This window comes from Kitasatospora sp. NPDC004745 (assembly GCF_042873275.1).
GTDB lineage: Bacteria > Actinomycetota > Actinomycetes > Streptomycetales > Streptomycetaceae > Kitasatospora.
Window position 1 is genome coordinate 520,297 of the sequence record NZ_JBIALK010000001.1, and the last position, 55,639, is coordinate 575,935.

Consider the following 55,639-nt stretch of genomic DNA (forward strand, 5'->3'; position numbering starts at 1 on the left):
CCTGGCCGCCGTCCACGCCAAGGTCGCCTGGACCGGCAGCGCCGGCCCGTTCGCCCCCGCCGCGCAGGCGCTGTCCGCCGACCAGCTAGACGTGGCCCAGGGCTCGATCACCTCGGCCGTCGCCGCACTGGCCCAGAAGCCCGGCTTCAAGCTGTTCGCCCGCACCGACCCCGACGGCGTCGGCGAGGGCATCCTGGTGAAGAACGACTCGCCCATCAGGACCGTGCAGGACCTGGTCGGCCGCAAGGTCGCGGTCTCCCAGGGCGGCACCAGCGAGTACCTGCTGCTCAAGGCGCTGGAGAAGAGCGGAGTCCCGGCCGACAAGGTCGAACGGGTCTACCTGCGCGCCGACCAGACGGCAGGCGTCTTCAACTCCGGCCAGGTGGACGCCTGGGCGACCTGGAACACCTTCTCCACCCCCGCCATCGCCAACTCCGCGGCGCACTTCCTGGTCGACGGGAAGGAGGTCGGATCCGACAACTACGCGGTCTGGGCCGTGCGCACCGGTTTCGCCGACAAGCACCCGGACGTGGTCAGGACCTTCTACGACTACCTCCGGGAGAACGGTCTCAAGGAGAAGGCTGACCCGGCGGCCTACCTCAACGTCTTCACCGACTCCGGCCCCACCGCCGTCACCCCCGCCGAGAAGGACGTCGCGGTGAAGGTCAGCGCCCAGAGCGCCCCGGCCGGCGCCATCACCGAGGCCGACACCGCGCGCTTCGCCACCGTCGCCCGCTTCTTCGCCGACCAGAAGGTCACCAAGCAACTCGTGGACGTCAAGCCGTACCTGATCGACATCGACAAGCTCGGCGGGGGTGCCAAGTGACCACCGCCGCACCCGGCCGCACACCCGGCGCACCACTCCCGCCCGGCGGAGCCGCCGACCCCGCCGGAGCCGCCGACCCCGCCGGAGCCGCCGACCCGGCCGGCCCCGCTCAGCCCGTCGACCCCGCCCAGCCCGTCGGACTGGTCACCCCGCGGGCCGTCCGGCAGCGGCCCCGCCCGCGAGCCCTCGCCGTGACTCTACGCACCCTGGGGCCGCTCGCCCTGCTCGGCGGCTGGGCCGTCGCCTCCGCCACCGGTGCGCTCACTCCGGACGTCCTCGCGTCGCCGGCCCAGGTGGCCGAGGCCGTCGGCGAGTTGTGGGGCAACGGCCAGCTCGTCGACGCCCTCACGGTCTCCCTCACCCGGGCCGGCCTCGGCCTGCTGCTCGGCGCCGGTGCGGGGCTGGTGCTCGGCGTGCTCACCGGGTTCACCCGCCTCGGTGAGGAGCTGCTCGACTCCGCGATCCAGGTCCTGCGAACCGTCCCCTTCCTGGCGCTGGTGCCGTTGTTCATGGTGTGGTTCGGCATCACCGAGACGGCGAAGGTCGCCCTGATCGGGGTGGCCACCAGCTTCCCGATGTACGTCTCCGCCTCCGGGGGTGTGCGCACCACGGATCGCAAGCTGGTCGAGGCGATGCGCAGCTTCGGACTCGGCCGCTGGGCGATCGTGCGCACCGTCGTCCTGCCCGGAGCGCTGCCCGCACTGCTCTCCGGGCTGCGGTTGTCCATGACGCTCAGCGTGATCGCGCTGATCGCCGCCGAGGAGATCAACTCCACTGAAGGAATCGGCTACTTGATGGCCCAGGCACAGAACTACTCGAGGACCGACGTCCTCGCGGTCTGCATCCTGATCTACGGACTGCTCGGACTCACCGCCGACGGTGTCGTGCGCATCCTGGAGCGGGTGCTGATGCCCTGGCGCCAGGCCGTCCAGGGAGCCGCCCGATGAGCACGACCCAGGCCCTTCCCCCGGCCGCTGCCGCTTCTGCCCGTCCTGCCGCCCCCGCCGTTCATCTGCGCGGCCTGCGCCGGGTGTTCGGCACCAGGGCCGTCCTCGACGGCGTCGACCTCTCGATCGCCCGCGGCGAGTTCGTCGCCCTGCTGGGCGCCAGCGGCACGGGCAAGACCACCCTGCTGCGCATCCTCGGGGCACTGGACCAGGCCGACGAGGGCACGGTGCTCGTCCCGCCGGTCCGTACGGTGGTCTTCCAGGAGCCCCGACTCATCCCCTCCAGGCGGGTGCTGGCCAACGTCACGATCGGCCTGCCGGGTGGCGCCACGACGCGCGGGACAGGCTTGAAGGCGCTCGCCGAGGTCGGCCTGGACAAGCACGCCGAGGCCTGGCCGGCCACCCTGTCCGGTGGGGAGGCGCAACGCGTCGCCCTGGCCAGGGCGCTCGTACGCGAACCCCAACTGCTGCTCCTGGACGAGCCGTTCGCCGCTCTGGACGCGCTGACCCGGCTGCGCATGCAGGACCTGGTCGGTGACCTGGTCCGGCGCCACCGCCCGGCGGTGCTGCTGGTCACCCATGACGTCGACGAGGCCGTCCGGCTCGCCGACCGGGTGGCCGTCCTGCGCGAGGGCCGACTCGTCCGGGACGAGCAGGTCGCCGTCGAGCACCCGCGGGACCCGGCCGACCCGGCCTTCGCCGACCTGCGCCGTCGACTGCTCGCCGACCTCGGGGTCCACTGACCCGCCCCGCCCACCGGTCCGCCGCCACCTCCGCGGTCGACCGCCACCAGGATCGAACAACACCACACCGCATCAACGGAGTTGACCAGATGACCGTCACCCTCGGTGTCCACGCCAGCAACCCCTCGCTCTACTACCTCGCCCGACTTCCCTACCTGGACGAGGAACTGGCCCCGCTCGGGGAGGCCGGCGCCTTCCACCGCTACACCGACGGCACCCGAACCGGCGCCCTGCTCGCCGAGGGCACCATCGACTTCGGCGGAACCGGCTCCACGCCGCCGGTCACGGCCCAGGCGGCCGGCCACGACATCGCCTACGCTGCGGTGTCCGCTCCCCGCCCCGACCACGGGCCCCTGCTGGTGCTGGACGCCGGCCCGGTCCGGACGGTGGCGGACCTCGCGGGCGGCACTGTCGTGCTCGGCGTCGGCTCCTGGCAGACCCACCTGCTCGCCAAGGCCCTGCGCGCCCACGGTCTCTCGTACGGTCAGGACGTCACCCCGGTGCGTCCGGCGCCCGGCGAGGACCAGGCCGCGCGGCTGCGCGCCGGCGAGATCGCCGGCTGGATCGCCCAGGGCGCGGAACTCGCCGCGGCCCGCCGCAGCGGGGACTTCCGCGAGCTGGTGCGCACCGGCGACGTCATCACCGACCGCTCCGTCTTCTTCACCCGCCGCGAGTTCGCGGCCGACCGCCCCGAGGTGGTCGCGGCGATCGCCGCCGCGCTGGCCCGTGCGGACGCCTGGGTGGCCGCCCACCCGGCCGAGGCGGCCCGGATCGCCGCGGAGGACCTGGGCGGTTCGCCGGCCGACTGGGAGGTGGCCCTGTCCTCGCTGCCCTGGCGGCTGGAGCCCGCCTCCGCCGCGTTCGTCGCGGAGCAGCAGGAGGCCGCGGACATCTTCCACGCGGTGGGCTTCGTCGACCGCGAGCTGACCGTCGCCGACGCCCATCTGCCCGCACTGGAGGCACCGGTGGCCGCCGCGCTCGCCAAGGCGGTCTGAACCGTGGCCTCCGAAGTCCTCTGGTACGTCATCCCGCGCGAGGGGCACTACCCCTGGGAGCCGGCCGGCCGTCGCCCCGTCGACCTGCGCTACCTCCAGCAACTGGCCGGCAGCGTCGAGCGCTTGGGCTACACGGGAGCCCTGTTCGCGACCGATCTCCATGACGTGTGGACGCTCGGCAGTGCGGTCGCGGCGGCGACCACCCCGGCCTTCAAGCCCCTGCTGGCCGTCCACCCGGGGCTGGTCTCGCCGACCCTGCTGGCGAAGATGGCGCTCAGCTTCGACCACCTGCACGGCGGCCGGCTGAGGTTCAACGTGGTCAACGGGTCGACGGCGCAGCTGCGCGAGTACGGGCTGGACGTCGAGCACGACGACCGCTACCGGCTGAGCGGCGAGTACTGGTCGATCGTCAAGCGCTTGACCGCGGGCGAAGTGTTCGACCACAAGGGGGAGTTCTACGACCTGAAGAACGCGGGTGCGAGCCTGCGGGAGCTCACGCCCGTCCAGCCGGGCGGCATCCCGCTGTGGTTCGGCGGCAGTTCGGCGGCCGGCATCGAGATGGCGGCCGAGCACGTGGACGTCTACCTGACCTGGGGCGAACCGCCGCACCTGCTGAAGGAGAAGCTGGACCTCGTCCGCGAGCGGGCCGCGGCACACGGCCGGACGCTGCGGATCGGACTGCGGCTGCACCTGATCGTCCGCGACACCGAGGACGAGGCCTGGGCGGCGGCCGACCGGTTGCTCGACGTCACCAGCGAGGCGACCTACGCCCGCCAGCTGGGCGGCGCCAAGGGGGAGGACGGCGTGGGCTGGCAGCGGCAGTTCCGCCAGCACGGCGGCAGGGTTCCCGCGCGGGCCCGGGAGCTGGAGACCCATCCGAACCTGTGGCCGGGAATGAGCCTGTTCCGCCCGGGCCCCGGCACCGCGGTGGTCGGCTCGACGGCCCAGGTGGTCGAGCGGCTGCAGGAGTTCGAGTCGCTGGGCGTCGACACCTTCATCCTCTCCGGCAACCCGTTGCTGGAGGAGGCCCACCGAGTTGCAGAAACGGTTCTGCCTGCCCTGGGGATCCGCCGCTGAGTGCTGACGGACGGCCGCTTGACGCCTGGAAGTCGACAGCCGACAGGTGGCAGGTGGCAGCGAACAGATGACGGCGAACAGATGACAACTGACAGCTGACAGATGATGAAATCTGTCAGCTGTCAGTTGTCAGTCGTTCCCGCACTCAGAGACTCAGCCGGTCGATCTCCGCCAGCTCCTCCGTCGTCAGCGGACCGCCGGCCAGCGCGTCGATGTTCTGGTCCAGTTGGGCCACGCTGCTCGCGCCGATGATGACCGAGGCCACCCGCGGATCGCGCAGCACCCAGGACAGGGCCAGCTGGGCCAGCGTCTGCCCGCGCCGCTCGGCGACCTTGGCGAGCGCCCGCAGCCGCTCCAGCTTCGGCCCGCTGAGCGCCTCTTCGGTCAGGAACTTCCCGACCGACATCCGCGATCCCGTCGGCACCTCTCCCGACAGGTAGCGGTCGGTCAGCAGCCCCTGGGCCAGCGGCGAGTAGGCGATCAGGCTGGTCTGGGTGTCGCCCACCGCGTCCAGCACGCCCTCCTCCACGGAGCGGTTGAGGATCGAGTAGGCCGACTGGTTCAGCAGGGCCGGCGTGCCCAGCTCGCGCAGGATCGCCACGGCCTCCCGGTGCTTCTCGGCCGGGTAGTTGGAGATCGCGGCGTACAGCGCCTTGCCCGAGCGCACCGCGCTGTCGAGCGCGCCCATCGTCTCCTCGAGCGGGGTGTCCGGGTCGTAGCGGTGCGAGTAGAAGACGTCGACGTAGTCGAGCCCCATCCGGTCCAGCGACTGGTCCAGGCTGGCCAGCAGGTACTTGCGGCTGCCGCCGTCGCCGTACGGGCCGGGCCACATGTCCCAGCCGGCCTTGCTCGCGATGAAGAGCTCGTCCCGGTACGGGCGGAAGTCCTGGGCGAACAGGTAGCCGAAGTTGCGCTCCGCGCTGCCGTACGGCGGGCCGTAGTTGTTCGCGAGGTCGAAGTGGGTGACGCCCCGGTCGAAGGCCCGGCGCAGCACCGCCCGCTGGACCTCCAGCGGCTGGGCGTCGCCGAAGTTGTGCCAGAGGCCGAGCGAGACGGCCGGCAGCCGGACCCCGCTGCGGCCGGCCTTGCGGTACGTCATCGAGGCATAGCGGTCATCCGCCGCGAGGTAGCTCATGCCGGACATCCTGCCAGTCGCCCGCGGTGGATCAAGCCCCTTGCCTCGTGTTCGGCCGGCGCCCGTGCTCGCGGCGGCCCGGGCGAGCGGCCCTGGCGGGGCGTCAGGGTCGCCTCGGGGGAGGTGGCGTGACGCGCGCCACCGGTCGCGACGGAATGCCGCTCGGAGGGGAGGGGGAGACGGACCGTCGAGGGGCCGTGGCCGCCGGGGGGCGGCGCACGGTCCTCGGGCGCTTCCCGGGCGCTCCCCGGCTCGGTCCGGCTCGGTCCGGGCGGTCCGGGTGGCCCGGCCGTGAGGCTCGTCCCCGGCGCGGTCGACGGTGGAGATCGGGCAAACCCTGGATTCTGTACCTACTGGTATGTACAGTGATCCGCATGAGCACCCAGGACCGTCTCATCGAGAGCACCCAGTCGCTCCTCTGGGAGCGCGGCTACGTCGGCACCAGCCCCAAGGCGATCCAGCAGCGCGCCGGCGTCGGCCAGGGCAGCATGTACCACCACTTCACCGGCAAACCCGACCTCGCCGCCGCCGCCCTGCGCCGCAGTGCCGAGCAGATGCGCGGCGTCGCCGAGGCGGACCTCGCCTCGCCGGGCAGCGCGTACGACCGCATCGCCGCCTACCTGCGGCGCGACCGCGACGTGCTGCGCGGCTGCCGGATCGGTCGGATGGCCCAGGACCCGGACGTCATCGCGGATCCCGAGCTGCGCGGACCCGTCGAGGAGACCTTCGACTGGCTGCGCGGGCGGATCGCCGGCCTGGTCGCCGAGGGGCAGGCCGCCGGCGAGCTCACACCCGGCCTCGACCCGGCCGACACCGCCGCCGCCGTGGTCGCCGTCGTCCAGGGCGGCTACGTGCTGGCGCGCGCGGCCGGCAGTGCCGAGCCCTTCGAGCAGGCCGTCCGCGGGGCGCTCGGCCTGCTCGCCGCACGGCGCACGGCCTGATCCGCGGGCGTCCGGACGGACCCTGTGGGCGGGCCGGTGGCACCGCCCGTCCGGCCCCTCCAGCACGCCCCTCCCGCGCGTCCGTCCGCCGCGTCGTCCCGCCACCTTCGTACGGCGCGGAGACCCGGCGTGCGGACCCGGCCCGGAGACCCGGTCGCCGCCAGCCCACCGACCCGAGGAGCTCGCCGTGCACGCCATGCAGTACGAGATCACCCTCCCCGCCGACTACGACATGGGGATCATCCACAAGCGCGTCGCCGACAAGGGCCACCTGCTCGACGACCACCCCGGCCTCGGCCTCAAGGCGTACCTGGTCCGCGAGCGCGGACAGGACGGTTCGCCGGTCAACGCCTACGCGCCGTTCTACCTCTGGCGCACCGCCGAGGGGATGAACGGCTTCCTCTGGGGCCCGGGCTTCCGCGGTCTGAGCGCGGACTTCGGCCGCCCCGTCGTGCGGCACTGGCTCGGCGCCGGTCTGGTGCACGGCCCGGCGGCCACCACCGGCGCGGCCCCGACGCCGGGCGGCGCGACCGTGCCGGTCACGAACGCCACGCCTCCGACCAGCGCGACCCTCCACACCGTCCGGCTGCCGGAGTCCGCCGACCCGGCCGAGGCGGTCCGGCAGGCCCTGGCCGACGTCGCGGACCCCGCCCGATACGGCGGTTCCGCCGGCTGGTCGGCCCTGCACACCGCCGCCGTCGCCGTGGACCCGAGCCGCTGGGAGCTGGTGCGGTTCACCCTCCGGCACGGCCCGGCCCCGGACGACGCCCCCGGCATCCGCTACCGGGTGCTGCACCTGTCCCGCCCCGAACTCGACCGGCTGCCCAGCGGCCGCCACTGGTGAAAGGTTTCCTCAACCCGTGACCACCTCCCCTAGCACCGCCCCGACCGGTCCCGCCGCCACGCCCCCGACCACACCCCCGACCACCCCCGGGACCGGTCCCACGGCCGGCCCCCCGACCACCCCCGCGACGATGACGCCCGCCGACCTCACCCCGGCCCCGTTGGACCGCGAGGCCGGTTACGCCCTCCTCGCCGAACTCGCGGGCCCGGTCGCCGCAGCCACCCTGGGCGGTCTGGACGGCCTCGCCCCCGGCTTCCCCGACTGGATCGTCACCAGCCTGTTCGGTGGCACCTACCAGCGCCCCGGCCTCGCCCTGCGCGACCGCCAGGTGGCCAACCTCGCCGCCCTCACCGCCCTCGGCGGCGTGGAGCCCCAGCTCGCCGACCACGTCCGCAACAGCCTGCGGATCGGCATGACCAGGGAGGAGGTCGTCGAGGTCATCGTCCACCTGGCCCCGTACGTCGGCGTCCCCAAGGCCCTGGCCGGACTGCGCGTCGCCACCGCGACCTTCGCCGAGGCCGCGACGCCGGAAGGGGCGCCCGCATGAGCCCGTCCGTCGGTACCGACCGGACGGCCCGCACCGCCCGAACCGTCCGCACCGTTCTCGGCGACCTCGACCCCGCCGAACTCGGCGTCACCGACTCCCACGACCACCTCTTCCTGCGCAGTCCGCTGCTGCCCGGGCAGGAACTGGACGACCCGGCAGCCGCCGAGGAGGTCCTGCGAGCCTTCGCCGCGGCCGGCGGCCGCTCCCTCGTCCAGTGGACCCCGCACGGCATGGGCCGCGGGGCGGACTCCCTCGCCGGGCTCTCCCGGACGACCGGCGTCCACGTGGTCGCCGCCACCGGCATGCACCAGGCGGCCCACTACGACCTGGACACCCTGGGCGCCCGCTACGACGGGCTCGCCGAGCGCTTCACCAGAGAGCTCACCACCGGCTTGCCGGGAGCACCCGTGGGGGTCCGGGCGGGGCTGATCAAGGTTGCGGGCGAGTACCACGGCCTGGCCGAACACACCCGGCGGGTCCTGGCGGCGGCGGCGCAGGCCCACCACGCGACCGGCGCGCCGATCGCCGTCCACCACGAACTGGGCACCGCCGCACCGGACGTGGTGGACCTGCTCTGCGACCGGCACGGCGTGGCGCCGCGACACGTCCTGCTCGGCCACCTCAACCGCTTCCCCGACCTGCGGCTGCACCGCGAACTCGCCGCCACCGGCGCCTACATCGCGCTGGACGGCCCCTCACGGGCCAACCACGCGACCGACCACCACCTCTTCGACACCATCGCCGCCCTCGCCGAGGCGGGCTACGCCGGACAGCTCCTGCTCGGCGGGGACACCACCACCAGGTCCGCCCGGCACGCTCCCGGTCCCACCCACCTGCTGACCGCCCTCGCACCGAGGCTGGCCCGGGAGTTCGGCCCCGAGCTGCCCGAGCTCCTCCTCGTCACCAACCCGGCCGCAGCCTTCGCCGCCGACTGGCGCACGCCCTGACCGCACGCCCTGACCGCATGCCTGACCACGCGCCCCGGCGCGGACGGGCACCAAGCGGTGCGGCCGTCCACCCGTCGCCCGGCGAACTACCGTGACCGCCATGGTGACCTTGCGGATCCTCACGACCGACGACTGGCCGCTGTGGCGGGACCTCCGCCTCGCCTCCCTCACCGACGCGCCGCACGCCTTCCGGCCCCGCCTGGCGGACTGGCGGCACGGCGGCGAGGAGCGGTGGCGGGCCCGACTGCACCTGCCGGGAGCGCACCACGTGGCGGCCCTGCTGACCGGTGGTGGCGCTGACGGTCCGGAGCGCCCGGGCGGCCCGAACGGCACCCCGATCGGCCTGGCGGACGGTGTCCCGGGGCCGGACGGCGTGCGGGAGCTGCGCTCGGTGTGGGTCGGGCCGCAGGCGCGCGGACGGGGCGTCGCAGACCTGCTCATCGCGGAGGTCGAGCGCTGGGCCCGGGCGTCCGGGGGCACCGTGCTGCGTCTCGCCGTGCTGGCCGGGAACGAGCCCGCGCTCGCCCTGTACCGCCGGCACGGCTTCACCGTGTGCCCCGGTACGGACGCTGCCGCGGACGCCGGCACGGCCCCGGCCGCGGGCACCGACGCCCACACGGCCCCGGACACCGGTGCCGACGCGGTCACGGGCGTGCGCGAGATCGTCATGGCCAAGCCCCTGACCTGACCGCCGAGCCACCCCGGCGACCTCACGCGCCCCCTGCCAGCCACCCTCGCCAGCCACCCCCGCCAGCACGCGCCGCCGGGCCCGCGCCGCCCCCTCGGGGGAGCGACGCGGGCCTGGCGCGTCCGTTCCGCGCGGCGGGGAACCGGCGGCCCGGCGTGTCACATGTGCGTGCCGCCGTCGATGCGGAGCTCGGTGCCGGTGACGAAGGCGCCGTCCTCGGAGGCCAGCATCGCGATCACCCCGGCCACCGTCTCCGGGCCGGCGAAGCCCTGACCGAGGGCGGGGGAGAGCTTGGCCAGCAGGCTGAAGTCGGCGTCGGAGGGCAGGCCGGGGTCGTTGGTCATGCCGCTGTCGATGCTGCCCGGAGCGACGCAGACCGCCCGCAGCCCCTGCTTGGCGTACTCGGCGGCGATGGCGTGCGTGAAGGACTGGATGCCGCCCTTGGTGGCGGCGTACGCGGCCATGTAGGGGTGGGCGAAGCTCGCCGAGGTGGAGCTGAAGTTGACCACCACGCCCTTGCCGCCCGCGAGCAGGGCGGGGAGCGCCTCGCGGGTCATCAGGAAGGTGCCGGTGAGGTTGACCGCGAGGAGCCGGTTCCAGAAGTCCAGGGTGGTCTCGTGGGTGTGCGAGGAGCGGAGGATGCCCGCCGCGTTCACCAGGACGTCCAGCCCGCCGAGGCCGGCGACCGCCGCGGCCACGCCGGTGACGACGGCCGGCTCGTCCGAGATGTCCAGGACCTGGATGGTCAGCCGGTCCGCGACCCCGTCGGTGGTGGCGCGGTCCAGGGTCCTCTTCAGGCCGTCCTCGTCGACGTCGACGGCGACGACCCGTCCGCCCTCGGCGAGGATCCGGTGCACGGTCGCCTGGCCGATGCCTGAGCCGCCGCCGGTGATCAGGACGTTCCGTCCGCTGAAGCGCTCCATGGTGGTACTCCGTTCGTTCGTGGTCTCTCGACCTCAAGGGACACGGTACGCCTAGGTGGCATAACGTGCCAATAAGGCTTGTCGAGCCATGTGGCCAGGGCGTGCCGACCTGGCGCAGTCCCGCGTAGGCTGACCCTCGTGACCGGACGCCCGACCCTCACCCAGCGCCGCCGTGACGCCACCCGGCTCGACATCGCCCGCACCGCCGCCGCGCTCTTCGCCGACAAGGGGGCGGAGGCCACCACCGCCGAGGAGATCGCCCTCGCCGCGGGGATCTCGCTGCGCACCTTCTACCGGTACTTCTCGGTCAAGGAGGACGCCGTGGCCCCGCTGCTCGCGGCGGGCGGACGGCAGTGGGTCGACCGGCTCGCCGAGAGCCCGGCCGGACTGCCGCTGCGCGAGGCGCTGGAGAGTGCGGCGGCGGTGTCGCTGACGCCGGTCGACGAGGCGGGCGCCGAGATGATGCGGTGGACCCGCAGCCTGCTGCGCGACCCGCGGCTGGACGGCACCTGGCAGCGCGTCCACGCCGACTCCGAGGCGCGGCTGCGCGCCGTCCTCGCCGAGCGCTGCCCGGCGGGCACCGATCCGCTGGAGATCCGGCTGGCCGCCGCCGCCGCGACCGCGGCGATCCGGGTGGCCCTGGAGCAGTGGGCCTCCTCCGACGCGCCCGCCACCGGCCCGGACTCCCCGCAGCACCTCGGCGCGCGCTGCATGCGGGAGCTCACGGCCGGTTTGCGGCTCTGGGAACGGGTGTCCTGAAGCCCCCGGGGGCGTGGCTCCGCCCCGGCGCCGCTACACCCCCGAACCCCCCGCCGGCCCGCTCCGGCGTGTCAGTCGCTCCGGCGGGCGGCGGCCGGCAGTGGTTCGACCCCCACGACCCGGCGGATCCGGGTGGGCTCGACGAACACGGTGACGCGCCGTTCGCCCGGCACGCCCCACTCGTAGCGCTCCGAGCCGAGGTACTTCCGGGCCAGGCGGTCCAGCTGGCGGTCCGCCGCCTCGCCGGTCACGAACTCCACGGCCCGGCCGTGGATCTGGACGCGGTCGTACGGGTCGTCCGGATCGGCGTGGGAGAGGCAGAGCCGGGGGTCGTGGCGGAGGTTGCGCTCCTTGACCCGCCCGACGGTGGTGTTGAAGAACACCCGGTCGCCCGCCAGGTCCACCCACATCGGCGTGACGTGCGGGGCTCCGTCCGCCCCGGTGGTCGCCACGTACCAGATCCGGGGCTCCCGCACCCGTGCCCGGATGTCGTCCGTCCAGCCGCCCATGGGTCGCCTTCCGTGTCGGTCCGTCTCGACCTGATGCACGCTCAGGGTAGGGGGTGCGTGGCCGGCGTGTCGGTAGGGCGGCGACGGTCGGCGCCGGGCCGTGGCCGTCGTCCGCCATCCCGCCGGCCCGGTCCGCCCACGTGGTGTCAACAGCTGACAGCTGACAGATTTCAGACGACAGATAACAGATAACAGATTTCAAACTCTGTCACCTGTCATCTGTCACCCGGAAACGACCAGCAGACTCCCCGTGACCTCCCAGCCGTCGTCAGCCTTCTCCCAGCCGGACGCTAGGGTTGATCCTCGCGCCCCGGCGGGGGGAACCGGGGTGACCTCCTCGGATGTCCCCAGCGGAGGGGACTGGAGTTCGAGGCGTGGGAGCAAGCAGGACATGGGTCTGACGAGCCACAAGGTGTTGGCGCTGACCGTATTGATCGCCGTCGTGATGATGGCCGGCACGGTCTGGCTCTGGCCCAGACTCGCGAGAGCGACCTGGCAGGCGGTCCTGGGGAGGATCGGCGCACTGCTCGCGACCCAGCTCGCGGTGCTCGCCGCGCTCGGCCTGGTGGCCAACAACTACTTCGCTTTCTACAGCAGTTGGGACGACCTGCTGGGCACCGGCGACACCGGACCGGTGGTCATTCACAACAAGGCGGACGCCTCCGGGCGCCTGCTCGTGGAGACGATCGGCCACGCCTCCGTCAAGGGCGGCGGCGCGATGGGCCGCGAGCCCGCCCAGTCGGGGGAGATCCGCAAGGTGCGGATCGACGGCGCGGTCAGCCGCCTCTCCACCGAGGGCTACGTCTACCTGCCGCCGCAGTACTTCCAGCCGGAGTACGCGCAGAAGCAGTTCCCGGCGGTGATCGTGAGCACCGGGTTCCCGGGGATCGCCGAGAACCTGATCACGCGCTTCAACTACCCCGGCGCGGCGCTCAAGCTGCTCCAGGAGGGCCGGATGCAGCCGACCGTCATGGTCCTGGTGCGCCCCTCGCCCGCCCTGCCGCAGGACACCGAGTGCGAGGACATCCCGGGCGGCGCGCAGTCCGACACGTACTTCACCAAGGACGTCCCCTCGGCGATCCAGGCGAGCTACCGGGTCTCCGCGGACCCACAGGCCTGGGCCTTCATGGGCAACTCCACCGGTGGCTACTGCGCGCTCAAGCTGGCCATGCGCCACCCCGACGTCTTCCCGACGGCCGTCGCGCTCTCCGCCTACTACGACGCGGCGGACGACCCGACCACGGGGGACCTGTTCGGCGGCAGCAGCCAGCGCCGCAACGAGGCGAACCTGTTGTGGCGGCTGAAGAACCTGCCGCAGCCGAAGGTGTCCGTGCTCCTCGCCGGCACCAAGAAGGGCGACGGCGACTACCGGCGCGAGACCGAGGCCTTCGTCGACGCGGTGAAGGACCCGATGAAGGTGTCCTACAGCATGCTGGAGAACGGCGGCCACAACTTCGAGACGTGGAGCGCGCTGCTGCCCTCCTCGCTCGAGTGGCTGTCCCAGCACCTCAAGGTGCCCAACCAGACCGTCTGAGCCCCGGTCCGACCGGCCCAGGCCCGAGCCCGGCCCAGGCCCGACCGACCCCTGACCGCAACGGCTCCGGACCGCAACGGCCCCGGACCGCAGCGGCCCCCGGCCGGACCGCCCGGACCGATCGGTCAGGCCACCCGCTCCAGGGTCCCGGTGTGCAGCTCGCCCACCCGGCCGCCCTCGCCCTCGAATGTCCAGAAGGCGCGGACCGTCAGCCTGCCGAGGTCCATCACGTGGCTGACGGTGATCCCGCTCTGCTCCGTCCAGCTGACGAAGTAGATCTCCGGCGCCACCTCGGCGACGTGCAGCCGCACGTCCTCCCACTGGCCCGCGGACTCGCCGAGGCCCTCCCAGCGCAGCCGCGTGCCGTCGGCCGAGTAGGCGTTGCGGAAGGCCGCGCCGTTGTCGGCCCGGAAGAGGTAGGTGCGGCCGGCGAAGGCGGGCAGGGGCGCGGTCATGGTGGGGCGGTACCTCGTTCCCGGTGGGGTGCGCACGGGTGGTCCGTGGGGTCTTGTGCACTGCGGAAGATGTCGGACCTCCAATTTATCCGACCGGGCGAGCCCGGCGGGTGCAGTTGTGCCGGGCGCGGCCGGGGGAGTCGGCCGCGCCGGAGGGCGCACCGGGCGGGCGCCCGCCGGACGTCCCTCGGCGGCACCGGCGAGCCGTCCTCCGGTCGCCGGGCGCCGGCGGCGCAGGCCGGGAGTCGAATGGACGCCCGGCTCGGCCGAGGGGATGATCAACTCGACCGCCACGCAGCGTCGTTGATCGACACCACTGTGAGCTGCGCGACAACCCGCCCGGCAGAGTTGTCCGTTCACGGACGGTCTGCCTAGCCTGCAACGGCCGTCCGCCACGCGGACCCCGCCGCCGGGACGCCGAGTCCCGTCCACCCGCCGGCGGGCAACCGAGGACCACAGTGGACGGGAGCGGGGGAACCAAGGTCAGCGCCCGGCCCGCACGCTCTCCCGCGTGCGGGTCGCGGCTAGGGGTGAAGCCGCTCCCACCGGCGGCCGGGCAACTGCAGCCCGAACCCGACAGCTCACCTCGCAGGCGTCGCAGAGGACACCCCATGCACCAGCCTGCCCTCCGGCGCCGCACGCCGCGCCACGCCCGCCCGGCCCACCGGGGCCGCTTCGCCGCCCTCGCCGCCACCGGGGCGGTCGCCGTCAGCGGTGCCGGTCTGCTGGGCCTCCCGGCGACCGTCGCCGCCCACGCCGCCACCACCCCGACCGTCACCCAGGACCGGCTGGCCCCCGCGACGATGGTCGCCAACAAGGCCGCCACCGCCTCGCTGACCGTCCACTCCTCGGCCTGCGTCACCGCGAAGACGGTGGGTGTGGGCGTGCGCGACGCGCGCGGCACCAACCTGGACTTCCCCGGCAACCTCTCCAACGTGCAGATCTGCCCGAGCGGGCTGTCCTTCACCAGCGGTGCCCGCGCGCTGCCGGCCGGGACGTACAGCCAGTTCGGCTTCTGGCAGGACCTCGGCGGCGCCTGGCACAACCTGCCCTCGCAGCAGCTGGTGGTCTCCGGCACGGCGACCCCGACCCCGGCTCCCACCGCGACCCCCACCGCCACCCCGACGCCGTCCCCCACCAGCACCCCCGGTGCCACGGCGAGCCCCTCGGCGGGCACCCCGGCCTCCCCGGTCGCGGGCAAGGCGCTGACCTGGTCCGACGAGTTCAACAGCTCGATCACCTGGGGCTCGCGCTGGGTCGGTGACAAGAGCACCGCCTACAGGTACGGGAACCACAACCCGGACGACAACAAGCTCGACCTGCTGAACAAGAACAACGTCAGCGTCGCCAACGGGGTCGCCACCTTCACGGCCGCGCCGAGCGGCACCACCCTGGAGAACGGCAAGCAGGCCTGGAACGCGGGCTTCCTGACCACCGAGGGCTCCAGCGAGGGCTTCCAGGTCAAGACCGGCGACTACGCCGAGACCCGGGTCAAGCTGCCGTCCGGTTCCGGTGCCTGGCCGGCCCTGTGGACCTGGAAGAACGGCAACGGGGAGATCGACTCCTTCGAGTACCACCCCGACAACCCGAACCTGCTGGAGCTGACCAACCACGTCAACCCCGGCAACGCCAAGTACTACACCGACGCCGGTGCCGTCGCGAAGGACCAGTGGGTGACGATCGGCACCTACTACGGCGCCAACTCGGTCGACTGGTACGTCAACGGCGTCAAGGTCTTCTCGGACGGCAAGGGCGTCGGCGCCAACTGGTCGGCGTACCTGATCCTCAACCTCTCGGTGTGCGCGGGGCAGTACCACCCGGCGCCGCAGGGGACCACGCCGCTCAGCATGGCCGCGGACTACGTCCGGGTCTACCGCTGACGCGTGAGCCGTCGGGCCCAGCCGCTCGGGCCCGACGGCTCACGTGATCACCGCCGGCAGCCCGTTCCCGGCTGCTGACGCCCGAGCGCCCGGGGCCGACCACTCGGCCCCGGGCGCTCGGGCGTACCGGCTCAGTCGTTGGTCGTCTCGACCACCCTGATCTCGAACGGCTTCCGGTTGTTGGTCTCGTCCTTGTCGTCCGCGCCGCGCACCGCGACCCAGCCGCCCTGGAGGGTGCCGAGCGGGAGGTCGGGGGAGAGACGGACCGGGACGAGCGCGGTCGCGCTGCGCCCCGACTTCAGCCCCGCGGGGAAGACGCAGCGCACCCGGTGGCCGTTCTGGAACACCTCGCAGTCCTCGGGGAAGAACGGCTCCTCGGGGGTGACCCCCTCCGGCAGGGTGACCACGACGGTGAACGGCGAGGCGGTGGTGTCGGGGCCGCCGTTCCCGACGAATGCGTGGATCGTCGTGCTGCCACCGGGCGGAGCGGGGTCCGGGTCGATCCGGACCACCTCCAGGTCGGAGTTCGAGGGCTTGACCAGGGCCGCGCCGACGTCCACCACCGGCCGCGGCTCGGGGCGGCGCAGCGCCCAGGACGGCCCGGCGGCCAGCACCGCCACCGCGCAACCCGCCGCCACCACGGCGACCAGCCCGGCCCCACCGACCCCGCCGGATCCCCGACGCCCCGTGCTCCTGCGTTCCATCGCGACTCACCCGTGCCCTTGCGCTCCGGCGGCCCGCGCCGTCGCGCGCCGCGCCCGCACCCAGGGTGGCGGGGCGGCCGCCGGGGGCCCGGACAACCCGCCAGCCGTTCGCCTGGACGGGCGCACCGGTGCACCGGAAGTCGGCCCGTCGGACCTCCGGCGCACCGGGGTGCCGTCCGGCCTGCGGCGCACCAGGGGTCCGTCCGCCCGGCCTCCGGCGCGCCGGGCGGGGCACATGGTCCGGTCAGGGAGCCAGGACCTGCCCCAGCCGGGCCGCGATGTGGTGCATCACCGGGACGAGCGCGGAGGCGCCGGCCTGCTCCTCCAGCGCGCGGATCCGGGCCTCGGGGCCGGAGACGGAGAGCGCGGTGGGCGTGGGCGCGCCCGGTACGGCGAGCGCGATGCAGCGCACGCCGATCTCCTGCTCCTGGTCGTCGACCACGTAGCCGCGCTCGCGCGCCTCGGCGAGCTGCTCCAGCAGCTCCTGCGGGTCGGTGACGGTGTACTCGGTGTGCGCGGGCAGCGGGTTGGGGCCGAGCACCGCGCGCGCCTCCTCCTCGGGCAGCTGGGCGAGCAACGCCTTGCCGACGCCGGTGCAGTGCGGCTGCACCCGCCGGCCGACCTCGGTGAACATCCGCATCGATCGCCGCGACTGCACCTGCCCGACGTAGACCACCTCGCCGCCCTCCAGCACCGCCAGGTTGGCGGTCTCGCCGGTGGCCTCCATGAGTTCGGCCAGGTAGGGGCGGGCCCAGCTGCCGAGCAGGCGGCCGGCCGTCTCGCCGAGGCGGATCAGCCGGGGGCCGAGGGTGTAGCGGCGCGTGGTGTCCTGGCGCACATAGCCCTGCTGGACGAGGGTACGAACCAGGCGGTGGATGGTCGGCATCGGCAGGCCGGAGCTGGTGGAGAGCTCGCTGAGCGTGGCGACACCGCCGGAGTCGGCCAGCGCCTCCAGGAGCTGGAAGGCGCGCTCGACGGACTGCACGCCGCCGCTCGCGCGGTCGGTGCCCGTCGTCGATGCTGTGTCGGGGGTCGCAACCACCGGCGTTCCCTTCGCTGTCGGGGAGGAGTAGAGTCCCGGCGATCACATCAACAAACCGTTGAAATTCTGTATCGCGGAAACTAGTCTCCACCTTACAGAATCGAACCCGCCGACAGGTGGGTTCCGATCAAGGAAGTTCCCACCGGAGCTCCCTTCGCCAGGCTCAACCGCTTAGGAGTGTCCTGCCCATGGCTACAGATCAGGGACCCGTCGGCGCCTCTCCCGCCGCTCCGGTCGTCACTGTCGCCGGTCCGCGCGTCCACCGGGCGGAGGAGGTGCTCACCCCGGAGGCCGTCGCCTTCGTCGTGGGCCTCCACCGCACGTTCGAGGCGCGCCGACAGGAACTCCTGGCCCGACGGAAGACGCGCCGGGCGGAGATCGCGCAGGCCGGCACGCTGGACTTCCTCCCCGAGACCGCCGACGTCCGGGCCGGCGACTGGAAGGTCGCCGAGGCGCCCCGCGCCCTCCAGGACCGCCGGGTCGAGATCACCGGCCCCACCGACCGCAAGATGGTCATCAACGCCCTCAACTCCGGGGCGCGGATCTGGCTCGCCGACTTCGAGGACGCCACCTCCCCGACCTGGGAGAACGTGGTCAGCGGCCAGATCAACCTGATCGACGCCTTCGAGGGCCGCATCGACTTCACCACCCCGGCCGGCAAGTCCTACGCGCTCAAGCCCGCCGCGGAACTCGCCACCGTCGTGGTCCGCCCGCGCGGCTGGCACCTCGACGAGACGCACCTCCTCGTCGACGGCACCCCGGTGGCCGGCGCCTTCCTCGACTTCGGCCTGTACTTCTTCCACAACGCCGCGCGGCTGATCGCCAAGGGCGCCGAGGACCCGAACTCCGGCCCGTACTTCTACCTGCCGAAGACCGAGAGCCACCTCGAGGCCCGGCTCTGGAACGACGTCTTCACCCACGCCCAGGAGCGGCTCGGCATCCCGCACGGCACCATCCGGGCCACCGTCCTGATCGAGACCATCACCGCCGCGTTCGAGATGGACGAGATCCTCCACGAACTGCGCGACCACGCCGCCGGCCTCAACGCCGGACGCTGGGACTACCTGTTCTCGATCGTCAAGAACTTCCGCGACGCCGGCGAGCACTACATCCTGCCGGACCGCAACACCGTCACCATGGCCTCGCCGTTCATGGCCGCCTACACCCGGCTGCTGGTGCAGACCTGCCACCGCCGCGGCGCCCACGCGATCGGCGGCATGGCCGCGTTCATCCCCAGCCGCAAGGACCCCGAGGTCAACGCCGCCGCCCTGGAGAAGGTCAAGGCGGACAAGGACCGTGAGGCCGGCAACGGGTTCGACGGCTCCTGGGTCGCCCACCCCGACCTGGTGCCGGTCGCCCGCGCCTGCTTCGACGCGGTGCTCGGCGAGCGTCCCAACCAGAAGGACGACCCCGGCCCGGCCGAGCCCGTCACCGCCGCCCAGCTGCTCGACATTGCCGGCGCCGGCGGCACCTGCACCCGTGCCGGCCTGCACAACGCCGTCCAGGTCGGCGTCCGCTACATCGAGGCCTGGCTGCGCGGCCTCGGCGCGGTCGGCATCTTCAACATGATGGAGGACGCGGCCACCGCCGAGATCTCCCGCTCGCAGATCTGGCAGTGGATCCACAACGGCGTCGTCCTGACCGACACCGGCGAGAAGGCCACCGCAGAGCTGGTCCGCACCCTGGTCGCCACCGAGCTGGCCGAGCTCCGGGCCGAACTGGGCGAGGACGCCTACGCCGGCGGCCGCTGGCGCGAGGCCGCCCAGCTCTTCGAACAGGTCGCCCTGGCCGAGGAGTTCGCGGACTTCCTGACCCTCCCCGCGCTCCCCCTGCTGGGCTGAGCCTCAATCTATCCGCCGACGCCACCGCTGCCGCCTGCCAGGCTGTAGCAGTCCCGCCGGCCCATTGCTCCGTTCCGTACGGCGACGAATCCACCTGTCCTCTCGTCGTCGTACGGGACGGCCCTTCCCGGTGAGGAGTTCACCCGTGGCACGCATCTTCTTCAACGGCCAGGCCATGGTCGGCGGCCCCTTCCACGCCAAGGTCGCCGACGCGCTGGTCGGCCCGGCCCGTACGGCCCCCGGCTACCGGTTCTTCGCCATCGACGTCGACGGGGAGAAGGACGTCTGCCCCGGCCTGCTGGCCGACTCCGGCGTCGACAGCGCGATCGTGGGCGAGCTGTACGACATCTCCCTGGACCACCTGCGCGACGTCATCCTCCCCGGCGAGCCGCGCGAGCTGGAGCTCGGCGTGATCAAGTTGGAGGACGGCTCCGCGTGCCTGTCCATGCTGCTCGCCCGCGGTGAGCTGGAGCGGGGCGTCCACCGCGAGATCACCCACCACGGCGGCTGGCGGGCCTACCTCGCCACGCTGGGCCGCACGGCCTGAGGCGAGGCGTCCGAGGTGTCCGGGTGTCCGGGGCGTGCCGGGCGCGGGGTGGGCAGCCGGCGGCGAACAGGTGACAGTCGACGGATAACAGCAGACAGATGACAGCCGACAGATAACAGATGATGAAAGTTGTCAGCTGAAATCTGTTCGCCGAACGCTGTCACCCGCCCCGCAGCCGCCGCCCCGCCCCGCAGCGACCGCGGCCGCCCCCGTCACCCGCCGCCCCCGCCCTCCACCAACGCGTCGCCCAGCCCGTTGCGCCGGTACAGGACGCGGTGGCCGTGCCGGGTGCGGTCCAGCAGACCCGCCGAGGCGAGCGCGCCGAGGTGGCGGCTGACCGCGCCCGGGGTGACCCCGAGCCGCTGCGCCAGCTCCGTGGTGCTCGCCGGGGTCGCCAGCATCGCCAGCAGCCGGGCCCGCGGCGCCCCGATCAGCCCCGCCAGCGCCGCGTCCGCCCGGGCCGGCCGCCGGGTGCCCAGCCCCTCCGCCATGGTCGCCTTGCCGCGCGCCGGGTAGCAGACCAGCGGCGGCCCCGCCTGGGTGACGTCGGTCTGCGCGCCCAGCCCGAACAGCGTCGGTATCAGCACCAGCCCCCGGCCGGCGACGTCGACCGTGGTGCCCACCGCCTTCACCGCCGGGTGCGGGTCGACGAGCCGCAGTACCCCGGCGTGCCAGGTCAGCCTGGTGTCCAGGTCGGCGAACAGGCCCTCCGCCCCGCGCTCCGAGAGCATTCGCCCCCGGTAGGCGATGTCCGCCTCGAGGACCGACCGGGCGCGCGGCCACCAGGCCGGGGCGAGGCACTGCGTCCAGTAGGCGTCCAGGGCCTCGGCCGTCCGTCCGGCCAGCTCCACCGGGTCGTCGATCAGTGCGGCCAGCGCCGGCGGCAGCGGGCTGGGGTTCCCGCCGCCGCGGTACGCCTCCAGCACGTCGGCCCGCACCACCTCCGCGGGGGTGGCCGCCAGACGCGCCAACTCGGCGGCGAAGTCGGGGCGGGGGCCGAGCGGACGCGGTGTGAGGAAGTCCGGTACGAAGCCGACCGGAGCGATCATCGCCTCCAACAGCGCGGTGTCCAGCGTCTCGTAGCGGTCCTGCCAGCCGGCGATCCACGGCTGCTGCTCGGGGTAGCGGCCGGGCGAGCGGCGGGCGCGCAGGCTCAACACCGCCTCCTGCAGGGCGGAGTAGCCGAACCAGGTGGCGGCGAGGTCGTCGACGCCCAAGTGGAACTCGAACATTGACCGTAACGGTAAAAGAGTTCCGCCGCGCTGGGAAGCCCGCTGTCCTACTGCCATGACCTCCACCGCGGTGCGCCGCTCCGCCGTCCGCTGGCTGCTGCCGGCCGATCCACTGCTGCGCAGGCTCGCCCTGATGAGCCTGGTGAACACCATCGGCAACGGCCTGTTCGTCACGGTCGCCGTGCTGTTCCTGACCCGTTCGGTGGGCCTGACCCCCGGTCGGGTGGCGCTGGGGCTGAGCGTGGCCGGCGTCTGCGGGGTGTGCGCCGGGGTGCCGATGGGCCGGCTGGCCGACCGGGTCGGCAGCCGTCGGCTGTTGCTGGTGGTCGGGCCGCTGGAGGCGCTCGCCGTCCTCGGCTACGCCTTCGTGCACTCCTTCGCCGCCTTCGTGGCGCTGGCCTGCGTGGCGACGGTGCTGGAGCGCGGTGCGGCGGCGGTGCGCAGCGCGCTGATCGCCCGGACGCTGCCCGCCGAGAGCCAGGTGCGCTCGCGGGCGCTGCTGCGCTCGGTGATGAACGCGGGGCTGGTGATCGGTTCCAGTGGTGCGGCGCTGGCGCTGCAGGCCGACAGCTACGCCGGGTACGTCACCGTGATGGCCCTGGACGCCGTGACCTTCCTGGGGGCGACGGCGTTGCTGGCGGGTCTGCCCGACGAAAAGCTGACGAATCGTCAGGATGGTTACGCGAAGGCTCCGGTGGCGCGACGGCGGACGGCGCTGCGCGACCGCCGCTACCTGCTCGTCACCGCGCTGCACGCTGTGCTGGAGCTCCAACTGCCGGTGCTCACCGTGGCGATCCCGTTGTGGATCGTGCTCGCGACGGAGGCGCCGGCGGCGGTGGTCGCGGCGGTCGACGTGGTCAACTGCCTGCTGGTGGTGGTGTTCCAGGTCCGGGCGAGCCGTGGTGTGGGCGACGTCCGCTCGGCGGCCCGGGCCTGCGCCCGGGGCGCCCTGCTGCTGGCGGTCGGCTGCCTGTGCTACGCGGCGGCCCGGCACGGTTCGGCCGCTCTGGCGGCGGGGGTGGTCCTGGCCGGGGCGCTGGTGCACAGCCTCGGTGAGCTCCTCACCTCCGCGGGCGGCTGGACCCTGAGCCTGGACCTGGCCGATCCGCGCGCCCACGGCGAGTACCAGGGCGTGTTCATGAGCGGCCAGGCGGCGGCCCACGTGATCGGCCCGCTGGTGGTGGCCCTGACCGTGGTCGACCACGGCGTGGCGGGCTGGGTGGTCCTGGCGGGGCTGTTCGTCCTCGCGGGCACCGCGCTCCCGGTGGTCACCCGGCGCGCGGCGCGGCCGGCCGCCGTCCACTGACCGGGAAAGCGACCTCGGGAAAGCGACCTCGGGGAAGCGGCCCCCGGGGAGTGGGCACCCGGAGGGGAACCGGCCCCCGCACGCGAGAGCGCCCCCGGGCCCCCACAGATCGTCCGACCCGCTCCTCACGGGGGTGGGAGCGGGTCGGAGACACGCCGCGGCCCCGAACCCTCGCCGTGGATCCGGGGCCGCGGTCCGCTCGCCGGCCCGAGGGGCCGGTCCGCGGAGTCCGGGTCACGCACCGTCCCTGGGCGGCCCGGAGTTCGTGGGGTGTCACACGGGTCGGGCGGCGAGCTCCTTGGCGGCGCGGGCGCAGGCGCGGGCGATCCGGTCCTCGTTGACGGTGGTGAGCTCGCCCTTCTCGACGACGGCGTTGCCGTTGACGAAGAGGACGGCCAGCGGCGGCAGGGCGCCGAGGGTGAGCGCGGCGACCGGGTCGGCGATGGAGGAGTGCATGACCCCGTCGACCTTCCACAGCGCGAGGTCGGCGAGCTTGCCGGCCTCGATCGAGCCGATCTCGTTCTGGCGGCCGAGCACCCGGGCGCCGCCCATGGTGCCCAGGCGCAGCGCCTGGCGGCCGGTGAGGGCGGTCGGGTAGCCGTGCAGGCGGTTGATCAGCAGGGCGTTGCGCAGTTCGGTGCCGAGCTCGCCGGACTCGTTGGAGGCGGTGCCGTCCACGCCGAGGCCGACCGGGACACCGGCCTTGAGCATGTCGGGGACGCGGGCGATGCCGGCGGCGAGGCGGGCGTTGGAGGACGGGCAGTGGGCGACGCCGGTGCCGGTCTCGGCGAACTTGGCGATGTCGGAGTCGTTCATGTGGACGCAGTGCGCCATCCAGACGTCCTCGCCGAGCCAGCCGACGGACTCGAAGTAGTCGGTCGGGCCCATGCCGAACAGCTCCTTGCAGAACTGCTCCTCCTCGGCGGTCTCCGAGCCGTGGGTGTGCAGCCGGACGCCCTTGCGGCGGGCGAGTTCGGCGGACATCCGCAGCAGGTCGGTGGAGACGGAGAAGGGCGAGCAGGGCGCGATGGCGACGTGCAGCATCGAGCCGAACGAGGAGTCGTGGTAGCGGTCCACGGCGGCCTCGGAGGCGGCCAGGATGTCGTCGAGCTTCTCGACCGCGTGGTCCGGCGGCAGGCCGCCGTCCTTCTTGCTGCGGTCCATCGAGCCGCGCAGCGCGGTGAAGCGCAGGCCGAGCTCCTGGACGGCCTCGATGGAGGCGCCGAGGACGTCGCCGCCGTCCTTGGGGAACACGTAGTGGTGGTCGGAGGCGGTGGTGCAGCCGGACTTCAGGAGCGCGGCGGCGGAGCCCTGGCTGGCGGCGTGGACGAGCTTCTCGTCGATCCGGGCCCAGGTCGGGTAGAGGGCGACGAGCCAGTCGAAGAGGATGTCGTCCTGGGCGAGGCCGCGGGTGATCCACTGGTAGAAGTGGTGGTGGGTGTTGACCAGGCCGGGGGTGATCAGGTGGCCCTCGCCGTTGATCCGGCGCACCACGTTGTCCAGCCACTGGGGGGCGGGGCCGTCGCCGACCGACTCGATCCGGTTGCCGAGGATGACCACGTGGCCGCGGGCGTACTCGGTGTCGTTGGCGTCGACGGTCGCGATCGCGACGTTCTCGATGACGATCCGCTGGTCGGCGGGCGGGGGCTGGACTGCCATGGTGTTACTCCTATGGGGGAGGGCCGGGAGGGGCGCAGGTCGAGCGGCGTGCGCCCCTCCCGGGCCGGTCAGGACGGTGTCGCCGTCGGCACCGTCGCGCCGGGGGCCTGGCCGGACCCGGTCCGGCGGGCGGCCCCGACGTGGTGGAAGAGCAGGTTGAGCAGGACGGCCATCACGCAGCCGGCCGAGATCCCGGAGTGCATCAGGGTCCGGACGGCCTCGGGGAAGGAGTCGTAGAACGTCGGCACCGCGATCGGGATGATGCCGACGCCGAGCGAGACCGACACCAGGATGGTGTTCGAGCTGGACTCCATTCCCGCCTCCGCGAGGGTGCGGATACCGCTCGCCGCGACGGTGCCGAAGAGCACGATCCCGGCGCCGCCCAGGACGGGCTGCGGTACCAGCGAGACGACCGATCCGAGCACGGGGAAGAGCCCGAGCAGGATCAGGATGCCTCCGCCGGCCGCGACCACGAAGCGGCTGCGGATCTTCGTCAGCGCCACCAGCCCGATGTTCTGGGCGAAGGCGCTGGCGGCGAAGCCGTTGAAGACCGGGCTGAGCGCGGTGGCCAGCCCGTCGGCGCGCAGGCCGGCGGCGAGGGTGGGTTCGTCGGCCTCGCGGTCGACGATCTTGCCGAGGGCGAGCATGTCGGCGGTGGACTCGGTCATGGAGACCACCATGACGATGCAGAGCGAGGCGATCGCGGCGGCGTCGAACTGGGGTGCGCCGAAGTGGAACGGGGAGGGGAGCGCGAAGACCTTCGCGTCCCGGACCGCGCCGAAGTCCGCCAGGCCCAGCGGGAGGGCGATCAGGGTGCCGAGCGCCAGGCCGAGCAGGAGGGACAGCTGCTGCCAGAACCCGCGCAGCAGCCGGTTGAAGAGCACCACCGCGACGAGGGTGATCGCGGCGAGGCCGATGGCCCGCATGGAGCCGTACCCGGGGGCGCTCGGCGATCCGCCGCGCGCCCAGTTGACCGCCACCGGGAGCAGGGACACCCCGATGAGGGTGATCACGGTGCCCTGGACGACCGGTGGGAAGAACCGGATGAGCTTGCAGAAGTACGGCGCCGCGAGGAAGCACAGGAGCCCCGCGACGATCACCGCTCCGAAGATCACCGGGAGGGCGTCCTTCGGTCCGTGTTCCTGGGCGATGGCGATCATGGGTGCGACCCCCGCGAAGGAGACGCCGTTCACGAACGGCAGTCGCGCCCCGATCTTCCAGACGCCGAGGGTCTGGAGCAGGGTGGCCAGTCCGGCGGTGAACAGGCTGGCCGATATGAGCAGGGCGAGTTCGCCGGGGGAGAGCCCGACGCCGGCGCCGACGATGAGCGGGGGTGCGACGACTCCCGCGTACATCGCGGCGACGTGCTGCAGTCCGGTGGAGACGAGCTTCACCGGGGGCAGCACCTCGTCCACGGGGTGGGTGCCGGACCCGGGTGACGTGCCGGCGTGGGCCGACGCGTCGCCCGGGCCGGGCGTTCTCGCTGGGGTGGAACCGCCGTCTTTGCTGCTGGTGCTGGGTGCCATGTCGAGCCCCTCTTGTGCTCGTGACTCCCGGCGCGCCCGTGGCGCTGGAGACTGGCCGGTACTGCGGTGGCCGAGGGCGGGACGGCGGTGCAAGGGTCCCTCGGCCGGCCTCTCCGGTGCCCCGGGCCGGCCGCCGCGAGGCGAACACGAACTCCGGTGGGTGGGGGTGGAGAAACTGGTGGTGCCGGTGGTGCGGGTACTGCCGTCCGCCCGGACTCGACCGGCCGTAGGGGGCCGGAGGGTGCGGCGATTCCGGGCGGTGTCCATGGGGTGGGGGAGGTCAGACGACCGGGATGACCGGTACGACGCCCTCGCGGTGCACGGTGCCCTCGATGAGGCCGTACATGCGGTCCGCGGCGTAGTAGACCTCGTTGTCGTTCTTGAGGCCGAACGGCTCCAGGTCGACGAGGAAGTGGTGCTTGTTCGGCAGTTCGAGGCGGACCTCGTCCACCTCGGCGCGGTTGTTCAGGACCCGGGTGCCCATCGAGTGCAGGGTCTGCTGCAGCGAGTAGGAGTAGGTCTCGGCGAACGCCTCCAGCATGTGGCGCCGCACGTGGGTGTAGGAGCGGTTCCAGTTGGGCTGGGCCTCGCCGTCACGGCCGCTGTACCCGTACTTCCAGCGGGCGGTGACCTGGGTGGCGAGGATGCGGTCGTACGCCTCCTGCAGGGTGGTGTACTTGTCCTTGATGTAGCCCCAGAACTCCGAGTTGGTGGAGTTCATGACGATGAGGTCCTTCAGGCCGGAGATGACCTGGACGGACTCGCCGTCGTAGACGACCTCGGTGGTGCGGGTCTCCTGGCCGTTGCGGACGAAGGAGTGGCCGACCTCCTCCGAGCCGATGAAGCGGGCCGAGTTGTCCGGCGTCTTGATCCGGTCCCAGGCGTACTCCTCGATCCGGATCCGGGCGCTGTGCACGACGCCGCGCTCGGTGTCGTCGACGAAGTGGCGCGCCAGGAGGATGCCGAAGGCCTCGGCCGACTCGATCCCGTACTCCTTGGCGAAGGCGTACACGGTGTTCTTGGTGGTGTCGGTGGGGAGGCAGTTGGCGTTCGAGCCGGTGAGGTGGACGTCCTCGAACTCACCCTGGAGGGAGACCGAGACGTTCAGGTCCTTGATCTCGTGCCGGGTGGAGTCGCGGTAGATCCGCACGATGCGGTTCTCCGCCTTGCCGTACTGGTTCTGACCGAGCACGTGGGCCATGACGTGGCTCCTAAATGCTTCCAGGTCGGTCTACTAGCTTCCGCGGTAGACCGAGTATCCGAACGGGTTGAGCAGCAGCGGCACGTGGTAGTGGTGCTGCGCGGGCGCGACCGTGAAGACGATCGAGACCTCGGGGAAGAACGGCGTCTCCTCGGACTTGCGCGCGTAGTACGCGGCGGTGTCGAAGAGCAGCCGGACGACCGAGCCCGCCTCCACGGCCGGCAGGTCCTTGGCCCGGCCGTCGGAGTCCGTGGCGGAGGTGCCGAGCACCTGCCAGCCACCCTCGGTGTGCAGTGCGAGCTCGACGGGGACACCCTCGGCCGGGCGGCCGAGGCTGGTGTCGAGCACGTGGGTGGAGATGCCAGTCATGGGTGAAGTGACCTTACTGATGGCAGAGGTGATGCTGCGTCGGTGAATCCTGACGGTACGTCAGGCGTGCCCCCGTCGGGCGTGTTCCGCGGGGCGCGGGTCCGGGTGCGGGCCCGGGTGCGGGCCCGGCTGTCGGTCCGGGCGCGGGTCCGGTCGGGTGCGGCCGGAGGTGGGACCGGGATCGCCGGATCCGCGCCCGCCGGGCCCGCCCGGTGCCGTCAGGACTCGTCGAGCAGCCGGTTGAGCCGGATGTCGTTGATCTTGCGCAGCTCGCCCCGGACGATCTCCGCCTCGACGGCGGGGTCGTTGGGGTGGCGCTCGCGCAGGGCGGCGAGCATCGTGGCCGCGGTGCGGCCGGTCGCGCAGATCAGGAACACGTGGCCGAACTTGGCCTCGTAGGCCGCGTTGGCCTCGTGCAGTTCGTCGAGGAGCGCTCGGTCCACGCCCTGGATGCCGGCCTGTTCCCGCTCGGAGGTGGCGTCGCCCGCCTTGGGCTTGCCGATCCGGGCGTGGCCGGCCATCGCGTCGTGCAGGTCGGAGACCGTGAGCGAGGCCATCGCCGCCGCGTTGGCGGCGAGCAGGCTCTCGCGGTCGGACCAGGGCTCGGCCTGCGCGACGGCGTCGGCCCAGCCGGGGCTGGAGCAGATCTCCAGCAGGATCGCCTTCAGGTCCGCGGCGTCGGCCGCGGCCAGGGCGTCAAGGGCGTGGGGGTGGTTGGTCACAGGTGGACCTCCTGAAGAGTGGTGCCACCCGCACAAGCTAGATCCACCCCACCCGGCCGTCAACACTTTGTTGAACGGTTGGTGGTTACGTTTTGAACCGGCTTCCGTCGCCGGGCCGTTTCGTGTGCGATTCGCCAAGTGTGCCCCGCCGGGGGCTGATCCAGACTGGCCGTACCGGCGGGGTTCACCCGTCCGGAGGGCCTCCGGTCGGGCGATTCGACAGCGTCGGACCGGCGGCGGTCAGGAGGACTTCGAGCCGTCCTGGCGGTTGAGGTAGTTGTACACGGTGAAGCGGCTGACGCCGAGCGCCGAGGCGACCGTCTCGACCCCGTGCCGGACGGTGAAGGCTCCGCGCTCCTCCAGGAGGGCGACGACCCGCTGCTTCTCCAGGCGGTCCAGCTCGGCCAGCGGGCGCCCGTCGAACTGGCGGCCCATCTCGGCCAGCAGCCGGTCCAGCGCACTGCTCAGGTGCGGCAGCCGGACGGCGAGGGCCGGGGCGCCCTCCCACTCCAGGACGACGTCCTCGGACTTCGCCTCGTCCAGCGGGACGGGCGTCGCACCGACCGCGTCCAGCAGTGGCTTTATCGCCGCCGCGAGCGGGTGTTCCAGGTGCTCGGTCACGGCGCACCGCCCTCCTGGCCCAACACGCTGACCTGGACGGAGATCCGGGTCGCGCCGGCGTCCAGGGTCTCCCGGAGCAGCTTGGTCACCGCGTCGAGGACCTGCTGGGCCTCGCCCTCGGCGCCGGTCCCGAAGGGGCCGACCGACACGGCCAGGCCGGCCTCGTCGACGACCTTGCGAGCCGCCGCGGCGTGCTCGGGGAACGTGTCCAGTTCGAACGGTTCTGTCGTGAACTCCACCATCAATCGCACGTGCTCACTGTAGCGATCGGCGGTGCGGGCGGGCAGGGGCTGGTCGATCGAACAGCCGCGGTGCTGGTGGGGGAGCCGCCCCGGGGCTTCTTCAACAAAATGTTGCGGCGGTCTTGACACCTGCTCGACGGGCCGGACATGCTTCCACCAAGCAGAATCCCTCTTCCGGATCGTGGAAGTTGAGGATCTCGGAAGAGAGTGAGAGGTGAGTGACGTGACGGCCGCTTCCCGGCACAGCTTCACGGTCAACCTGTCGATCCTGTTCAGCGAACTGCCGCTGCTGGAGCGCCCCGCCGCGGCCGCCGCGGCCGGCTTCACCGCCGCCGAGCTCTGGTGGCCCTTCGGGGCCGACGCCACCCCGGCCGAGGCCGACCTGGACGCGCTCCGCAAGGCCTTCGGCGACGCGGGCGTGCAGCTCACCGGGCTCAACTTCCTGGACGACCTGACCCTCGGCGTGCGCGGGACCGTCTCGGTCCCGGCCGAGAAGGACCGATTCCGGGCCAACGTCCCGGTGGCCGCGGCGCTCGCCGCCTCGCTCGGCACCAAGGCGCTCAACGCGCTCTACGGCAACCGCGTCGAGGGCGTCGAGCCCGCCGAGCAGGACGCCCTCGCGCTGGAGAACCTGGTGATCGCCGCCAGGGCCGCCCACGAGGTCGGCGCGATCCTGCTCGTCGAGGCGCTCAACGAGGCCGAGTCCCCCGACTACCCGCTGGTCTCCGCCGCCGCGGCGGTCGAGGTGGTCGACAAGGTCAACGCCGCCACCGGCCTGGGCAACGCGAAGTTCCTCTGCGACCTGTACCACCTGGCCAGGAACGGCGAGGACCTGCCGGCCGTCATCGACGCCTACGCCGACCGCTTCGGTCACGTGCAGATCGCCGACACCCCGGGCCGCAACGAGCCCGGCACCGGCGACCTGGACTTCGAGGACCTCTTCACGCGGCTCACCGCCGCCGGGTACACCGGCCGGATCGGCCTGGAGTACCGCCCCTCCACCGGCGTCAGCGCCGACAGCTTCGGGTGGCTGCCGCGCGAGCACCGCGCCGCCGAGTAGCGCCGCCGGGCCCGCCGCCCCGCAAGCCCCCCGCCTCCCCACTCCACGAACGACGTAAGGAACGACGCGATGAGCCGCAAGATCGCCTTCATCGGCCTCGGCATCATGGGCAGCCCGATGGCCGCCAACCTGGTCAAGGCCGGCCACCACGTCACCGGCTACAACCTCACCCAGCCCCAGATCGACGCGCTGGTCGCGGCCGGCGGTCACGGCGCCTCCTCCATCGCGGACGCGGTGAAGGGCGCCGAGGTCGTCATCACCATGGTCCCGGCCGACCCGCACGTCGAGCAGGTCATCCTGGGCGAGGGCGGTGTCCTGGAGAACGCCAGGCCCGGCACCCTGGTGATCGACATGTCCTCGATCACCCCGCAGACCTCGATCAAGGTCGAGGCGGCCGCCAAGGAGAAGGGCGTCCGGACCCTGGACGCCCCGGTCTCCGGCGGCGAGGCCGGTGCCGTCGAGGCCGTCCTGTCGATCATGGTCGGCGGCGAGGCCGCCGACTTCGCCGAGGCGAAGCCCCTGTTCGACGCCCTGGGCACCACGGTCGTCCACGTCGGCCCGGCCGGCGCCGGCCAGACCGTCAAGGCCGCCAACCAGCTGATCGTCGCCGTGAACATCCAGGTGCTCGCCGAGGCCGTGGTGTTCCTCGAGAACGCCGGCGTCGACCTCGCCGCCGCGCTGGACGTGCTCGGCGGCGGCCTGGCCGGCTCGACCGTGCTGAACCGCAAGAAGGCGAACATGCTCAACCGCGAGTTCGCCCCCGGCTTCCGCATCGACCTGCACCACAAGGACATGGGCATCGTCACCGACGCCGCCCGCACCGTGGGCGCCGCGCTGCCGGTCGGCGCCGTGGTGGCCCAGCTGGTCGCCTCCGCCCGCGCCAACGGCGACGGCTCGCTCGACCACTCGGCGCTGCTGCGCGGCGTCGAGCGCCTCTCGGGCCGCGAGGTCAAGTAACACCCCCGGGGGCTCCCCGCGAGCCCCCCACCGACTCCTCCTGGTGGCGTGTACCTCATCCGGTCGTGCCCGCGCCACCAGGAGGCCATGCCCGACCGGCGTGCGGGACCGGGGCTCATCCGCCCGCCCGCCGGTCGAACCAACCGGTGATGCGCACACTCCCTGTCGGGGGCACTTCGGTCGTGCCTGTTGCGCTTCGCCTGGCCCCCTCCCCGCCGAGGGGAGCCCCTCGTACGTCGGAAGCGGGACGAGGGGAACGGCGGGGAGGGGGTCGCACCCCGCGTCCGGACGGCCGGGCGGCGTGCCGCGGCTCCGCGGGCGCAGCGCCCTTGACCGCGGGCGCACGTTCTCCGCCCGGAGGCTCGCACCCCCGCAGCACCCGGGCACATGCTTGGCACACGCCGGCGAAACCTCGCCGCACCCGTACGGAAGTGAGGACCACACCATGCCCGTCACCCCCCACCAGGGCCACGTGGTCGTAGCTCCCGACAAGTTCAAGGGCACCCTGGAGGGCGCCGAGGTCGCCGCCCGGATCGCGGCCGGCATCCGGCGCGCCGCGCCCGGCGTCGAGGTGCGCGAACTGCCCGTCGCCGACGGCGGCGAGGGCACCCTGGCCGCCGCGCTCGCGGCCGGCTTCACCCGCGTCCCGGCCAAGGTGGCCGGTCCGACCGGCCTGCCCGTGGACGCCGCGCTCGCCGTCCGCGGCGACACCGCCGTGGTCGAGCTGGCCCAGTCCTCCGGACTCGCCAGGCTCCCCGGCGGCCGCACCGCCCCGCTGGCGGCCGGCTCCTACGGGGTCGGCCAGCTGATCGGCCGGGCCGTGGCGCTCGGCGCCAAGCGGATCGTGCTCGGCCTCGGCGGCAGCGCCTGCACCGACGGCGGCGCGGGCATGGTCCAGGCGCTCGGCGTGGGCCTGCGGGACGCGGACGGCGCCGAACTGCCGCCGGGCGGGGCCGCGCTGCGCAAGCTGGCGCACATCGACCTCGGGCCGCTGGCCGACGCGCTGACCGGCGTCGAGATCGTGGTCGCCTGCGACGTGGACAACCCGTTGCTCGGCCCGCGCGGCGCCACCGCCGTCTACGGGCCGCAGAAGGGCGCCGACGGCGAGGACCTGGTGGTCCTCGAGGAGGGGCTGACCCGCTTCGCCGACGAGGTCGCCCTGGCCACCGGGCGCGACGTCCGCGAGGCCCCCGGCGCCGGGGCCGCGGGCGGGGTGGGCTTCGCCGCCCTCGCCCTGCTCGGCGCCACCATGCGACCCGGTATCGAGCTGCTGCTCGAACTGCTGGGTTTCGACGAGGCCGTGCGTGGGGCACGCCTCGTCGTGACCGGCGAGGGCTGCCTGGACGCGCAGACGCTCCACGGCAAGGCCCCCGCCGGCGTCGCCGCGGCGGCCACCCGGGCGGGGGTTCGGGTGGCCGCTGTGGCAGGGCGGCTGGAACTGTCCGAGCCCGAGTGGCGGGCCGCCGGCTTCGCCGACGCCGTCGCCCTCACCGACCTGGCCGAGCAGCCGGGGGACAGCATGACCAGGGCCGGCGAGCTCGCCGAGGTGGCGGGGGAGCGGCTGGCCGGCCGCCTGCTGACCGGCTGACCACTCGTACGTTCCTCCATTGACGTTTTGTTGAAGACGGGCCTAGGCTCCCGGCAATCCCTCGGTTCCCCGGCCCGGACCCCCTCAGGCACCCACCCCCAACTCCCAGGTTTCGGAGGTCCCCCATGCCTTTCAGCCAGCCAGCGGTGATCCGCTCCCGACGGGTGGTCCTGCCCGACGGCGAGCGCCCCGCCGACGTGCTGATCCGGGACGGGAAGATCGAGCAGATCGCCACCCACGGCTCGCTCCTCGCGGGCGACCGCCCCGACGTCGCGGGCGGCCTCACCGACCTCGGCGACACCGCCCTGCTGCCCGGCCTGGTCGACACCCACGTGCACGTCAACGAGCCCGGCCGCACCGAGTGGGAGGGCTTCGCCACCGCCACCCGGGCCGCCGCGGCCGGCGGCGTCACCACGATCATCGACATGCCGCTCAACTCCATCCCGCCCACCACCACGGTGGACGGACTGGTGGCCAAGCGGAAGACCGCCGAGGGCCAGGCCTGGGTCGACCTCGGCTTCTGGGGCGGCGCCGTGCCCGGCAACGTGCCGGACCTCGAACCCCTCCACCGCGAGGGCGTGTTCGGCTTCAAGAGCTTCCTCGCCCCCTCCGGCGTCGACGAGTTCCCGCACGTCGAGGCCGCCGACCTGGAGGCCGCGCTGGCCGAGCAGGCCCGGATCGGGGCGCTGGCGATCATCCACGCCGAGGACCCGGCCGTCCTGGCCGCCGCCCCGCAGCAACCCGGCGTCCACTACCGGGACTTCCTCGCCTCCCGCCCGGCCGACGCGGAGACCGCCGCCGTCGCCAACCTGCTGGACACCGCCCGGCGCACCGGCGCCCGTGTCCACATCCTGCACGTCTCCTCCGCGGCCGTGCTGCCGCTGCTGCGCCAGGCCCGCGAGGACGGCGTGCGCGTCACCGCCGAGACCTGCCCGCACTACCTGACCCTGGCCGCCGAACAGGTGCCGGACGGCGACACCGCCTTCAAGTGCTGCCCGCCGATCCGCGACGAGGGCAACCGGGACCGGCTCTGGGAGGCCCTGGCGAACGGCGAGTTCATCGCCGTCGTCTCCGACCACTCGCCCTCCACCCCCGACCTCAAGCTGCTGCCCGAGTACGGCGGCAGCGGCGACTTCGCGGCCGCCTGGGGAGGCATCGCCTCGCTGCAGCTCGGCCTGCCGGCGATCTGGACCGAGGCCCGCCGCCGCGGCCACGGCCTGGTCGACGTGGTCCGCTGGATGTCCGGCGGACCGGCCGAACTGGCCGGCCTCACCGCCACCAAGGGCGCCATCGCGGTGGGCCGCGACGCCGACCTGGTCGCCTTCGACCCCGACGGCGAGTTCGCCGTCCACGCCGCCGGACTGCACCACCGCAACCCGGTGACACCGTACGCGGGCCGGACGCTGACCGGCGTGGTCCGCACCACCTGGCTGCGCGGCCGCGTGGTGGACACCGGCGCCGAGCCCTTCGGCCGCCAGCTCACCCGGCCCGCCGCCGCCACCACCCCGACCGATCGCCCGTCCTGAGGAGACTCCGTGACCCCTGCCGACACCCCGAGCGCTCCCTTCACCGAGCTGGTCGACCTGGCCTCGCGGCTGCTGGGTGCGGGCGTCGTCGCCACCAACGAGGACACCTTCGCCGACGCCGAGAACCTGCTGGTCGCCAAGCCCGCCGAGTTCCGCCCGCACACCTTCGGCCACAAGGGCCAGATCATGGACGGCTGGGAGTCCAAGCGCCGCCGCGGCGTCAGCGCCGACCAGCCGCACCCCACCGACCAGGACCACGACTGGACGATCGTCCGGCTCGGCGCCGCCGGTGTGATCCGCGGCCTCGTCGTGGACACCGCGCACTTCACCGGCAACTACCCGGAGAGCGCCTCGGTCGAGGCCGCCTCCGTCCCCGGCCACCCCTCGCCCGGGGAACTGGCCGGCGCGGAGTGGACCACCCTCGTCCCGCGGACCCCGCTCCAGGGCGACACCGCCCACGAGTTCGCCGTCGAGGACGCCGCCCGCTACACCCACGTCCGGCTCAACATCTTCCCGGACGGCGGCGTGGCCCGGCTGCGGGTGCACGGCGAGGTGCTGCCCGACCCGCGCGAACTGGACGGCCTCACCTTCGACCTGGCCGCCCAGGAGTACGGCGGCGTGGCCGAGGCGGCGTCCGACCGCTACTTCTCCTCCCCGCACAACCTGAACGCTCCCGGTCGCGCCTCCGTCATGGGCGAGGGCTGGGAGACCCGGCGTCGGCGCGACAAGGCCAACGACTGGGTGCAGATCGCCCTGGCCGGGGGCGGTGAGGTCCTGGCCGCCGAGGTGGACACCACCCACTTCGTCGCCAATGCCCCCGGCTGGGCCGACCTCGTCGGCTTCGACGCCTCGACCGGGGCGGACCCGGCCGACGGCGAGTGGTTCGAGATCCTGCCCCGCACCCGCCTGCAGCCCGACACCCGGCACCGCTTCCGGCTCGACGTCGGCCGCCCGGTGACCCACGTGCGCATCAACGTCTACCCGGACGGCGGCCTCGCCCGGCTCCGTCTCACCGGCCGCCTCACCGAGTCCGGCCGTGCGGCCCTCGCGCTGCGCTGGTTCGACGCCGTCCCGGCCGCCGAGGCCGCCGCGGCCCTCACCGAGGCCGGCCTGAGCGCCGAGGAGGCCGCCGCGCTGGCCGCCGCCCGCCCGCTGGCCGACCAGGCCGCGGTCACCGCCGCCGTCGCGGCGCTCCAGCCCGCCGACGGCCCCGACGGCGAGCACTCGTCCCGCCGCCGCTCGGCGCTCTGGCGCCTGCTCGGCATCTGACGGCGCCCCGGGCGGGCCCCGGCGCCCGCCCGGCGGCCGTCAGACCACTCTCCGCACCGCCTTTATCGACACCTGAAGGACCCTCCATGTCCAAGAACCTGACCACGGAGTCCGGCGCCCCGGTCGCCGACAACCAGAACTCGGCCTCGGCCGGCGAGTACGGCCCGCTGCTGATCCAGGACCAGCAGCTGCTGGAGAAGCTGGCCCGCTTCAACCGCGAGCGCATCCCGGAGCGCGTCGTGCACGCCCGCGGCTCCGGCGCCTACGGCTACTTCGAGGTCACCGACGAGGTGTCGCAGTACACCCGCGCGGACTTCCTCGCCGAGGTCGGCAAGCGCACCGAGGTCTTCCTGCGCTTCTCCACCGTGGCCGGCAACCTGGGCTCCAGCGACGCGGTGCGCGACCCGCGCGGCTTCGCGCTGAAGTTCTACACCGAGCAGGGCAACTACGACCTGGTCGGCAACAACACCCCGGTGTTCTTCATCAAGGACCCGATCAAGTTCCCCGACTTCATCCACTCGCAGAAGCGCGACCCGTTCACCGGCGTGCAGGAGGCGGACAACGTCTGGGACTTCTGGGCCCACTCGCCCGCCTCCACCCACCAGATCACCTGGCTCTTCGGCGACCGCGGCATCCCGGCCTCCTACCGCCACATGAACGGCTACGGCTCGCACACCTACCAGTGGGTCAACGCCCAGGGCGAGGCCTTCTGGGTCAAGTACCACTTCAAGACCAACCAGGGCATCCGCTCGCTGGACGGCGACCAGTCCGCCGAGGTGCTCGGCGCCGACGCCGACTCGCACCAGCGCGACCTGCACCAGGCCATCGAGCGCGGCGTGTTCCCGTCCTGGACCCTCTACGTCCAGCTGATGCCGGTCGCCGAGGCCGCCGACTACCGCTTCAACCCGTTCGACCTCACCAAGGTGTGGCCGCACGCCGACTACCCGCTGGTCAAGGTCGGCCGCCTGGTGCTCAACCGGAACCCGGAGAACGTCTTCGCCGACGTCGAGCAGTCCGCGTTCTCGCCGAACAACTTCGTGCCCGGCATCGGCCCCTCCCCGGACAAGATGCTCCAGGGCCGCCTGTTCGCCTACGCGGACGCCCAGCGCTACCGCCTCGGCGTCAACCACACCCAGCTGCCGGTGAACGCCCCGCGCGCCACCGAGGCGAACAACTACGGCCGCGACGGCCTGCACGCCGTCAACAAGTCCGGCCGCGGCAAGAACTACGAGCCCAACTCGTACGACGGCCCGGCCCAGACCGACGACGCGCTCGCCGCGCCGGTCAAGCTGAACGGCTACACCGGCACCTACACCACGCCCGCCCACACCAAGGACGACGACTTCTTCCAGGCGGGCGAGCTGTACCGGCTGATGTCCGCGGGCGAGAAGACCCGCCTCATCAACAACATCGCGGGCTTCCTCGCCCAGGTGACCCGCGACGACGTCGTCGAGAAGAACCTCGCCCACTTCCACGCCGCCGACGAGGAGTACGGCGCCCGCCTGGAGGCGGCCGTCGCCAAGCTGCGCGCGGGCGACGAGGGCTGACACCCGGGCGGCGGCCGCGCGGGACGGCGGTACCCGCGTGGGACGGCGGTTCCCGCGCGGGGCCGGCCGACTGACTGACTGACGCACCCTCACCGGTCGCCGGGGCCCGCACCCCGGCGGCCGCACGACGGGCTCCTCCCCCCAGGGCAGTGGGGGAGGGGCCCGTTCGCGTACGCCCGGCCGGTCGGGCGCGGACGGCGGCGGGACGGCGGCGGGGCGGGGGTGGCCGGGGGTGAGCTGGGAGCCGGCTGGGCGGCGGCTGGGAGTTTCCTGGGGATCCGCTGGGAACGGCTCCACGGAATGTTCACGGAGTTTCACGGACCTCGCCTGCCGGAGCCCCCGGGTCGATAGGCTGGACGGTGCCCGCGGTCGCTCCGTGGGGGGACATCGGAAGGGGACGACATGTCGACACCAGCCCCGGGTCGCCACGCCGCGCCGGACCAGGGCCAGAGCAGCCCGTTCACCTCCCTGCAGTACGCCCTCAGACTGCTGGAAGCCGTCGACCGCCACCCCGACGGGGCCACCCTGGTGGCCCTCGCCCGGGAGACCTCGCTCGGCCTGCCGACCGTCCGGCAGCTGGCGGAGATCCTCGAGATCGAGGGTTATCTCCAGTGCCAGGACGGCGGTTGGGTGCTCGGCGGCACCTTCGCCCTGCTCGGCCAGCACAACCGGGAGCAGCTGGTGAAGGCCCGGCTGAACCGCAAACTCGTTGAGCTGCGCGATGAGTTGGGCGCGGCCGTCTACTTCAGCCGTTACCACGACGGGGAGTTGACCGTCGAGGCCGTCGCCGCGGCCGACTACGCGCCCGCGGTGCAGGAGTGGGTGGACTTCCGGGCCACCGCGCACGCCAGCGCGATCGGCAAGTGCCTGCTCAGTCAGCTCGACGTGGACGGCCGTCGCGACCACCTCTCCCGGCATCCCGTCGCCCGGCTCACCTCCCGGACGGTCACCGACGCCGACCAGTTGATGCACCGGCTGGAGCGGCAGCCGGCCACCGTGCCGGTGCTGGACATCCAGGAGTACGCGCTCGGCACGGTCTGCGCGGCCGTGCCCGTGACGGCGGGCAGCACGGTGGGCTGCCTGGCGACCTCGATGCCGGTGGACAACGTGCACCGGCTGAGGGCCGCGGCGGAACTGCTGGCGGCCAGGGCGGCGCCGTTGATGCTGGCGATGGCGGTCTGAGCACCGCGGTCGCCCCCGTGGGCCCCGCCGGATCCGAGTGATCCGGCGGGGCCCACGCGTTCGCGGGGCCGGATTCGGCCGGAGCGGTGTTCCGCGGGAGCCCTTCCCGGCCGTGTTTCGCGGGCCGTCCGGCGGTGCACATCACTTATTAGACTCGATGTCGATAAGAGTCGCCGAAACCCTTGTCCCGGTCACTACCCGCGAGTACGTTTCCCTGAGCCGAGCCGCCGCCCCCAGGTCAGGAGGGCCTGCCATGCCCCGAACCACCCCCGTTCCCGCCCTCGCCGCAGACGCCGCCCGCGTGCACGACAGCCTCGTCCTGGAGCCCCGGGACGTCCGCTTCGACTGGTCCCGGCTGCCGCTGCACTGGATCCCCGACGAGCCGATGGCCACCCACGTGATCAACGTGCTGCACCTGCTGCTGCCCGAGGGCGAGCGCTGGTTCGTCAAGGTGTTCAAGGAGGCGCTGCCGCTGATCCGCGACGAGCAACTGCGGGAGGAGGTCCTGGGGTTCATCGGGCAGGAGGCCATCCACGCCGAGGCCCACCAGGAGGTCCTCGACCACCTGCTCGGCCAGGGGCTCGACCCGCGCCCCTACGTCCGGCAGATCTCCTGGCTGTTCCAGCGCGTCCTCGGCGACAAGCCCGGGCTCTCCCCGGCCCGCCGGCGCGAGAACATCATCGAGCGGGTCGCCTTCATCGCGGCGATCGAGCACTTCACGGCCTTCCTCGGGAACTGGGCGCTCAACTCCCCGGGCCTGGACCGCGCCGAGGCCGACCCGACGATGCTCGACCTGTTGCGCTGGCACGGCGCCGAGGAGGTCGAGCACCGCAGCGTCGCCTTCGACCTGATGGTCCACCTCGACCCGGGCTACCTGCGGAGGGTCCGCGGCATGGCCGTCTCCGGGCCGCTGCTGGTCCACCTCTGGGTGCGCGGGGCCCGCTTCCTGCTCGCCGCCGACCCGACGCTGAACGGCCGGCTCAAGCCCACCTGGCGGGAGGCGGGGCGGATCGCCAAGCGCGGCCTGCTGCCCGACCCGCTCCGGTCGGTCCGCTCCGGTCTGCGCTACCTGCGGCCCGGCTACCACCCGACCCAGGAGGGGTCCTCCAGCCAGGCCCTCGGCTACCTCGCCACCTCTCCGGCCGCCCGCGCCGCCGCGGGTCGCTGAGGAGCGGCGGGAGGGGCGGGTTTCAGCTGACAGATTTCAGCGAACAGAGAACGTCATCTGTTATCTGTTATCTGTTCGCTGAAATCTGAACTCTGTGATCTGTTCGCGGAAGTCCGTCCGCCCGACCCCGCCCCGCTCACCCCGCCGCCCGCCGTGACCCCCGCCCGCCTGCCGTTCCCACCCCGCCCTGACGCCAAGGACCGCCGGATGGACCTGCTCGACCCGCCCCCCGACCTCTACGGCCGCCCCCGCGCCGACAGCTTCATGCGCCGGCTCACCGCCTTCGGCGACCGCTACTCCCCGGCCCTCGGCAGCCCGCTGCTGCGCCGCAACCCCCGCCGGCCGCTCAGCCGCCCCACCCCACCGCTCCAGCTGGTCGTCCGGGCCCGCCGACAGCTCGCCGGCGACGTCGTCGAGCTGACCCTGGCCGACCCCTCCGGCGGGGCGCTGCCACCCTGGCAGCCCGGCGCCCACCTGCGCCTCGCCCTGCCCTCCGGCCGTGAGCGCCACTACTCGCTGACCGGCGACCCGGCCGATCGCGCCGCCTACCGGATCGCCGTGCGCCGCCTCCCCGGTGGCGGCGGCGGTTCCGTCGAGGTCCACGAGGCCCTGCACCCCGGCAGCCGGCTGACCGCCCGCCGGCCCCGCAACGGCTTCGCCTTCTGCGCCGAACCGGCCGTCCTGCTGCTCGCCGGAGGCATCGGCATCACCCCGTTGCTCCCGATGGCCCGGGAGGCGCAGCGGCTCGGCCTCGACTGGCGCCTGGTGCACACCGGCCGCAGCGCCGACACCCTGCCCTACACGGACGAGCTGCGCGCCCTGGACCCGCGGCGGGTGGTGCTGCGCACCGACGACGACCACGGCGTGCCCGGCGGCGCCGAACTGCTCGCCCACGCCCCGCGCGGCGCGGCCGTGTACTGCTGCGGCCCGGCCCCGATGCTCACCGCCGTCCAGCGCGCCCTGGACGGATCCCCGGCCAGGGCCCTGCACTTCGAGCGTTTCGGTGCCGCCCCGGTCACCGACGGCGCGCCCTTCACGCTGCGTCTGGGCGCCGACGGCCCGGAGCTGGACGTCCCCGCGGACCGCTCCGCCCTGGACGTGCTGCGCGAGGCCAGGCCGGACCTCCCGTACTCCTGCCACCAGGGCTTCTGCGGCACCTGCGAGGTCCGCCTGGTGGCCGGTACGCCCGAGCACCGGGACCGCCGCCTCACTCCCGAGCAGCGCGCCGCCGGCGCCCTGTTGCCCTGCGTCTCCCGGGCCGCCGAGGGCGAGACCCTGGTGCTCGACCTGTAGGGCTTGCCCTGGCGCACCCAACGCCCCGGCGCACCCTGGCGCACCCAACGCCCCGGCGCAGCCTGGCGTACGGGGCGCCGCACCCGCAGCGTGTCCGACCTCGTGCTCGACCTGCCGAAGGAGCCAAGGATGGCGAACCCCCCGACCTTCCCCTACGACGAGCGCGACCTCGCCCGCTTCCGGGAGACCCAGCAGCTCGCCTACCACTGCGCCGAACAGGTCGCCGCCTGGATCGAACCGGGCGTCACCGAACGGCAGACCACCGCCGAGCTGCGCCGCCGTCTGGTCGCGGCCGGGGTGCAGGACTTCTTCCACGTCCCCTTCGCCTGGTTCGGCGACCGCACGGCGTTCCGGCACTTCCGCACCCCGCTGCAGTTCTTCGCCGGCAACCGCCGCCTGGAGGAGGGCATGCCGTACGTGCTGGACTGCGCGCCCGTCGTGGACGGCTACACCGCCGACATCGGCTACGGGGGCAAGGTCGGCGAGAACCCGGTCTGGGACCGCCTCGCCGCGGACCTCCAGGTGTACCGGGAGCTGATCCTCGCCGAGGTGCGCGCCCGCAAGCCGCTCGACCAGGTGTACGCGGCCGTGGACGCGCAGATCGCCGCGCACGGCTACGACAACCGCCACCGGGTGTACCCGGGCCGGGTGATCGGCCACCAGGTCACCCGCACCACCGCGCGCGGCCCGGCCGGGGTCAGCGTCCTCGGCTTCGGCGTGCGGACCCTGCAGACCCTCGGCCGCGAACTGGTCACCGAGCGGCTGCACGGCCGCTCGCCGCTGTGGGCGGACGGTCGGTCGTCCCGGCACGCGCCCACCCCGGGCCTGTGGGCGGTCGAGCCGCACATCGGCTTCCGCGGCGTGGGCATCAAGTTCGAGGAGCTGCTGGTGGTGACGGAGGACGACGCCCACTGGCTCGACGACGACCTGCCGCACGTCCGCCGCTGGCAGGACGCCGCGGGCACCGCGGCCGCCCCCGCGCCCGCGGCGTCCCCCGCCTCCGCCCCCGCCCCCGCCGGGCCGACGCCCGGGCGAACCGACGAGCCGACCCCCTCGACCGCCACCCTGGAGGCCACCCGATGAGCACCCCCGCCCCCGACGGGACCGTCCGCCGCCGCACCGTCCACTCCGGCGGTCTGGCGCTCGCCGTCTTCGAGCAGGGCGACCCGGACGCCCCCACCGTCCTGCTGGTGCACGGCTATCCGGACACCCACGCCGTCTGGGACGACGTCGCCGCCGACCTCGCGCGCGACCACCACGTGGTCCGCTACGACGTGCGCGGCGCCGGCGAGTCCGGTGTGCCGACGACCCGCGACGGCTACCGGCTGGCACAGCTGGCCGACGACCTGTTCGCGGTCGCCGACGCCGTCAGCCCGGACCGCCCGGTGCACGTGGTCGCCCACGACTGGGGCTCGCTGCAGTCCTGGGAGGCCGTCACCGAGCCGGGCGCCGAGCACCGGATCGCCTCCTACACGACCATGTCCGGCCCCTGCCTGGACCACATGGGCTACTGGCTGCGCCACCGGATGCGCCGGCCCACTCCGCGCCATCTCGGTCAACTGCTCCACCAGGGCGTCCACTCCTGGTACATCACCGCCTTCCACCTGCCCTTCCTCGCGCCGGGCGTGTGGCGCCTGGGCCTGGCCCGGGCCTGGCCGCGGGTGCTGCGCGACCTGGAGCGGGTCACCCCGCGGGCGGACCACCCGCAGCCCAGCCTGCGCCGCGACGCGGTGCGCGGCATCGAGCTGTACCGGGCCAACTTCCGCCCCGCGCTGCGCAGTCCGCGGGAGCGCCCGACGCAGGTGCCGGTCCAGTTGGTCACCCTCACCCGGGACCGCTACGTCGGCACCTACCTCTCCGAGGGCCTGGAGCGCTGGGTGCCGAACCTGACCCGGCGGACGCTGCACGCCGGGCACTGGTCGGCGCTGCTGGAGCAGGGGGCCACCGTGGCCGGGCTGGTCCGGGAGTTCACCGGCCGGATCGAGCGCGGCGGCGCGCAGGCCCCGCAGCGGTCCGCACGGTCCCTGGGGGACGGACGGCTGGTGGTGGTGACGGGCGGCGGCAGCGGCATCGGCCGGGCGACGGCGCTGGCCTTCGCCGAGGACGGCGCCCGCGTGGTGGTCTGCGACCTCGACCTCGACGCCGCCGAGCGCACCGCCGAACTCGCCTCGCTGATCGGCCCGCCGGCGCACGCCTACCGGGTGGACGTCGCCGACGGCGCGGCCGTGGACGCCTTCGCGCAGGCGGTGGCCGCCGAGCACGGCGTGCCCGACGTGGTGGTCAACAACGCCGGGATCGGCCACTCCGGCACGTTCCTGCAGACCACCGAGAAGGAGTGGCAGCGCGTCCTGGACGTGAACCTCTGGGGCGTCATCCACGGCTGCCGCGCCTTCGCCGCGCTGATGGCCGACCGCGGCCGGGGCGGCCACCTGGTCAACGTCTCCTCGGCCGCCGCCTACCTGCCCTCCAAGGCCCTCACCGCCTACGCGACCAGCAAGGCCGCGGTGTTCATGCTCTCGGACTGCCTGCGCGCCGAGCTCGCCGGGCACGGCATCGGCGTCTCGACGATCTGCCCCGGCATCGTCAACACCAACATCACCCGCACCTCCACCTTCTCGGCCACCACCGACGCCGAGCAGGCCGCCAAGCAGGCCCGCGCCGCCCGGCTCTACGCCCGCCGCGGCTTCCCCCCGGAGAAGGTCGCCACCGCGATCCTGGACGCCGTCCGCACCAACCGGCCGGTCGTCCCGGTCACTCCCGAGGCCAAGGCCGCCCGCTTCCTGAGCCGCCTCAGCCCGGCCCTGCTGCGCCTCGCCGCCCGCCTCGACGTCACCTGACCGGGCCCGCTGCCACGGCACCCCGCCCCCACCGGCACGACCGCCGGACCGACCGTCGGGACGACCGCACGGCACGACCGCCGGACCGACCATCGGCACGACCCGGCGAGGGGGCGGGGCCGTGGGCTGCCCCGGAGGGTGTGACAGGATCGAGGTCCATGGAGATGACGACGGCTCTTTGGTCATTCGCGCTGGTGGTGGGCCTGCTCACGCTCACGCCCGGGCTCGACACGGCACTGGTCCTGCGGACGTCCGCGCTGGGCGGGCGGCGGCAGGCGTGGGGGGTCGTGCTGGGGATCCAGACCGGCACCCTGGTGTGGGGCTCGCTCACCTCGGCCGGGGTGACGGCGCTGCTGACGGCCTCGCAGCTGGCCTACGAGGCGCTGCGCTGGGGCGGGGCCGCGTACCTGGTCTGGATGGGCGTCGGGATGCTGCGCGGCAGGAGCGGGCAGCCGGAAGCCGAGGAGGGGCCCGCGGACGGCGGGTTCGTCCAGGGCTGGCGGCGCGGTGCGCTGACCAACCTGCTCAACCCCAAGGTGGGGGTCTTCTACGTGGCGGTGCTGCCGCAGTTCATCCCGGCCGGGGCGCCGCACTTCGCCGCCGGCGTGGCGCTGACCTGCGTGCACGTCGTGGAGGGCCTGCTCTGGTCGACGGTCCTGGTGGGCTTCGCGCAGGCGGTGCGCGGCTGGCTGCGCCGCCCGGCCGCGCGCCGACTGATGGACCGGGTCACCGGGATCGTGGTGGTGGGCTTCGGCCTGAAGCTGGCCCTCTCGGACTGAGCCGCCCGCCGCTGCCCGTCCGCCGCCGCCCGTCCCTCGCTGCCCGCCCCCGCCGCCAGTCGCCGCCCGCCCGTCGTACCCCGCCGGACGCCCCGCTCAGCGGCCGAGCCGGGAGAGCCCCTCGCGCAGTTCCCGGGCGTTCATGCAGAGGTGCACGTCGATGTCGGCGTTCATCTCGAGCCAGAACGGTTCGCAGATGGACGGCAGCGCCGCCTCGTCGGGGACGTCCACGACGATGATCTGGCAGCGGCGTCCGTTGCGGGCGAAGAAGTAGGCCGCCTCCGGCTTGAGGTTCCCGAGGAGCCGTTCGAACTTCTCGCCGATCGAGCCGTCGGCGATGAGCCTGTTGGACGTCTCGGTGTCGATCTCGATCTCCAGCAGCGCGCGCATGACGCCGCTCCTTCCCGGGGCTCGGGCGAGTCCGCAACTCCAGCGTCCCGCCGCGGCGGTGGGCACGCAACGTCACTCGGCCGGCCGCCCAGGACTGGCCGCGGTGACGGCGCCGGGGCTGCATGGGAATCGCCATTCCCGAGCGCGCAGGAGCGACCCATGGCGATCATCGTGCTCTTCGACATCCCCGGTGTCACCCAGGCCCAGTACGACGCCGCGATCTACCGGCTGACCGGCGGAAAGGGCCTCCACCAGCCCTCGGACCTGCCGGTCCCGGGCCTCCTCTCGCACGCGGCCGGGCCGACGGAGGACGGCTGGCACGTCACGGACGTGTGGGAGGCCCGCGGGGCGTTCATCCGGTTCAGCGAGGTGCTGATGCCGATCCTCGAGGAGGTGGGCATCCCGACCGTGCCGCCGCGGATCCTGGAGGCGCACGCGGTGGTCACCGCCCCCGTCCCGGAGGGCTGAGCCGGCCGGCGACCGCCGCCGCCGGGTCCGCAGCCGACCGCCGCACCCGCCCCCGGGCCGGCCTCCCGATCCCGACCGCGGCCCCGACCGTGACACCGGCTGCGGCCCCGACCGTGACACCGACCCCGACTCCGACCCGCCCCGACCGCGGTCCGCTCAGGCCGCGTGCGACGAGGCCCGGGTGAGGGCGGCGGGTGAGGGCGCGTCGGTGGCGGGGGCCTGCGCGGCGGCCTCGTGGTGGATCGGCCCGTCCCCGGCGCTCAGCGGCAGGCAGCTGCCGCCGCGCCGGTGGGCGACGATCTCGGCGGCGACGGAGACGGCCGTCTCCTCGGGTGTGCGGGCCCCGAGGTCGAGCCCGATGGGTGAGCGCAGCCGGCCGATCTCGGCCTCGGTGAGGCCGACCTCGCGCAGCCGCGTCTCGCGGTCCCGGTGGGTGCGGCGCGAGCCCATCGCGCCGACGTAGCCGACCTGCAGCCGCAGGGCGCGTTCCAGCAGCGGGATGTCGAACTTGGCGTCGTGGGTGAGCACGCAGAGCACGGTGCGCCCGTCGATCCGGTCGAGCTGGGAGTCGAGGTAGCGGTGCGGCCAGTCGACGACGACCTCGTCGGCGTCGGGGAAGCGCCGCCGGGTGGCGAAGACGGGGCGGGCGTCGCAGACGGTCACGTGGTAGCCGAGGAACTTGCCGATCCGCACGACGGCGGCGGCGAAGTCGATGGCGCCGAAGACGAGCATCCGCGGCGCGGGCACGTAGGACTCGACGAAGCAGGTGACGGTGCCCTGCTCGTGCTCGTCGCAGGGGCGGCCGTCCAGGCCGAGCACGATGCGCCCGGTGCGTCCGGCGTCGAGCATGGCGCGGGCCTCGGTGACGATCGCCCGCTCGAGCGCGCCGACGACGGTGGGGGCGGGGGAGAGGGCGCCGTGGTGGGTGTCGGCGGTGACGGCGACGGTGGCGCCGGCCAGTGCGCCGGGCCCGGCGATCACCCGGGCGAGCGCCACCGGGGTGCCGGAGGCGATGTAGGCGATGCCGGCGTCGAGTCCGGCGTCGGCCCCGGGGACGACCGGCTGGACGAAGACGTCGAGGATTCCGCCGCAGGTCAGGCCGACGGCGAAGGCGTCCTCGTCGCTGTAGCCGAAGCGTTCGAGCACCGGCTCGCCGGACTCGATGGCGGCCTGGCACAGCTCGTAGACGGCACCCTCGACGCAGCCGCCGGAGACGCTGCCGACCGCCTCGCCGGCGGCGTCCACGGCCAGTGCGGCGCCCGGGTCGCGCGGCGCGCTGCCCGAGACGCCGACGACGGTGGCGACGGCGAAGGAGCGCCCGGACGCGTGCCAGGCCTGCAGCTGCTCGGCGATGTCCTGCATGTCGGGGGCTCCTTGTCGGTCGGGGGCCGGCGGGCCGGCGGGCCGCGGGGTCGGGGTCGGTGGCCGTGGTTCGTGGGGGCGGACGGCGTGGACGGCGTGGAGGGCGTGGACGGGCGGCGGGGGCCGGTGCCGGAACGCCGCCGTACGGGAAACGATCCCGTACGGCGGCGGTGCCGCTTAGTGGGCCCCCAGCAGGGACTTGACCGGGGTGAGGGCGAAGTAGACCAGGAACACGACGGTGAGGATCCACATCAGCGCACTGGGCTCGCGCCACTTGCCGGTGCCGGCCTTGATGGTCACGTACGAGATGACGCCGGCGGCGACGCCCGCGGTGATGTTGTACGTGAACGGCATCAGGACGCAGGTGAGGAAGGCCGGGATGGCGACCTCGCGGTCCGACCAGTCGATGTGCCGGGCCTGGCTCATCATCATCGAGCCGATCACGACGAGGGCGGCGGAGGCGACCTCGACCGGGACGATGCCGGCGAGCGGGGAGAAGAACAGCATCAGGGCGAACATGGCGCCGGTGACGGTGGAGGCGAGGCCGGTGCGGGCGCCGTCGCCGACGCCGGTGGCGGACTCGACGAACACGGTCTGTCCGGACGCGCCGACCACACCGCCGACCGCGCCGCCGGCGCCGTCGATGAACAGCGCCTTGGACAGGCCGGGCATCCGGCCCTGCTTGTCCGCGAGGCCCGCCTCGGTGCCGACGCCGATGATGGTCGCCATCGCGTCGAAGAAGCCGGCCAGGACGAGGGCGAAGACCGCGACCGAGGCGCTGATGGCGCCCATGCCCTGGCTGCCGAAGGCACCGAAGAGGTCGACCTTGCCGAAGAGTCCGAAGTCGGGGGCCGCGATCGGGCTGCCGGGCCACTCGGGGACGGAGCTGGCCCAGGTGTGCTCGGGCAGCGTGACGGTGGCGTTGACGACGAAGGCCACCACGGTGCCGCCGGCGATGCCGATCAGGATGGCGCCGCGCACCTTGCGGGCGAGCAGCACGAAGATGGTCAGCAGGGTGATCGCGAAGACCAGGACGGGCCAGCCGACGAGTTCGCCCTTGGGGCCGAGCGAGACGGGCGGGCCGAACGGGTCCGGGCCGTGGTGGATGAAGCCGGACTTCACGAGGCCGATCAGGGCGACGAACAGGCCGATGCCGATGGTGATGGCGTGCTTGAGCGGCAGGGGTATCGCGTCCATGATCTTCTGCCGGAGGCCGGAGACGACCAGCAGGACGATCAGGAGGCCGTAGACCACGCACAGGCCCATGGCCTGGGGCCAGGTGGTGTTGGGGACCACGATCGCGGAGACGGCGCCGGAGACGGAGAGGCCGGCCGCGAGCGCGAGCGGCACGTTGCCGATCACGCCCATCAGGATGGTGGTGACGGCGGCGGCCAGCGCGGTGGCGGTGGTCAGCTGCGCGTGGTCGAGCTTGAAGCCGGTCTTGTCGGCGCCGCCGAGCAGGATCGGGTTGAGCAGGATGATGTACGCCATCGCCATGAAGGTGGTGAGGCCACCCCGCAGCTCGTTGGCGAGCGTCGATCCCCGGGCCGAGATCTTGAAGTACGAGTCCAGCGCGTTCTTCGGGCGTGCTTCCGGGGACGGCGCTGTGGTGTCGTCCTCGGCGGGTCTTTCTTCGGTGGTGCCGGCTTCCGTGGGGATCCGGGTCATGTCCACTCCCAAGTGTCAAAGGGGGTTGGGGTGGGCGAGCCGACCTGATCGCCAGTCAACGAGGTTGGCGCAGGGGGACTGTTCGACTCACTGGGCGCACACTGTGGCGGTGCCTGCGGTGCGTAGGTGGTGCGCACCGCTGCAGAACCCCGGCGTGGGAGAGGCAGCGGGATGGGGCTTTCGCGTGTCGGCTGGTGGTGCATGGGGGTGCCTGTACTGCGTGGTGGGTGGTGCCGTGTGGGGTTGTGCTGCCCCGGGGCGGCGGGGAAGACGGTCGCCGCCCCGGGGAGGTCGTGGTCCCGCGGTCAGCCGGGCTGTTCGGTGGTCAGGTGCTCGGGCCGGACGGGGATCCGGGTGAGCGCGAGGCCGGTGGCGTTGCGGATGGCGGCCACGATCGACGGCGTCGCCGACACGGTCGGGGCCTCGCCGACGCCGCGCAGCCCGTACGGGGCGTGCGGGTCGGGCAGTTCGAGGATCTCCACCGGGATCGGCGGGGTGTCGAGGATGGTGGGGATCAGGTAGTCGGTGAAGGAGGCGTTGCGCACCTTCCCGTCCCGCACGATGATCTCCTCCATCACGGCGAGGCCGAGCGCCTGGGTGCAGCCGCCCTGGATCTGGCCGACGACGGAGAGCGGGTTGAGCGCCTTGCCGACGTCCTGGACGGCGGTGAGCTCGACCACCTTGACCAGGCCGAGGTCGACGTCCACGTCCACCACCGCGCGGTTGGCGCAGAAGGTGTACTGGACGTGGCCGAAGCCCTGGCCGGTCTCCTTGTCGAAGGGGACGGTGGGGCGGTGGTGGTGCTCGCGGGTGAGGTCGATGGCCTCGTCGCCGAGCAGGTCGACCATGGAGACCAGCGCGCCGGAGCCCGCCGAGACGACCTTGCCGCCGTTGAGCGTGATGTCGTCGTGGGTCCAGCCGTAGCGGCGGCGGCCCTTCTCGATCAGCGCCCGCTTGACGGCCTCGGCGGCCAGCTTCACCGCGCCGCCGGTCATGTACGTCTGGCGGGAGGCGGAGGTCGAACCGGCCGATCCCACCTCGGTGTTGGCCGGGTGGATGGTGACCAGCTCGACGCCCAGCTCGGTGCGGGCGATCTGCGCGTGCACGGTGACGCCGCCCTGGCCGACCTCGGCCATCGCGGTGTGCACCATGGCGACCGGCTCGCCGCCGATGACCTCCAGGCGCACCCGGGCGGTGGAGTAGTCGTCGAAGCCCTCGGAGAAGCCGACGTTCTTGATGCCGACCGAGTAGCCGACGCCGCGCACGATGCCCTCGCCGTGCGAGGTGTTGGACAGCGCGCCGGGCAGCTGGCGCACGTCCAGGTGCTCGGTGTCCAGCGGCGGCGGCAGCGGCATGTCCTTGACGCGGCGCAGCAGTTCGGCGACCGGGGCCGGCGAGTCGATCTGCTGGCCGGTGGGCATGTGGTCGCCCTCCGACATCGCGTTGAGCTGCCGGAGCTCGACCGGGTCCATGCCGAGCGCGGCGGCCAGCTTGTCCATCTGCGTCTCGTAGCCGAAGGCGGCCTGGACGGCGCCGAAGCCGCGCATGGCGCCGCAGGAGGGGTTGTTGCTGTACAGCGCGATGGCGTGCATCTTGACGTTCGGGATCACGTACGGGCCGTGTCCGAGCGAGGCCGCGTTGCCGACGACGGCGGGCGAGGCGGAGGCGTACGCGCCGCCGTCCAGCACGATCCGGCAGTCGGCGTAGACCAGCTTGCCGTCGCGGGTGGCGCCGTGCTCGTAGTGCATCTTCGCCGGGTGGCGGTGCACGTGGCCGAAGAAGGACTCGTCGCGGGCGTAGACGATCTTCACCGGCTTGCCGGTGTGCTGGGCCAGCAGGCAGGCGTGGATCTGCATCGACAGGTCCTCGCGGCCGCCGAAGGCGCCGCCGACGCCGGCCAGGGTGAGCCGGACCTTCTCCTCGGGCAGGTCGAGCACCGGGGCCATCTGCTGGCGGTCGACGTGCAGCCACTGGGTGGCGATGTACAGGTCGATGCCGCCGTCCTCGGCGGGCACCGCGAGGCCGGACTCGGGGCCGAGGAAGGCCTGGTCCTGCATGCCGACCTCGTAGTCGCCGCTGACGACGACGTCCGCGAGCGCGCGCACCTCGTCGGTGACGCCGAGGCCGGAGACCAGCTTCTGCTCGTGGCAGATGTTGCCGTACCCGTGCGACTTGTACTCGTGCGGCTCGTGCACGTAGCCGTGGGTCTCGGGGTCGAGGCACTGCTCCTCGGTGACGATCGGGGTGAGCACCTCGTACTCGACCTTGATCTTCTTCACCGCGCGGCGGGCCGTCTCCGGGTGGTCGGCCGCGACCAGTGCGATCGCCTCGCCGTGGTAGCGGACCTTGTCGATGGCCAGCGCCGGCTGGTCCTGGATCTCCAGGCCGTAGTACTTCGAGCCGGGGATGTCCCGGTGGGTGAGCACCGCGTAGACGCCGGGCACCTTGAGCGCCTCGGAGATGTCGACGGAGAGGATGTTGGCGCGGGGGTGCGGCGAGCGCAGCGCCATACCCCAGAGCATGTCCTCGTGCCACATGTCGGACGAGTACGCGAACTCGCCCTTGACCTTCAGGTTGCCGTCCGGGCGCAGCGGCGAGCCGCCGATGCCGTCCTTGGACGCCTGGTCGATGTTCTGGAGGTTCTTCTGTCCCTGGATGGTGCGCGTGCTCATGCGGACTCCGCCTCCCCGGCGCACTTGCGGGCGGACGCCAGCCGCACCGCGTCCATGATCTTCTCGTAGCCCGTGCAGCGGCAGAGGTTGCCCGACAGCGCCTCGCGGATGTCGTTGTCGCTCGGCTGGGCGTCCCGCTCCAGCAGTGCGTCGGTCTGCACCAGCAGGCCGGGGGTGCAGAAGCCGCACTGCACGGCGCCGGCGTCGATGAACGCCTGCTGGACGAGGCCCAGCTCGCCGTCCTCCTCGGCCAGGCCCTCGACGGTGCGCACCTCGCGGTCCTGCACCTGGCCGGCCGCGACCAGGCAGGAGCAGACCGGCACGCCGTCCAGGTAGACGGTGCAGGAGCCGCACTCGCCCTGCTCGCAGGCGTTCTTCGAGCCGGGCAGGCCGACCCGCTCGCGCAGCACGTACAGGAGGCTCTCGCCCTCCCAGACGTCGTCCGCCTCGACCGGCTTGCCGTTGGCGGTGAAAGTGACCCTCATGCCGCGCTCCTGATCTGCTTGCTGTAGTCGTTCCAACACCAGGTGAGGGTGCGGCGGGCCATCACGGCCAGGGAGTGGCGCCGGTACTCGGCGGTGCCGCGGACGTCGTCGATCGGCGAGGCCGCGGCCTTCACCAGCTCGCCGAAGCGCTGGATCACCTCGGTGCCCAGCAGGCCGCCGGACTCCCAGAGGCCGCGCTCGGCGAGCACGCCCTGCAGGTACTCCTCGGCCTCGACGGCGCGGCGCGGCGTGGGGGCGGCCGAACCGATGCCGGTGCCGACCGTGCCGTTCTTGGGGTGGAGGGCGAAGCCGAAGGCGCAGACCGCGATCACCATGGCGTTGCGGGTGCCGATCTTCGAGAACTGCTGCGGGCCGTCCGCGACCGGGATGTGCACGGCCCGGATCAGCTCGTCCGCCTCCAGGCTGTTGCGCTTCACCCCGACGTAGAACTCGTCGATCGGGATCATCCGGGTCCCGCGCACCGAGGCCGCCTCGACGAACACGTCGCGGCCGGCCGCCAGCAGCGCGGGGTGCGCGTCACCGGCGGGGGAGGCGCCGCCGAGGTTGCCGCCGACGCCGCCGCGGTTGCGGATCTGCGGCGAACCGACGGTGTGGGCCGCCAGCGCCAGCCCGGGCAGCGGCCCGGACAGCTCGTCGATGATCCGGGCGTAGGGGACCGAGGCGCCGAGCTTGACGACGCTGCCGTCGTTCGACCATTCGGTCAGCTCGGTGACGCGGTTCAGGTCGAGAATCGCGGATGGCCGGTGCACGTCGAAGTTCATCTCGACCATGACGTCCGTACCGCCCGAGATGGGCAGCGCGGTCGGGTACTCAGCCTTCGCCGCGAGTGCCTCGTCCCAGGTAGCGGGCCGAAGGAACTCCATGCGGGTGTCTCCTCAAGTCGTCGCCTGCCGAACGGGTGGGCACAGTGCCCGGAACTCGGTGTTCGGACCTCGCTAACCGCTTCGTCGCCTCCGCGTCGGGCCCCGGTCACCGGGTTGTGTCCGGCGGCGTGTCGCCCAGTGAACCGCTGTGACGGGGCCCACTGGCAGTCACCGATGGCATGAAGCCCCGGCTGTGCTCCAGCCCGGCATCCTGTACGTTCCTCTAAGGAGCGCAATTCCGCAGCCCAGGTGTTCACCGGGTGCTACCTACGACCGTAATCCGGTCGTGATTCGCAAGCTACGGGCCCGTGATCCGGCGGCCCGGTGGTACGTAACGCCGAGCACGGATGTTCGGGCACACTGTGACCCCCGGCAGCGTGCCCGGGCCCCCACCCTCACCCCCCCAGCCCGTTAGGAGTCCGCGGATGCGTGTCCGTGACCTGCTCGCCCCCGGCGCCCCGCGACTGCGCCTGCTCGCGGCGGAGGACGAGCTGGACCGGCAGGTCAGCGGCGTGATGACCACGGACCTGCACGACCCCGGGCGCTACCTGCACGGCGGCGAGCTGGTGCTCACCGGCATGCTCTGGCGCACCGGCCCGGCCGACTCCGAGCGGTTCGTGCGCACCATCGTGGCCGGCGGCGCCGTCGCCCTGGCGGCCGGCGAGGCCGAGGTCGGCCCGGTGCCCGAGGACCTGGTCGAGGCCTGTCGACGGCACCGGATGCCCCTGTTGGCGGTACCGGACGACATCGCCTTCGGCACCGTCACCGAGTTCATCGGCCGCCAGGTGTCGGCCGACCGGGCCGCCGACCTCGCGGCCCTCGTCGACCGGCACCGCCTGCTGGTCTCGGCGGCCGGCGGCGGCGGCCTGGACGCCGTGCTGGACCTGCTCGGCGGCGACCTCGACCTCGACTGCTGGGTGCTCACCCCCACCGGCGCGGTGATCGCCGGCCCCGCCGACCGGCTGTCCGCCGAGGACCGCGACCAGCTGGTGCGCGCCCACCTGGGCGCGCAGCGCCAGCGCCGCCGCCCCCCGCACCGGGCCCGGCTGGCCGGCGGCTCCTACTCGCTGCTGCCCGCCGCGGCCTCGGCCGAGCAGGACGCGCCGCTGGCCGACTGGATGCTCGCCGTCGCCGGCGACGTCACCGAGTGGACCACCAAGCGCCAGCAGCTGGCCGAGAACCTGGCCCGGCTGGTCGCCGCCGAGCGCCAGCGCCGCGACGAGGGCCGCCGGCTGCGCCGCCGGCTCGCCGACGAACTGCTGGACCGGCTGCAGCGCGACGCGGATCCGGCGGAGATCAGCCGCGCCCTGTACGCCTCCTCGGCGATGGCCGCCCGCTACGAGAGCCCCGAGCCCAGGGCCCAGGTCCAGGACGGCTCCTGGCTGGTGGTCAGCGCCGAGGGCACCGGTCTGCCGGAGGGCATGGTGCGCGCGGTGCTGGAGGAGGCCCTCGGCGGCACCAGCGACCGCGCGCTGATCGCCGGGGCCGGCACCGGCGCCGTGGTGGTCCTGCCCGCCCTGGACGCCGCGGTGCCCGCCGACACCCTGCGCGAGCTGCTGGCCCCGCTGGAGGCCGGACTCGGTTCGGAGGGCCGGATCACCCTCGGCGTCTCGGCCCCCGCGGCCGAGGCCGGCGGCCTGCGCGGCGCCCTGGAGGAGGCCCGGCACGCCCGCCGGATCGCCGCCGCCCGGGTCGGCCGGGTCTGCGTGGCGGGCCCGGAGGAGCTGGCCTCGCACGTGCTGCTGCTGGCGGCCGTTCCGGACGAGGTCCGCCGGGCCTTCCGCAGCCGGCTGCTGGACAAGGTCATCGCGTACGACATCGAGCACCAGGCGGACCTGGTCCGCACCCTGGAGGCGTTCCTGCGTTCGGACGGCTCCTGGACGCGCTGCGCCGCGCAGCTGCACGTCCACGTGAACACCCTGCGCTACCGGATCGGCCGGATCGAGGAGCTGACCGGGCGTGACCTGTCCCGGCTGGAGGACCGGGTGGACTTCTACCTGGCGCTCGAACTGGCCTGACGGCTCCCCGGGCCCGCGCGGCGTCCACGACATCCGTGCCCTCCGGCGGGTCCGTGACGCCCGGCGGGTCCGCGTGCCTGGGATCCGGATCGCCGTCCGGCCTCCGGCGGGTCCGTGGCCTCCGGCGGGTCCGGGAACGCCGCAGGGCCCGCCGCGATGTTCGCGGCGGGCCCTGCCGGGTGCTCAGGGGGCGGTCACTGCACCGGGATGACCCCGGTCAGCCACTCGAAGGCGCTGGGCACCATGCCCTTCCACAGCTCGGTGGAGTGCGGGCCCGGGGTCTCCTGGATCTGGACCTTGGTCGGCTCCTTGGCCGCGGCCTGGATCGCCTGGGCGTCCTCCAGGCCGTCGCCCTTCTTGCCGCTGATGAAGAGGGAGACCTTCGGCGGGGTCTGGGCGGCCTTCAGGATGTTGACCGGGTTGTTCGCCTCGCGCAGCTTCGGGTCCTTGCCCACCAGCGAGTCGCCCTCGGAGGCCGGGTCGTTGTAGCCGGACATCGAGACGGCGGCGCGGTAGCGGTTGGGGTGGGCCAGGGACAGCTTGGCCGCGCAGTGGGCGCCGGCCGAGTAGCCGGCGATCGCCCAGCGGTCGGCGGACGGGTCGGCGCGGAAGTTGTCCAGGACCATCTGCGGCACGTCGCGGGTGAGCCAGGCGTCGGCGTTGACCTTGCCGGGGATGTCGGTGCAGCCGGCGTCCTGGTGGTTGCCGAGCAGCAGGGTGCGCGGTGAGACCAGGATGAACGGGGCGACCTTGCCCTGCTGCATCAGCGGCTTGAGCTGCTCGGAGACCTTGAGGGTGCCGTACCAGGTGGAGGAGGAGCCGGGGTAGCCGGGGATCAGCTCGACGACCGGGAACTTCTTGTCCTTGAACGCCGGGTCGTTGTACTGCGGCGGCAGCCAGACCAGCACCTCGCCGTCGACGCCGGACACCTGGCCCTTGAGCTCGGTCTTCTGGACGTCGCCGGGCACCGCCGGGTCGTTGACGCCGCCGAACTTCTGGGCGACCTTCGGCGGCTGCTTGGCGGCGTCGCCGCTGTTCTGGCCGCCGCTCTGGCCGGCGGGGGCGCCCGGCTCGGCCGGCGGGACGGAGGGCACGGCCCGGACGTGGTCACCGGTGCCGAGGAGGTCGTCCCAGCTGCCGTAGATGAGGTTGGCGTTGTTGACCATGACGAAGACCATCAGCACGGCCGTGACCTGGCAGAACATGATCATGACGAGCCTGGACAGGATCCGCACCGGGTTCGGTCCGGGGACCTTTCCCCAGAAGAGCAACGCCACCGCGATGGACACCGGCACCAGGATGACGGTGAGGACGAAGAATGGCGTACCTGTCAGTTGCATCGAGTTCTCGTATCCGGGTCGCTGGCCGTCCGGACCCCACTCGCCCGGACGCACTCCAATGGCATTGGACGGCAGTGAACCGATGATCGGTTGCCGTCCGAATCTGTGCGGAACCTGAGAGGAACATCACGTCTCCGTGCTGAACCTGCGGTGGGTCGGCGTTGTCGGCGCCACCCGGACGGCGGTCGTCCGGACGAGATGTCCAGCGAACTTCCAGGAAGGTCCCCCGAGGCACCTTACCTCCCGTGCCGTGCACCCCGCCGGGCGAGGCGGTGCGATCACGCGGCGGGCGGCCAGAGAGGATAGGGGGATGAGCACAACCCGCTTTCGCCCGTCCCGCCGCATCTGGCCCGTGTGCGCCGTCCTGGCACTCGCGGTCACCGC

Annotated in this window: 51 protein-coding genes, 1 pseudogene and 1 riboswitch (2 of these 53 running past the window's edge); of the genes and pseudogenes, 31 read left to right on the forward strand and 21 right to left on the reverse strand. The window is 73.3% G+C overall.

The window, feature by feature from the left end:
* The 5 genes from ACFYUY_RS02370 to ACFYUY_RS02390 all read left to right on the forward strand — a co-directional run.
* Window positions 1-826, forward strand: the 3' portion of a protein-coding gene (locus tag ACFYUY_RS02370; protein ID WP_360213925.1) for an NrtA/SsuA/CpmA family ABC transporter substrate-binding protein. Its footprint begins 203 nt before the window's first position; the window shows 826 of its 1,029 coding nt (coding positions 204-1,029); the start codon falls outside the window, past its left edge; it ends in the stop codon at window positions 824-826.
* Between the two features lie 140 nt (window positions 827-966).
* A complete protein-coding gene (locus tag ACFYUY_RS02375; protein ID WP_387897506.1) occupies window positions 967-1,773 on the forward strand; it encodes an ABC transporter permease in 807 nt (268 codons plus the stop codon).
* Window positions 1,770-2,516, forward strand: coding sequence for an ABC transporter ATP-binding protein (locus tag ACFYUY_RS02380; protein ID WP_387897216.1), 747 nt, complete (start codon window positions 1,770-1,772; stop codon window positions 2,514-2,516). The genes ACFYUY_RS02375 and ACFYUY_RS02380 overlap by 4 nt, the downstream gene beginning before the upstream one ends.
* Window positions 2,517-2,605: 89 nt before the next feature.
* Window positions 2,606-3,511 (forward strand): ABC transporter substrate-binding protein, encoded by a 906-nt coding sequence (locus tag ACFYUY_RS02385; protein ID WP_387897217.1) that lies wholly within the window; start codon window positions 2,606-2,608, stop codon window positions 3,509-3,511.
* 3 nt (window positions 3,512-3,514) lie between these two features.
* Window positions 3,515-4,588, forward strand: coding sequence for an LLM class flavin-dependent oxidoreductase (locus ACFYUY_RS02390; RefSeq protein ID WP_387897218.1), 1,074 nt, complete (start codon window positions 3,515-3,517; stop codon window positions 4,586-4,588).
* Between the two features lie 145 nt (window positions 4,589-4,733).
* Here ACFYUY_RS02390 and ACFYUY_RS02395 read toward each other — a convergent pair whose 3' ends face one another.
* Complete coding sequence (locus tag ACFYUY_RS02395; protein ID WP_387897219.1) at window positions 4,734-5,723, reverse strand: aldo/keto reductase; 990 nt, start codon at window positions 5,721-5,723, stop codon at window positions 4,734-4,736.
* A 374-nt stretch (window positions 5,724-6,097) separates the two neighbouring features.
* Here ACFYUY_RS02395 and ACFYUY_RS02400 point away from each other — a divergent pair, with 374 nt between their 5' ends.
* From ACFYUY_RS02400 to ACFYUY_RS02420, 5 genes are all read left to right on the forward strand, one after another.
* A complete protein-coding gene (locus tag ACFYUY_RS02400; protein ID WP_360213935.1) occupies window positions 6,098-6,664 on the forward strand; it encodes a TetR/AcrR family transcriptional regulator in 567 nt (188 codons plus the stop codon).
* Between the two features lie 187 nt (window positions 6,665-6,851).
* Window positions 6,852-7,508 carry a DUF4865 family protein gene (locus ACFYUY_RS02405; protein ID WP_360213937.1) on the forward strand — a complete coding sequence of 219 codons (657 nt, stop codon included), beginning with the start codon at window positions 6,852-6,854 and terminating at the stop codon, window positions 7,506-7,508.
* Between the two features lie 16 nt (window positions 7,509-7,524).
* Window positions 7,525-8,055, forward strand: coding sequence for a carboxymuconolactone decarboxylase family protein (locus ACFYUY_RS02410; protein ID WP_387897221.1), 531 nt, complete (start codon window positions 7,525-7,527; stop codon window positions 8,053-8,055).
* Complete coding sequence (locus ACFYUY_RS02415) at window positions 8,052-9,002, forward strand: phosphotriesterase (RefSeq protein ID WP_387897223.1); 951 nt, start codon at window positions 8,052-8,054, stop codon at window positions 9,000-9,002. The genes ACFYUY_RS02410 and ACFYUY_RS02415 overlap by 4 nt, the downstream gene beginning before the upstream one ends.
* A gap of 100 nt (window positions 9,003-9,102) precedes the next feature.
* Window positions 9,103-9,690 (forward strand): GNAT family N-acetyltransferase, encoded by a 588-nt coding sequence (locus tag ACFYUY_RS02420; protein ID WP_387897225.1) that lies wholly within the window; start codon window positions 9,103-9,105, stop codon window positions 9,688-9,690.
* A 158-nt stretch (window positions 9,691-9,848) separates the two neighbouring features.
* Here ACFYUY_RS02420 and ACFYUY_RS02425 read toward each other — a convergent pair whose 3' ends face one another.
* Window positions 9,849-10,613 carry an SDR family NAD(P)-dependent oxidoreductase gene (locus tag ACFYUY_RS02425; RefSeq protein WP_387897227.1) on the reverse strand — a complete coding sequence of 255 codons (765 nt, stop codon included), beginning with the start codon at window positions 10,611-10,613 and terminating at the stop codon, window positions 9,849-9,851.
* A gap of 138 nt (window positions 10,614-10,751) precedes the next feature.
* Here ACFYUY_RS02425 and ACFYUY_RS02430 point away from each other — a divergent pair, with 138 nt between their 5' ends.
* Complete coding sequence (locus tag ACFYUY_RS02430; protein WP_387897229.1) at window positions 10,752-11,372, forward strand: TetR/AcrR family transcriptional regulator; 621 nt, start codon at window positions 10,752-10,754, stop codon at window positions 11,370-11,372.
* A 71-nt stretch (window positions 11,373-11,443) separates the two neighbouring features.
* Here ACFYUY_RS02430 and ACFYUY_RS02435 read toward each other — a convergent pair whose 3' ends face one another.
* Entirely contained in the window at window positions 11,444-11,881 is a 438-nt protein-coding gene (locus ACFYUY_RS02435) for a PPOX class F420-dependent oxidoreductase (protein ID WP_387897231.1), read from the reverse strand.
* Window positions 11,882-12,272: 391 nt separating this feature from the next.
* Here ACFYUY_RS02435 and ACFYUY_RS02440 point away from each other — a divergent pair, with 391 nt between their 5' ends.
* Complete coding sequence (locus tag ACFYUY_RS02440; protein WP_360213951.1) at window positions 12,273-13,415, forward strand: alpha/beta hydrolase-fold protein; 1,143 nt, start codon at window positions 12,273-12,275, stop codon at window positions 13,413-13,415.
* Between the two features lie 125 nt (window positions 13,416-13,540).
* Here ACFYUY_RS02440 and ACFYUY_RS02445 read toward each other — a convergent pair whose 3' ends face one another.
* Entirely contained in the window at window positions 13,541-13,870 is a 330-nt protein-coding gene (locus ACFYUY_RS02445; RefSeq protein ID WP_360213953.1) for a MoaF N-terminal domain-containing protein, read from the reverse strand.
* Between the two features lie 444 nt (window positions 13,871-14,314).
* Window positions 14,315-14,473: riboswitch (cyclic di-AMP (ydaO/yuaA leader) on the forward strand.
* 8 nt (window positions 14,474-14,481) lie between these two features.
* Between ACFYUY_RS02445 and ACFYUY_RS02450 the strand changes: the two genes are divergently transcribed.
* Window positions 14,482-15,750: a hypothetical protein gene (locus ACFYUY_RS02450; protein WP_387897233.1), complete on the forward strand. Its 1,269-nt coding sequence runs from the start codon at window positions 14,482-14,484 to the stop codon at window positions 15,748-15,750.
* Window positions 15,751-15,881: 131 nt separating this feature from the next.
* On the opposite strand, the gene ACFYUY_RS02455 is transcribed toward ACFYUY_RS02450, so the two are convergent.
* Both ACFYUY_RS02455 and ACFYUY_RS02460 read right to left on the reverse strand, forming a co-directional pair.
* Window positions 15,882-16,454: a hypothetical protein gene (locus tag ACFYUY_RS02455; protein WP_360213958.1), complete on the reverse strand. Its 573-nt coding sequence runs from the start codon at window positions 16,452-16,454 to the stop codon at window positions 15,882-15,884.
* A 244-nt stretch (window positions 16,455-16,698) separates the two neighbouring features.
* Window positions 16,699-17,496 (reverse strand): IclR family transcriptional regulator, encoded by a 798-nt coding sequence (locus ACFYUY_RS02460; protein WP_387897235.1) that lies wholly within the window; start codon window positions 17,494-17,496, stop codon window positions 16,699-16,701.
* A 188-nt stretch (window positions 17,497-17,684) separates the two neighbouring features.
* Here ACFYUY_RS02460 and aceB point away from each other — a divergent pair, with 188 nt between their 5' ends.
* Both aceB and ACFYUY_RS02470 read left to right on the forward strand, forming a co-directional pair.
* Window positions 17,685-19,337 carry a malate synthase A gene (gene aceB, locus ACFYUY_RS02465; RefSeq protein WP_387897237.1) on the forward strand — a complete coding sequence of 551 codons (1,653 nt, stop codon included), beginning with the start codon at window positions 17,685-17,687 and terminating at the stop codon, window positions 19,335-19,337.
* A gap of 145 nt (window positions 19,338-19,482) precedes the next feature.
* Window positions 19,483-19,884 carry a gamma-glutamylcyclotransferase gene (locus ACFYUY_RS02470; RefSeq protein ID WP_387897239.1) on the forward strand — a complete coding sequence of 134 codons (402 nt, stop codon included), beginning with the start codon at window positions 19,483-19,485 and terminating at the stop codon, window positions 19,882-19,884.
* Between the two features lie 212 nt (window positions 19,885-20,096).
* Here ACFYUY_RS02470 and ACFYUY_RS02475 read toward each other — a convergent pair whose 3' ends face one another.
* Window positions 20,097-21,116: an ArsR/SmtB family transcription factor gene (locus tag ACFYUY_RS02475; protein ID WP_387897241.1), complete on the reverse strand. Its 1,020-nt coding sequence runs from the start codon at window positions 21,114-21,116 to the stop codon at window positions 20,097-20,099.
* 55 nt (window positions 21,117-21,171) lie between these two features.
* On the opposite strand from ACFYUY_RS02475, the gene ACFYUY_RS02480 reads away from it, so the two are divergent.
* On the forward strand, window positions 21,172-22,422 hold the full coding sequence (locus ACFYUY_RS02480) for an MFS transporter (protein WP_387897243.1): 1,251 nt from the start codon (window positions 21,172-21,174) through the stop codon (window positions 22,420-22,422).
* 273 nt (window positions 22,423-22,695) lie between these two features.
* Here ACFYUY_RS02480 and ACFYUY_RS02485 read toward each other — a convergent pair whose 3' ends face one another.
* The 7 genes from ACFYUY_RS02485 to ACFYUY_RS02515 all read right to left on the reverse strand — a co-directional run bounded on the left by ACFYUY_RS02485 (window position 22,696) and on the right by ACFYUY_RS02515 (window position 28,762).
* Window positions 22,696-24,081, reverse strand: a complete 1,386-nt coding sequence (locus ACFYUY_RS02485) for an 8-oxoguanine deaminase (protein ID WP_360213970.1) — start codon at window positions 24,079-24,081, stop codon at window positions 22,696-22,698.
* Between the two features lie 68 nt (window positions 24,082-24,149).
* Window positions 24,150-25,607, reverse strand: coding sequence for a nucleobase:cation symporter-2 family protein (locus ACFYUY_RS02490; protein WP_360213972.1), 1,458 nt, complete (start codon window positions 25,605-25,607; stop codon window positions 24,150-24,152).
* 280 nt (window positions 25,608-25,887) lie between these two features.
* Window positions 25,888-26,808, reverse strand: coding sequence for a factor-independent urate hydroxylase (gene pucL / locus ACFYUY_RS02495; RefSeq protein ID WP_360213974.1), 921 nt, complete (start codon window positions 26,806-26,808; stop codon window positions 25,888-25,890).
* Window positions 26,809-26,841: 33 nt separating this feature from the next.
* Window positions 26,842-27,177 (reverse strand): hydroxyisourate hydrolase, encoded by a 336-nt coding sequence (gene uraH, locus ACFYUY_RS02500; protein WP_350602013.1) that lies wholly within the window; start codon window positions 27,175-27,177, stop codon window positions 26,842-26,844.
* 218 nt (window positions 27,178-27,395) lie between these two features.
* On the reverse strand, window positions 27,396-27,899 hold the full coding sequence (gene uraD / locus ACFYUY_RS02505) for a 2-oxo-4-hydroxy-4-carboxy-5-ureidoimidazoline decarboxylase (protein ID WP_360213976.1): 504 nt from the start codon (window positions 27,897-27,899) through the stop codon (window positions 27,396-27,398).
* Between the two features lie 240 nt (window positions 27,900-28,139).
* The gene (locus ACFYUY_RS02510) at window positions 28,140-28,520 is read right to left on the reverse strand and encodes a helix-turn-helix domain-containing protein (RefSeq protein ID WP_360213978.1); all 381 of its coding nucleotides are present in this window, start codon (window positions 28,518-28,520) and stop codon (window positions 28,140-28,142) included.
* Window positions 28,517-28,762 (reverse strand): thiamine-binding protein, encoded by a 246-nt coding sequence (locus ACFYUY_RS02515; RefSeq protein WP_360214040.1) that lies wholly within the window; start codon window positions 28,760-28,762, stop codon window positions 28,517-28,519. Before ACFYUY_RS02515 ends, ACFYUY_RS02510 begins: the two co-directional genes overlap by 4 nt.
* A 214-nt stretch (window positions 28,763-28,976) precedes the next feature.
* On the opposite strand from ACFYUY_RS02515, the gene ACFYUY_RS02520 reads away from it, so the two are divergent.
* From ACFYUY_RS02520 to ACFYUY_RS02575, 12 genes and pseudogenes are all read left to right on the forward strand, one after another.
* Window positions 28,977-29,822: a TIM barrel protein gene (locus tag ACFYUY_RS02520; RefSeq protein WP_360213980.1), complete on the forward strand. Its 846-nt coding sequence runs from the start codon at window positions 28,977-28,979 to the stop codon at window positions 29,820-29,822.
* Window positions 29,823-29,891: 69 nt separating this feature from the next.
* Complete coding sequence (locus ACFYUY_RS02525) at window positions 29,892-30,779, forward strand: 2-hydroxy-3-oxopropionate reductase (RefSeq protein ID WP_387897245.1); 888 nt, start codon at window positions 29,892-29,894, stop codon at window positions 30,777-30,779.
* Between the two features lie 445 nt (window positions 30,780-31,224).
* Window positions 31,225-32,367 carry a glycerate kinase gene (locus ACFYUY_RS02530; RefSeq protein WP_387897247.1) on the forward strand — a complete coding sequence of 381 codons (1,143 nt, stop codon included), beginning with the start codon at window positions 31,225-31,227 and terminating at the stop codon, window positions 32,365-32,367.
* A gap of 125 nt (window positions 32,368-32,492) precedes the next feature.
* Window positions 32,493-33,893 (forward strand): allantoinase AllB, encoded by a 1,401-nt coding sequence (gene allB / locus ACFYUY_RS02535; protein WP_387897248.1) that lies wholly within the window; start codon window positions 32,493-32,495, stop codon window positions 33,891-33,893.
* 9 nt (window positions 33,894-33,902) lie between these two features.
* Window positions 33,903-34,949 (forward strand): annotated as a pseudogene (gene alc / locus ACFYUY_RS02540) (allantoicase); the annotation flags it as partial.
* 299 nt (window positions 34,950-35,248) lie between these two features.
* Window positions 35,249-36,709: a catalase gene (locus ACFYUY_RS02545; RefSeq protein WP_360213990.1), complete on the forward strand. Its 1,461-nt coding sequence runs from the start codon at window positions 35,249-35,251 to the stop codon at window positions 36,707-36,709.
* A 402-nt stretch (window positions 36,710-37,111) separates the two neighbouring features.
* Window positions 37,112-37,891 carry an IclR family transcriptional regulator C-terminal domain-containing protein gene (locus ACFYUY_RS02550; RefSeq protein WP_360213991.1) on the forward strand — a complete coding sequence of 260 codons (780 nt, stop codon included), beginning with the start codon at window positions 37,112-37,114 and terminating at the stop codon, window positions 37,889-37,891.
* 253 nt (window positions 37,892-38,144) lie between these two features.
* On the forward strand, window positions 38,145-39,059 hold the full coding sequence (locus ACFYUY_RS02555; RefSeq protein ID WP_387897251.1) for a metal-dependent hydrolase: 915 nt from the start codon (window positions 38,145-38,147) through the stop codon (window positions 39,057-39,059).
* A gap of 207 nt (window positions 39,060-39,266) precedes the next feature.
* Complete coding sequence (locus ACFYUY_RS02560; RefSeq protein WP_360213994.1) at window positions 39,267-40,352, forward strand: PDR/VanB family oxidoreductase; 1,086 nt, start codon at window positions 39,267-39,269, stop codon at window positions 40,350-40,352.
* A 129-nt stretch (window positions 40,353-40,481) separates the two neighbouring features.
* Complete coding sequence (locus ACFYUY_RS02565) at window positions 40,482-41,435, forward strand: M24 family metallopeptidase (protein WP_387897252.1); 954 nt, start codon at window positions 40,482-40,484, stop codon at window positions 41,433-41,435.
* Window positions 41,432-43,189 carry an SDR family oxidoreductase gene (locus ACFYUY_RS02570; RefSeq protein ID WP_360213998.1) on the forward strand — a complete coding sequence of 586 codons (1,758 nt, stop codon included), beginning with the start codon at window positions 41,432-41,434 and terminating at the stop codon, window positions 43,187-43,189. The genes ACFYUY_RS02565 and ACFYUY_RS02570 overlap by 4 nt, the downstream gene beginning before the upstream one ends.
* Before the next feature lie 158 nt (window positions 43,190-43,347).
* Window positions 43,348-43,968, forward strand: a complete 621-nt coding sequence (locus ACFYUY_RS02575) for a LysE family translocator (RefSeq protein WP_360214000.1) — start codon at window positions 43,348-43,350, stop codon at window positions 43,966-43,968.
* Between the two features lie 96 nt (window positions 43,969-44,064).
* Here ACFYUY_RS02575 and ACFYUY_RS02580 read toward each other — a convergent pair whose 3' ends face one another.
* Complete coding sequence (locus tag ACFYUY_RS02580) at window positions 44,065-44,358, reverse strand: hypothetical protein (protein WP_360214002.1); 294 nt, start codon at window positions 44,356-44,358, stop codon at window positions 44,065-44,067.
* A 159-nt stretch (window positions 44,359-44,517) separates the two neighbouring features.
* Here ACFYUY_RS02580 and ACFYUY_RS02585 point away from each other — a divergent pair, with 159 nt between their 5' ends.
* A complete protein-coding gene (locus ACFYUY_RS02585) occupies window positions 44,518-44,826 on the forward strand; it encodes a hypothetical protein (protein WP_360214004.1) in 309 nt (102 codons plus the stop codon).
* A 156-nt stretch (window positions 44,827-44,982) separates the two neighbouring features.
* On the opposite strand, the gene ACFYUY_RS02590 is transcribed toward ACFYUY_RS02585, so the two are convergent.
* The 5 genes from ACFYUY_RS02590 to ACFYUY_RS02610 form a co-directional block, all read right to left on the reverse strand.
* Window positions 44,983-46,188, reverse strand: coding sequence for an XdhC/CoxI family protein (locus ACFYUY_RS02590; protein ID WP_360214006.1), 1,206 nt, complete (start codon window positions 46,186-46,188; stop codon window positions 44,983-44,985).
* Window positions 46,189-46,365: 177 nt separating this feature from the next.
* Complete coding sequence (locus ACFYUY_RS02595; RefSeq protein WP_387897255.1) at window positions 46,366-47,856, reverse strand: NCS2 family permease; 1,491 nt, start codon at window positions 47,854-47,856, stop codon at window positions 46,366-46,368.
* A 305-nt stretch (window positions 47,857-48,161) separates the two neighbouring features.
* The gene (pucD, locus tag ACFYUY_RS02600) at window positions 48,162-50,528 is read right to left on the reverse strand and encodes a xanthine dehydrogenase subunit D (RefSeq protein ID WP_360214008.1); all 2,367 of its coding nucleotides are present in this window, start codon (window positions 50,526-50,528) and stop codon (window positions 48,162-48,164) included.
* Window positions 50,525-51,013: a (2Fe-2S)-binding protein gene (locus ACFYUY_RS02605; RefSeq protein WP_360214010.1), complete on the reverse strand. Its 489-nt coding sequence runs from the start codon at window positions 51,011-51,013 to the stop codon at window positions 50,525-50,527. The genes pucD and ACFYUY_RS02605 overlap by 4 nt, the downstream gene beginning before the upstream one ends.
* A complete protein-coding gene (locus tag ACFYUY_RS02610; RefSeq protein ID WP_360214012.1) occupies window positions 51,010-51,897 on the reverse strand; it encodes an FAD binding domain-containing protein in 888 nt (295 codons plus the stop codon). Before ACFYUY_RS02610 ends, ACFYUY_RS02605 begins: the two co-directional genes overlap by 4 nt.
* Before the next feature lie 425 nt (window positions 51,898-52,322).
* Between ACFYUY_RS02610 and ACFYUY_RS02615 the strand changes: the two genes are divergently transcribed.
* Window positions 52,323-53,915, forward strand: a complete 1,593-nt coding sequence (locus tag ACFYUY_RS02615) for a helix-turn-helix domain-containing protein (RefSeq protein WP_360214014.1) — start codon at window positions 52,323-52,325, stop codon at window positions 53,913-53,915.
* 194 nt (window positions 53,916-54,109) lie between these two features.
* Here ACFYUY_RS02615 and ACFYUY_RS02620 read toward each other — a convergent pair whose 3' ends face one another.
* Window positions 54,110-55,255, reverse strand: a complete 1,146-nt coding sequence (locus ACFYUY_RS02620) for an alpha/beta hydrolase-fold protein (protein ID WP_360214016.1) — start codon at window positions 55,253-55,255, stop codon at window positions 54,110-54,112.
* Between the two features lie 310 nt (window positions 55,256-55,565).
* Here ACFYUY_RS02620 and ACFYUY_RS02625 point away from each other — a divergent pair, with 310 nt between their 5' ends.
* Window positions 55,566-55,639, forward strand: the 5' end (the start) of a protein-coding gene (locus tag ACFYUY_RS02625) for a substrate-binding domain-containing protein (protein ID WP_360214018.1). Its footprint extends 946 nt past the window's final position; only the first 74 of its 1,020 coding nucleotides appear in the window; the start codon lies at window positions 55,566-55,568; its stop codon lies off the right edge, out of view.

Excerpts from the sequence above, each read along its gene's own strand:
- ACFYUY_RS02380 (WP_387897216.1), top strand. The coding sequence starts at position 1,770 with ATGAGCACGACCCAGGCCCTTCCCCCGGCCGCTGCCGCTTCTGCCCGT.
- ACFYUY_RS02385 (WP_387897217.1), top strand. The coding sequence starts at position 2,606 with ATGACCGTCACCCTCGGTGTCCACGCCAGCAACCCCTCGCTCTACTAC.
- ACFYUY_RS02395 (WP_387897219.1), bottom strand. The coding sequence starts at position 5,723 with ATGAGCTACCTCGCGGCGGATGACCGCTATGCCTCGATGACGTACCGC.
- ACFYUY_RS02400 (WP_360213935.1), top strand. The coding sequence starts at position 6,098 with ATGAGCACCCAGGACCGTCTCATCGAGAGCACCCAGTCGCTCCTCTGG.
- ACFYUY_RS02415 (WP_387897223.1), top strand. The coding sequence starts at position 8,052 with ATGAGCCCGTCCGTCGGTACCGACCGGACGGCCCGCACCGCCCGAACC.
- ACFYUY_RS02420 (WP_387897225.1), top strand. The coding sequence starts at position 9,103 with ATGGTGACCTTGCGGATCCTCACGACCGACGACTGGCCGCTGTGGCGG.
- ACFYUY_RS02425 (WP_387897227.1), bottom strand. The coding sequence starts at position 10,613 with ATGGAGCGCTTCAGCGGACGGAACGTCCTGATCACCGGCGGCGGCTCA.
- ACFYUY_RS02435 (WP_387897231.1), bottom strand. The coding sequence starts at position 11,881 with ATGGGCGGCTGGACGGACGACATCCGGGCACGGGTGCGGGAGCCCCGG.
- ACFYUY_RS02440 (WP_360213951.1), top strand. The coding sequence starts at position 12,273 with ATGGGTCTGACGAGCCACAAGGTGTTGGCGCTGACCGTATTGATCGCC.
- ACFYUY_RS02445 (WP_360213953.1), bottom strand. The coding sequence starts at position 13,870 with ATGACCGCGCCCCTGCCCGCCTTCGCCGGCCGCACCTACCTCTTCCGG.
- ACFYUY_RS02450 (WP_387897233.1), top strand. The coding sequence starts at position 14,482 with ATGCACCAGCCTGCCCTCCGGCGCCGCACGCCGCGCCACGCCCGCCCG.
- ACFYUY_RS02455 (WP_360213958.1), bottom strand. The coding sequence starts at position 16,454 with ATGGAACGCAGGAGCACGGGGCGTCGGGGATCCGGCGGGGTCGGTGGG.
- aceB (WP_387897237.1), top strand. The coding sequence starts at position 17,685 with ATGGCTACAGATCAGGGACCCGTCGGCGCCTCTCCCGCCGCTCCGGTC.
- ACFYUY_RS02475 (WP_387897241.1), bottom strand. The coding sequence starts at position 21,116 with ATGTTCGAGTTCCACTTGGGCGTCGACGACCTCGCCGCCACCTGGTTC.
- ACFYUY_RS02480 (WP_387897243.1), top strand. The coding sequence starts at position 21,172 with ATGACCTCCACCGCGGTGCGCCGCTCCGCCGTCCGCTGGCTGCTGCCG.
- ACFYUY_RS02485 (WP_360213970.1), bottom strand. The coding sequence starts at position 24,081 with ATGGCAGTCCAGCCCCCGCCCGCCGACCAGCGGATCGTCATCGAGAAC.
- ACFYUY_RS02490 (WP_360213972.1), bottom strand. The coding sequence starts at position 25,607 with ATGGCACCCAGCACCAGCAGCAAAGACGGCGGTTCCACCCCAGCGAGA.
- pucL (WP_360213974.1), bottom strand. The coding sequence starts at position 26,808 with ATGGCCCACGTGCTCGGTCAGAACCAGTACGGCAAGGCGGAGAACCGC.
- uraH (WP_350602013.1), bottom strand. The coding sequence starts at position 27,177 with ATGACTGGCATCTCCACCCACGTGCTCGACACCAGCCTCGGCCGCCCG.
- ACFYUY_RS02515 (WP_360214040.1), bottom strand. The coding sequence starts at position 28,762 with ATGGTGGAGTTCACGACAGAACCGTTCGAACTGGACACGTTCCCCGAG.
- ACFYUY_RS02525 (WP_387897245.1), top strand. The coding sequence starts at position 29,892 with ATGAGCCGCAAGATCGCCTTCATCGGCCTCGGCATCATGGGCAGCCCG.
- ACFYUY_RS02530 (WP_387897247.1), top strand. The coding sequence starts at position 31,225 with ATGCCCGTCACCCCCCACCAGGGCCACGTGGTCGTAGCTCCCGACAAG.
- allB (WP_387897248.1), top strand. The coding sequence starts at position 32,493 with ATGCCTTTCAGCCAGCCAGCGGTGATCCGCTCCCGACGGGTGGTCCTG.
- ACFYUY_RS02545 (WP_360213990.1), top strand. The coding sequence starts at position 35,249 with ATGTCCAAGAACCTGACCACGGAGTCCGGCGCCCCGGTCGCCGACAAC.
- ACFYUY_RS02550 (WP_360213991.1), top strand. The coding sequence starts at position 37,112 with ATGTCGACACCAGCCCCGGGTCGCCACGCCGCGCCGGACCAGGGCCAG.
- ACFYUY_RS02555 (WP_387897251.1), top strand. The coding sequence starts at position 38,145 with ATGCCCCGAACCACCCCCGTTCCCGCCCTCGCCGCAGACGCCGCCCGC.
- ACFYUY_RS02560 (WP_360213994.1), top strand. The coding sequence starts at position 39,267 with ATGGACCTGCTCGACCCGCCCCCCGACCTCTACGGCCGCCCCCGCGCC.
- ACFYUY_RS02565 (WP_387897252.1), top strand. The coding sequence starts at position 40,482 with ATGGCGAACCCCCCGACCTTCCCCTACGACGAGCGCGACCTCGCCCGC.
- ACFYUY_RS02570 (WP_360213998.1), top strand. The coding sequence starts at position 41,432 with ATGAGCACCCCCGCCCCCGACGGGACCGTCCGCCGCCGCACCGTCCAC.
- ACFYUY_RS02575 (WP_360214000.1), top strand. The coding sequence starts at position 43,348 with ATGGAGATGACGACGGCTCTTTGGTCATTCGCGCTGGTGGTGGGCCTG.
- ACFYUY_RS02580 (WP_360214002.1), bottom strand. The coding sequence starts at position 44,358 with ATGCGCGCGCTGCTGGAGATCGAGATCGACACCGAGACGTCCAACAGG.
- ACFYUY_RS02585 (WP_360214004.1), top strand. The coding sequence starts at position 44,518 with ATGGCGATCATCGTGCTCTTCGACATCCCCGGTGTCACCCAGGCCCAG.
- ACFYUY_RS02590 (WP_360214006.1), bottom strand. The coding sequence starts at position 46,188 with ATGCAGGACATCGCCGAGCAGCTGCAGGCCTGGCACGCGTCCGGGCGC.
- ACFYUY_RS02595 (WP_387897255.1), bottom strand. The coding sequence starts at position 47,856 with ATGACCCGGATCCCCACGGAAGCCGGCACCACCGAAGAAAGACCCGCC.
- pucD (WP_360214008.1), bottom strand. The coding sequence starts at position 50,528 with ATGAGCACGCGCACCATCCAGGGACAGAAGAACCTCCAGAACATCGAC.
- ACFYUY_RS02605 (WP_360214010.1), bottom strand. The coding sequence starts at position 51,013 with ATGAGGGTCACTTTCACCGCCAACGGCAAGCCGGTCGAGGCGGACGAC.
- ACFYUY_RS02610 (WP_360214012.1), bottom strand. The coding sequence starts at position 51,897 with ATGGAGTTCCTTCGGCCCGCTACCTGGGACGAGGCACTCGCGGCGAAG.
- ACFYUY_RS02615 (WP_360214014.1), top strand. The coding sequence starts at position 52,323 with ATGCGTGTCCGTGACCTGCTCGCCCCCGGCGCCCCGCGACTGCGCCTG.
- ACFYUY_RS02620 (WP_360214016.1), bottom strand. The coding sequence starts at position 55,255 with ATGCAACTGACAGGTACGCCATTCTTCGTCCTCACCGTCATCCTGGTG.